Origin of the sequence: Allobosea sp. 47.2.35, from assembly GCF_024655635.1 — a bacterium.
GTDB lineage: Bacteria > Pseudomonadota > Alphaproteobacteria > Rhizobiales > Beijerinckiaceae > Allobosea.
In genome coordinates this window covers 1-55,004 of record NZ_JANLGI010000016.1, presented here as the reverse complement: position 1 = coordinate 55,004, position 55,004 = coordinate 1, and the positions used below count along the sequence as shown (strand labels likewise).

The 55,004-nt window shown below is 66.4% G+C and carries 56 protein-coding genes and 4 pseudogenes (1 of these 60 running past the window's edge); 29 read left to right on the top strand and 31 right to left on the bottom strand.

What is annotated here, in order from left to right:
- The 4 genes in view from napA to napE are tightly spaced (at most 9 nt apart) and all read right to left on the bottom strand, a layout consistent with a single transcriptional unit that may run on beyond the window.
- Positions 1–1,140 carry the beginning of a periplasmic nitrate reductase subunit alpha gene (gene napA, locus NUV79_RS18740; RefSeq protein ID WP_173048780.1) on the bottom strand. It extends 1,362 nt beyond the left edge of the window, so only the first 1,140 of its 2,502 coding nucleotides appear in the window; its start codon is at positions 1,138–1,140; the stop codon falls past the left edge of the window.
- A complete protein-coding gene (locus tag NUV79_RS18735; RefSeq protein ID WP_173048782.1) occupies positions 1,137–1,424 on the bottom strand; it encodes a chaperone NapD in 288 nt (95 codons plus the stop codon). Before NUV79_RS18735 ends, napA begins: the two co-directional genes overlap by 4 nt.
- Positions 1,417–1,926, bottom strand: coding sequence for a ferredoxin-type protein NapF (gene napF, locus NUV79_RS18730; protein WP_173048784.1), 510 nt, complete (start codon positions 1,924–1,926; stop codon positions 1,417–1,419). The genes NUV79_RS18735 and napF overlap by 8 nt, the downstream gene beginning before the upstream one ends.
- A gap of 9 nt (positions 1,927–1,935) precedes the next feature.
- Positions 1,936–2,130 carry a periplasmic nitrate reductase, NapE protein gene (gene napE, locus NUV79_RS18725; protein WP_173049803.1) on the bottom strand — a complete coding sequence of 65 codons (195 nt, stop codon included), beginning with the start codon at positions 2,128–2,130 and terminating at the stop codon, positions 1,936–1,938.
- A 409-nt stretch (positions 2,131–2,539) separates the two neighbouring features.
- Between napE and NUV79_RS18720 the strand changes: the two genes are divergently transcribed.
- The 15 genes from NUV79_RS18720 to NUV79_RS18650 all read left to right on the top strand — a co-directional run bounded on the left by NUV79_RS18720 (position 2,540) and on the right by NUV79_RS18650 (position 14,815).
- A complete protein-coding gene (locus tag NUV79_RS18720) occupies positions 2,540–3,250 on the top strand; it encodes a Crp/Fnr family transcriptional regulator (protein WP_257734589.1) in 711 nt (236 codons plus the stop codon).
- Between the two features lie 189 nt (positions 3,251–3,439).
- Positions 3,440–3,892 carry a c-type cytochrome gene (locus NUV79_RS18715; protein ID WP_173048789.1) on the top strand — a complete coding sequence of 151 codons (453 nt, stop codon included), beginning with the start codon at positions 3,440–3,442 and terminating at the stop codon, positions 3,890–3,892.
- A gap of 22 nt (positions 3,893–3,914) precedes the next feature.
- Positions 3,915–5,279 (top strand): cbb3-type cytochrome c oxidase subunit I, encoded by a 1,365-nt coding sequence (locus NUV79_RS18710; protein ID WP_173048791.1) that lies wholly within the window; start codon positions 3,915–3,917, stop codon positions 5,277–5,279.
- Between the two features lie 75 nt (positions 5,280–5,354).
- Positions 5,355–6,173 (top strand): CbbQ/NirQ/NorQ/GpvN family protein, encoded by an 819-nt coding sequence (locus NUV79_RS18705; RefSeq protein ID WP_374679298.1) that lies wholly within the window; start codon positions 5,355–5,357, stop codon positions 6,171–6,173.
- Positions 6,174–6,183: 10 nt separating this feature from the next.
- Positions 6,184–8,076, top strand: coding sequence for a nitric oxide reductase activation protein NorD (locus tag NUV79_RS18700; protein WP_257734588.1), 1,893 nt, complete (start codon positions 6,184–6,186; stop codon positions 8,074–8,076).
- 174 nt (positions 8,077–8,250) lie between these two features.
- The gene (locus NUV79_RS18695) at positions 8,251–8,406 is read left to right on the top strand and encodes a hypothetical protein (RefSeq protein WP_257734587.1); all 156 of its coding nucleotides are present in this window, start codon (positions 8,251–8,253) and stop codon (positions 8,404–8,406) included.
- A 102-nt stretch (positions 8,407–8,508) separates the two neighbouring features.
- A complete protein-coding gene (locus tag NUV79_RS18690) occupies positions 8,509–8,817 on the top strand; it encodes a DUF2249 domain-containing protein (RefSeq protein WP_257734586.1) in 309 nt (102 codons plus the stop codon).
- A 27-nt stretch (positions 8,818–8,844) separates the two neighbouring features.
- A complete protein-coding gene (locus NUV79_RS18685; protein WP_257734585.1) occupies positions 8,845–10,242 on the top strand; it encodes a hypothetical protein in 1,398 nt (465 codons plus the stop codon).
- Entirely contained in the window at positions 10,205–10,747 is a 543-nt protein-coding gene (locus NUV79_RS18680) for a DUF2249 domain-containing protein (RefSeq protein ID WP_173048803.1), read from the top strand. The genes NUV79_RS18685 and NUV79_RS18680 overlap by 38 nt, the downstream gene beginning before the upstream one ends.
- Positions 10,744–11,028 carry a metal-sulfur cluster assembly factor gene (locus tag NUV79_RS18675; RefSeq protein WP_173048805.1) on the top strand — a complete coding sequence of 95 codons (285 nt, stop codon included), beginning with the start codon at positions 10,744–10,746 and terminating at the stop codon, positions 11,026–11,028. The genes NUV79_RS18680 and NUV79_RS18675 overlap by 4 nt, the downstream gene beginning before the upstream one ends.
- 114 nt (positions 11,029–11,142) lie before the next feature.
- Complete coding sequence (gene nirK / locus NUV79_RS18670) at positions 11,143–12,270, top strand: copper-containing nitrite reductase (RefSeq protein ID WP_173048807.1); 1,128 nt, start codon at positions 11,143–11,145, stop codon at positions 12,268–12,270.
- Positions 12,271–12,328: 58 nt separating this feature from the next.
- Entirely contained in the window at positions 12,329–13,204 is an 876-nt protein-coding gene (locus NUV79_RS18665; protein ID WP_257734584.1) for a formylglycine-generating enzyme family protein, read from the top strand.
- Positions 13,201–13,749 (top strand): cytochrome c oxidase subunit 3 family protein, encoded by a 549-nt coding sequence (locus tag NUV79_RS18660; RefSeq protein WP_173048811.1) that lies wholly within the window; start codon positions 13,201–13,203, stop codon positions 13,747–13,749. The genes NUV79_RS18665 and NUV79_RS18660 overlap by 4 nt, the downstream gene beginning before the upstream one ends.
- A gap of 1 nt (position 13,750) precedes the next feature.
- On the top strand, positions 13,751–14,020 hold the full coding sequence (locus NUV79_RS18655; RefSeq protein WP_173048814.1) for a hypothetical protein: 270 nt from the start codon (positions 13,751–13,753) through the stop codon (positions 14,018–14,020).
- Between the two features lie 102 nt (positions 14,021–14,122).
- Positions 14,123–14,815, top strand: coding sequence for a Crp/Fnr family transcriptional regulator (locus NUV79_RS18650; RefSeq protein ID WP_244639020.1), 693 nt, complete (start codon positions 14,123–14,125; stop codon positions 14,813–14,815).
- Between the two features lie 18 nt (positions 14,816–14,833).
- Here the strand turns inward: NUV79_RS18650 and NUV79_RS18645 are convergent, their stop codons facing one another.
- The 3 genes from NUV79_RS18645 to NUV79_RS18635 all read right to left on the bottom strand — a co-directional run bounded on the left by NUV79_RS18645 (position 14,834) and on the right by NUV79_RS18635 (position 16,301).
- On the bottom strand, positions 14,834–15,112 hold the full coding sequence (locus NUV79_RS18645; protein WP_173048818.1) for a TehB family protein: 279 nt from the start codon (positions 15,110–15,112) through the stop codon (positions 14,834–14,836).
- Positions 15,096–15,734 (bottom strand): hypothetical protein, encoded by a 639-nt coding sequence (locus NUV79_RS18640; RefSeq protein WP_173048820.1) that lies wholly within the window; start codon positions 15,732–15,734, stop codon positions 15,096–15,098. The genes NUV79_RS18645 and NUV79_RS18640 overlap by 17 nt, the downstream gene beginning before the upstream one ends.
- Before the next feature lie 135 nt (positions 15,735–15,869).
- Complete coding sequence (locus tag NUV79_RS18635) at positions 15,870–16,301, bottom strand: RrF2 family transcriptional regulator (protein WP_173048822.1); 432 nt, start codon at positions 16,299–16,301, stop codon at positions 15,870–15,872.
- A 390-nt stretch (positions 16,302–16,691) separates the two neighbouring features.
- On the opposite strand from NUV79_RS18635, the gene NUV79_RS18630 reads away from it, so the two are divergent.
- Genes NUV79_RS18630 through NUV79_RS18610 form a run of 5 tightly spaced genes read left to right on the top strand, consistent with a single transcriptional unit; the run spans position 16,692 to position 22,720 of the window.
- Positions 16,692–18,962 (top strand): TonB-dependent receptor family protein, encoded by a 2,271-nt coding sequence (locus tag NUV79_RS18630; protein ID WP_257734583.1) that lies wholly within the window; start codon positions 16,692–16,694, stop codon positions 18,960–18,962.
- Positions 18,963–19,017: 55 nt separating this feature from the next.
- Positions 19,018–19,983 (top strand): ABC transporter substrate-binding protein, encoded by a 966-nt coding sequence (locus NUV79_RS18625; RefSeq protein WP_173048826.1) that lies wholly within the window; start codon positions 19,018–19,020, stop codon positions 19,981–19,983.
- 4 nt (positions 19,984–19,987) lie between these two features.
- Entirely contained in the window at positions 19,988–20,797 is an 810-nt protein-coding gene (locus NUV79_RS18620) for an ABC transporter permease (RefSeq protein ID WP_173048828.1), read from the top strand.
- Positions 20,794–21,525 (top strand): ABC transporter ATP-binding protein, encoded by a 732-nt coding sequence (locus tag NUV79_RS18615; protein ID WP_257734582.1) that lies wholly within the window; start codon positions 20,794–20,796, stop codon positions 21,523–21,525. The genes NUV79_RS18620 and NUV79_RS18615 overlap by 4 nt, the downstream gene beginning before the upstream one ends.
- 1 nt (position 21,526) lies before the next feature.
- Positions 21,527–22,720, top strand: a complete 1,194-nt coding sequence (locus NUV79_RS18610; protein ID WP_173048833.1) for an NnrS family protein — start codon at positions 21,527–21,529, stop codon at positions 22,718–22,720.
- 96 nt (positions 22,721–22,816) lie between these two features.
- On the opposite strand, the gene NUV79_RS18605 is transcribed toward NUV79_RS18610, so the two are convergent.
- The 6 genes from NUV79_RS18605 to ubiT all read right to left on the bottom strand — a co-directional run bounded on the left by NUV79_RS18605 (position 22,817) and on the right by ubiT (position 27,479).
- Positions 22,817–24,022, bottom strand: coding sequence for an NnrS family protein (locus NUV79_RS18605; protein WP_173048835.1), 1,206 nt, complete (start codon positions 24,020–24,022; stop codon positions 22,817–22,819).
- Positions 24,023–24,082: 60 nt separating this feature from the next.
- Entirely contained in the window at positions 24,083–24,529 is a 447-nt protein-coding gene (locus NUV79_RS18600) for a pseudoazurin (RefSeq protein WP_173048837.1), read from the bottom strand.
- 115 nt (positions 24,530–24,644) lie between these two features.
- A complete protein-coding gene (locus NUV79_RS18595) occupies positions 24,645–25,016 on the bottom strand; it encodes a hypothetical protein (RefSeq protein ID WP_244639021.1) in 372 nt (123 codons plus the stop codon).
- A gap of 30 nt (positions 25,017–25,046) precedes the next feature.
- The gene (gene ubiV, locus NUV79_RS18590; protein ID WP_257734581.1) at positions 25,047–25,964 is read right to left on the bottom strand and encodes a ubiquinone anaerobic biosynthesis protein UbiV; all 918 of its coding nucleotides are present in this window, start codon (positions 25,962–25,964) and stop codon (positions 25,047–25,049) included.
- 19 nt (positions 25,965–25,983) lie between these two features.
- Entirely contained in the window at positions 25,984–26,961 is a 978-nt protein-coding gene (gene ubiU, locus NUV79_RS18585) for a ubiquinone anaerobic biosynthesis protein UbiU (protein WP_173048840.1), read from the bottom strand.
- Positions 26,952–27,479, bottom strand: coding sequence for a ubiquinone anaerobic biosynthesis accessory factor UbiT (gene ubiT, locus NUV79_RS18580; protein ID WP_257734580.1), 528 nt, complete (start codon positions 27,477–27,479; stop codon positions 26,952–26,954). The genes ubiU and ubiT overlap by 10 nt, the downstream gene beginning before the upstream one ends.
- Positions 27,480–27,603: 124 nt before the next feature.
- On the opposite strand from ubiT, the gene NUV79_RS18575 reads away from it, so the two are divergent.
- From NUV79_RS18575 to NUV79_RS18565, 3 genes are read left to right on the top strand one after another with little or no spacing between them, the layout of a single operon-like run.
- On the top strand, positions 27,604–29,121 hold the full coding sequence (locus tag NUV79_RS18575) for a UbiD family decarboxylase (RefSeq protein ID WP_244639022.1): 1,518 nt from the start codon (positions 27,604–27,606) through the stop codon (positions 29,119–29,121).
- Positions 29,118–29,699 carry a UbiX family flavin prenyltransferase gene (locus NUV79_RS18570; protein ID WP_173048846.1) on the top strand — a complete coding sequence of 194 codons (582 nt, stop codon included), beginning with the start codon at positions 29,118–29,120 and terminating at the stop codon, positions 29,697–29,699. The genes NUV79_RS18575 and NUV79_RS18570 overlap by 4 nt, the downstream gene beginning before the upstream one ends.
- On the top strand, positions 29,696–30,805 hold the full coding sequence (locus NUV79_RS18565) for an NnrS family protein (protein ID WP_257734579.1): 1,110 nt from the start codon (positions 29,696–29,698) through the stop codon (positions 30,803–30,805). The genes NUV79_RS18570 and NUV79_RS18565 overlap by 4 nt, the downstream gene beginning before the upstream one ends.
- An 8-nt stretch (positions 30,806–30,813) precedes the next feature.
- Here NUV79_RS18565 and hemN read toward each other — a convergent pair whose 3' ends face one another.
- Complete coding sequence (hemN, locus tag NUV79_RS18560) at positions 30,814–32,157, bottom strand: oxygen-independent coproporphyrinogen III oxidase (protein ID WP_173048850.1); 1,344 nt, start codon at positions 32,155–32,157, stop codon at positions 30,814–30,816.
- Between the two features lie 1,128 nt (positions 32,158–33,285).
- Here hemN and NUV79_RS18555 point away from each other — a divergent pair.
- The 3 genes from NUV79_RS18555 (at position 33,286) to NUV79_RS18545 (ending at position 35,546) form a co-directional block, all read left to right on the top strand.
- On the top strand, positions 33,286–33,612 hold the full coding sequence (locus NUV79_RS18555) for a hypothetical protein (RefSeq protein ID WP_257734578.1): 327 nt from the start codon (positions 33,286–33,288) through the stop codon (positions 33,610–33,612).
- A gap of 369 nt (positions 33,613–33,981) precedes the next feature.
- Entirely contained in the window at positions 33,982–34,734 is a 753-nt protein-coding gene (locus tag NUV79_RS18550; RefSeq protein ID WP_173048854.1) for a hypothetical protein, read from the top strand.
- On the top strand, positions 34,731–35,546 hold the full coding sequence (locus NUV79_RS18545) for an ATP-binding protein (RefSeq protein WP_257734577.1): 816 nt from the start codon (positions 34,731–34,733) through the stop codon (positions 35,544–35,546). The genes NUV79_RS18550 and NUV79_RS18545 overlap by 4 nt, the downstream gene beginning before the upstream one ends.
- 370 nt (positions 35,547–35,916) lie before the next feature.
- Here NUV79_RS18545 and NUV79_RS18540 read toward each other — a convergent pair.
- A pseudogene (locus NUV79_RS18540) lies at positions 35,917–36,837 on the bottom strand (excinuclease ABC subunit A); the annotation flags it as partial.
- On the opposite strand from NUV79_RS18540, the pseudogene NUV79_RS25320 reads away from it, so the two are divergent.
- Positions 36,837–37,490 (top strand): annotated as a pseudogene (locus tag NUV79_RS25320) (ParB/Srx family N-terminal domain-containing protein); the annotation flags it as partial. The pseudogenes NUV79_RS18540 and NUV79_RS25320 sit on opposite strands and share 1 nt — an antisense overlap.
- Before the next feature lie 52 nt (positions 37,491–37,542).
- On the opposite strand, the gene NUV79_RS18525 reads toward NUV79_RS25320, so the two are convergent.
- Positions 37,543–38,511, bottom strand: a complete 969-nt coding sequence (locus tag NUV79_RS18525; protein ID WP_173048858.1) for a GlxA family transcriptional regulator — start codon at positions 38,509–38,511, stop codon at positions 37,543–37,545.
- Between the two features lie 222 nt (positions 38,512–38,733).
- On the opposite strand from NUV79_RS18525, the gene NUV79_RS18520 reads away from it, so the two are divergent.
- The gene (locus tag NUV79_RS18520) at positions 38,734–39,027 is read left to right on the top strand and encodes an antibiotic biosynthesis monooxygenase (protein ID WP_173048860.1); all 294 of its coding nucleotides are present in this window, start codon (positions 38,734–38,736) and stop codon (positions 39,025–39,027) included.
- A 213-nt stretch (positions 39,028–39,240) separates the two neighbouring features.
- Here NUV79_RS18520 and NUV79_RS18515 read toward each other — a convergent pair.
- Positions 39,241–39,998, bottom strand: a protein-coding gene (locus NUV79_RS18515) for an IS5 family transposase (protein WP_257734576.1) whose coding sequence is annotated in 2 segments (ribosomal slippage) — positions 39,241–39,665 and positions 39,665–39,998 — 759 coding nt in all. Because the reading frame shifts where the segments join, the coding sequence is not laid out codon by codon here.
- 69 nt (positions 39,999–40,067) lie between these two features.
- Here NUV79_RS18515 and NUV79_RS18510 point away from each other — a divergent pair.
- A pseudogene (locus NUV79_RS18510) lies at positions 40,068–40,709 on the top strand (Bug family tripartite tricarboxylate transporter substrate binding protein); the annotation flags it as partial.
- Here NUV79_RS18510 and NUV79_RS18505 read toward each other — a convergent pair.
- From NUV79_RS18505 to NUV79_RS18440, 14 genes and pseudogenes are all read right to left on the bottom strand, one after another.
- Positions 40,696–41,526 carry an alpha/beta fold hydrolase gene (locus NUV79_RS18505; protein WP_173048866.1) on the bottom strand — a complete coding sequence of 277 codons (831 nt, stop codon included), beginning with the start codon at positions 41,524–41,526 and terminating at the stop codon, positions 40,696–40,698. The pseudogene NUV79_RS18510 and the gene NUV79_RS18505 sit on opposite strands and share 14 nt — an antisense overlap.
- Positions 41,527–42,234 (bottom strand): ABC transporter ATP-binding protein, encoded by a 708-nt coding sequence (locus tag NUV79_RS18500; protein ID WP_257734575.1) that lies wholly within the window; start codon positions 42,232–42,234, stop codon positions 41,527–41,529.
- 1 nt (position 42,235) lies between these two features.
- Complete coding sequence (locus NUV79_RS18495; RefSeq protein ID WP_257734574.1) at positions 42,236–42,979, bottom strand: ABC transporter ATP-binding protein; 744 nt, start codon at positions 42,977–42,979, stop codon at positions 42,236–42,238.
- On the bottom strand, positions 42,976–44,028 hold the full coding sequence (locus NUV79_RS18490; protein WP_173048870.1) for a branched-chain amino acid ABC transporter permease: 1,053 nt from the start codon (positions 44,026–44,028) through the stop codon (positions 42,976–42,978). Before NUV79_RS18490 ends, NUV79_RS18495 begins: the two co-directional genes overlap by 4 nt.
- Positions 44,021–44,911 (bottom strand): branched-chain amino acid ABC transporter permease, encoded by an 891-nt coding sequence (locus NUV79_RS18485; RefSeq protein WP_173048872.1) that lies wholly within the window; start codon positions 44,909–44,911, stop codon positions 44,021–44,023. Before NUV79_RS18485 ends, NUV79_RS18490 begins: the two co-directional genes overlap by 8 nt.
- A 69-nt stretch (positions 44,912–44,980) precedes the next feature.
- On the bottom strand, positions 44,981–46,162 hold the full coding sequence (locus tag NUV79_RS18480; protein ID WP_173048874.1) for an ABC transporter substrate-binding protein: 1,182 nt from the start codon (positions 46,160–46,162) through the stop codon (positions 44,981–44,983).
- A 45-nt stretch (positions 46,163–46,207) separates the two neighbouring features.
- Positions 46,208–46,675: a hotdog fold thioesterase gene (locus NUV79_RS18475; protein ID WP_173048876.1), complete on the bottom strand. Its 468-nt coding sequence runs from the start codon at positions 46,673–46,675 to the stop codon at positions 46,208–46,210.
- 4 nt (positions 46,676–46,679) lie between these two features.
- Positions 46,680–47,483: an enoyl-CoA hydratase/isomerase family protein gene (locus tag NUV79_RS18470; RefSeq protein ID WP_173048894.1), complete on the bottom strand. Its 804-nt coding sequence runs from the start codon at positions 47,481–47,483 to the stop codon at positions 46,680–46,682.
- Positions 47,484–47,541: 58 nt separating this feature from the next.
- A complete protein-coding gene (locus tag NUV79_RS18465) occupies positions 47,542–49,086 on the bottom strand; it encodes an AMP-binding protein (protein ID WP_173048896.1) in 1,545 nt (514 codons plus the stop codon).
- Entirely contained in the window at positions 49,079–49,615 is a 537-nt protein-coding gene (locus NUV79_RS18460; protein ID WP_257734573.1) for a (2Fe-2S)-binding protein, read from the bottom strand. The genes NUV79_RS18465 and NUV79_RS18460 overlap by 8 nt, the downstream gene beginning before the upstream one ends.
- Positions 49,603–50,430, bottom strand: a complete 828-nt coding sequence (locus NUV79_RS18455; protein ID WP_257734572.1) for an FAD binding domain-containing protein — start codon at positions 50,428–50,430, stop codon at positions 49,603–49,605. Before NUV79_RS18455 ends, NUV79_RS18460 begins: the two co-directional genes overlap by 13 nt.
- Positions 50,427–53,381 (bottom strand): xanthine dehydrogenase family protein molybdopterin-binding subunit, encoded by a 2,955-nt coding sequence (locus NUV79_RS18450; RefSeq protein ID WP_257734571.1) that lies wholly within the window; start codon positions 53,379–53,381, stop codon positions 50,427–50,429. The genes NUV79_RS18455 and NUV79_RS18450 overlap by 4 nt, the downstream gene beginning before the upstream one ends.
- A 175-nt stretch (positions 53,382–53,556) precedes the next feature.
- A complete protein-coding gene (locus NUV79_RS18445; RefSeq protein WP_257734570.1) occupies positions 53,557–54,402 on the bottom strand; it encodes a helix-turn-helix domain-containing protein in 846 nt (281 codons plus the stop codon).
- Between the two features lie 229 nt (positions 54,403–54,631).
- Positions 54,632–54,952, bottom strand: a pseudogene (locus NUV79_RS18440) (transposase); the annotation flags it as partial.
- Between the last annotated feature and the right edge of the window lie 52 nt (positions 54,953–55,004).

Genomic DNA, 55,004 nt, shown 5'->3' with positions numbered 1-55,004 from the left:
ATGCTGGTTGAAGCCCATCGTCCAGAACGAGGTGACCTTGCGCTTGGGATCGGCATAGAGCTCGGCGAGCTGCTGCAGGAAGCCGGGCTCGACCCCGGTCAGGGCCGAGACCTTCTCCAGCGTGTAATCCTTCACGAAGGCGGCATAGGCCTCGAAATCGATCGGCGTCGTCGCGGTGACATCCTCCGCCTTGCGCGCCTTGACCTCGCGCGGATCGTCTGGCCGCAGGCCGTAGCCGATCTCGGTCGCGCCCTTCACGAAGGTGGTGTGCTTGCCGACGAAATCCTTGTTCACCCGCCCGGTCGTGATGATGTGGTTGGCGATGTAGTTGAGGATCGCGAGGTCCGTGCCCGGCTTGAACACGATCGGGATGTCGGCGAGGTCGGAGCTGCGGTGAGTATAGGTCGAGAGCACCGCGACCTTCACATGCGGCTGGCCGAGCCGGCGGTCGGTCACTCGCGTCCACAGGATCGGGTGCATCTCCGCCATGTTCGAGCCCCAAAGCACGAAGGCGTCGGCATGCTCGAAATCGTCGTAGCAGCCCATCGGCTCGTCCATGCCGAAGGTGCGCATGAAGGCGTAGGCGGCCGAGGCCATGCAGTGGCGGGCGTTGGGGTCCAGATTGTTGGAGCGGAAGCCGGCCCGCATCAATTTGGTCGCGGCGTAGCCTTCGAAGATCGTCCACTGGCCGGAGCCGAACATGCCGAGCGCGGTCGGCCCCTTGGCCTTGAGCGTCGCCTTGGCCTTGGCGGCCATGGTGTCGAAGGCCTCCTCCCAGGAGACCGGCGTGAACTCGCCGTCCTTGGCGTAGACGCCGTTCTTCTTGCGCAGCAGCGGCTGGGTCAGCCGGTCGTTGCCGTACATGATCTTGGAGAGGAAATAGCCCTTGATGCAGTTCAGGCCGCGATTGACGTCGGCCTTCATGTCGCCATGGGTGGCGATGACCTTGCCTTCCTTGACGCCGACCATGACGCCGCAGCCGGTGCCGCAGAAGCGACACGGCGCCTTCGACCATTTGATCTGCAGACTGTCGACGCCGCCGGTCACCGGCTGGGCTTCGGCCGGCACGCTCATATTGGCGGCAAGCGCGGCGACGCCGGCCGCCTGCGCCTTCAGCATCTCGCGACGGGACAGGGTCATGGGATCACTCCGGGGTCGTCGAGGGTTTCGAGGTCTTCGATCTGCTCGAACACCATGTTGGCCGAGAGCACGCCGTCGATCAGGCTGATGGCGGCCAGCCGGTCGCCGATCACGCCGGTGCTGGAGCCTTCCAGCACGATCACGATCTTGCCGTTCTCGACCCGATGGATCTCGGTCTCGGGAAGCTCTGCGATACGGGCGAGCACAGCCTCGACCTGCGCCGGCAGGGCCGAGACAACGGCGCTCGAAATATGATGGAAGCGCGGGCGCGCAGTCTCAGCCATGGGCGGCCTCCTGCGGCAGCATGCTGACGGCGACGGCCTGCGCCGGACAGGCTGCGACGCAGGCGCCGCACCCGTTGCAGCGATCGCTCGCGATCTCGGGCAAAGCCGGGCCGCCGAGCCGTGGCCGGAAACGGATCGCACTCTCCGGGCAGGCATCGCCGCAGCTCTGGCAGACGATACCGCGTCCGGCGAAGCAATCCGCGCCGATGACGGCCCGATGCTCGAAGGCCGGAATGGCCCGGTCGAAGACCGGTTCCGGACAAGCCTCGGCACAGGCGCCGCAGAAGCTGCAGTCGTTTCGCGAGAAATCGAGGGCGGGCCGGCCGGTTTCGTCGAGCGCGACGATCCCCTGCGGACAGGCAGGCACGCAGGCCCCGCAGCCGGTGCAGGCGGCAGCGACGGAAGCCGCGCGCGCCCAGGGCGGGCGCGGCCTGTCGGGCGGCGAAAGGCGCCGGCCCGTCAGGAAATTACGGCGCCCACGATCGATGACGGAGCGTTCCATCGCCCGGCCTCAATGCGGCGGCCCGGGCGGGCCCAGGATGATCTGGGACATCCACACCAGGAAGCCGTATCCGCCGACGACGCCCACGGCAACGATCGGCCAAATCAGCACGGCCAGCGTCAGGAAAGCCAGTAATTCGGCCCGTTTCGTCGGCCGCTCCGGAGCGGCTTCCGGGCCACTCGCCCCCGCAGTCTCCGTCGCCATCTCTTTTCCTTCTCCAAGACGGCCGATCACGTATCGCGCCGTCGCCAGATTAGAGATCGAGGAAGGAGAATAAGCAGCTCTGCGCCGCTGTACAGCCTCACAAGTGCTGACACGCCCGATTTGTGAGCTGAGTTTGATGTAGCGCAAACTGAACCGTTCGAATCCTTCGAAACCGCGGCGCCCCTCTCCCGCCACGATCTGTGCTGCGGTAGCCTGCCCGACAGACGAGCGACGCAAAGCTTTTCCTAGCGCAGCTTTCGACCGCCGAGTTTGCTGCAGCGCAAACATGCCTGATTCTGGATCGACTAGCTGAGATCACGGGCAGCGTTCCGAAACACGGAAAGCCCGCCTTGGTTGCCCTCGGCATCCGGCCGCCCCTGGCGATTCCGGACATCCCCTTCACGCGGTCATGACACTCACTCCCCAGAATCTGAGAAGGTTGCCGATCTTTGCGGCGCTGTCCGATGCCGAGCGACGTGCCATCGCGTCAGCGGCGTCATTGCAGCATCTTGCGAAAGGTGAGCGCGCGTTTTCCGAAGGAGCGCCGGTCGGCGAGTTCTTCCTGATCCTGTCCGGGCATGTGAAGCTCTCGCGAGCCAGTAGGCACCGCGGCGGCGTCATCCTGCGGATCGCTCACCCGGGCGAGCCTTTCGGGCCCGCTGGCGGAACGCAAGGTAGCCGGCAGACCACCACCGCTATCGCCCAGCGCGACTGCCTGCTCGCCGTCTGGCCCATCGAGACCTGGAACCGGTTCCTGCACGACATGCCGGGCCTGGCGATCGGGCTGTTGGGGGTTCTAGAGCGCCGCCTGGCCGTCACTCAGGACAGGCTCATCGAGATAGCCTCTCTCGATGTTCCCCGCCGCATCGCCCATCTTGTCCTGCGCCTGATTGATCAGGCAGGGCGGCAGGACGAGAAGGGCATTCGGGTCGATTTCCCCATCACGCGGCAGGACATTGCCGCGCTCACGGGAACGACCCTGCACAGCGCATCCCGCATTCTCACGAATTGGGAGCGGCAGGGCATCATCGGCGGTGGCAGGCGGGAACTGCTGGTCCAGAGCGTACCGGCCCTAGTCGACCTCGCCACGGCCCGTTTAGCCGGCCCGGCACCACGCTGATCGGCGAAGCTGCGCCACGCGACGCGGCCATACCCGGATGGATGGCCCCAGGGGTCGGCGGATTGTTTGCCGAAGCGCAAAGAGGCCGGGCGCCGCGGCCGATAAGACCGGTCTTCCCTGCCCGCGCGGCGGGTCAAGAGCCGGCGGTGCCGGCGTCGCCTCAACAAGGCGCAACGGAAGGGTGCACGCATGGCCGAACGTCTGACAAAGGCGGGAGCCCGAAATGTCTTCTACGGCGGATCGATCTTCTTCTTCGCCATCTTCGTCGGGCTCACAGCCCATAGCCACTGGTACATGCGGACGAAATCCACCGACGAGTCGACGCTGACGCCCGCGGTCGCCCGCGGCAAGCATGTCTGGGAGCGCAATTCCTGCATCAACTGCCACACGCTGCTGGGCGAAGGTGCCTATTTCGCGCCGGAACTGGGCAATGTCTGGAAGCGCTACGGCGGCGACAAGGACGCGGCCGGCGCCCGCGAGAGCCTGAAGGCCTGGATGGCGGCCCAGCCGACAGGGATCGAGGGCCGGCGCCAGATGCCGCAGTTCAACCTGACCGAGCAGGAACTCAACGATCTCGCCGACTTCCTGGAATGGACGAGCCGGATCAAGACCCAGAACTGGCCGCCCAACGATGCCGGCTGAGATGTCGCGACAGGAGAGAGCCATGCCAGGCTACAATACGACCAGATATCAGACCCAGAACGTCGCGATGCTGTATTTCTACGGCGCGCTGACGCTGTTCCTCGCCCAGGTCACCTTCGGGCTGGTCGCCGGCCTGATCTACGTGCTGCCGAACACGCTGTCTGAGCTGCTGCCCTTCAACATCGTGCGCATGATCCACACCAATGCGCTGGTGGTCTGGCTGCTGCTCGGCTTCATGGGCGCAACCTACTATCTGCTGCCCGAGGAGGCGCAGACCGAACTTTACAGCCGCAAGCTCGCCGTTTTGCAGTTCTGGCTGTTCTTCATCGCGGCCGCGATCGCCGTCGTCGGCTATCTCTTCCGCATCCATGAGGGGCGGGAATTCCTCGAGCAGCCTTTCATCATCAAGGTCGGCATCGTGGTGGTCGTGCTGATCTTCCTGTTCAACATCACCATGACCTCGCTGAAGGGCCGCAAGACCACCGTCACCAACATCCTGCTCTTCGGCCTCTGGGGCCTGGCGATCTTCTTCCTCTTCGCCTTCTACAACCCGGCCAACCTTGCGCTCGACAAGATGTATTGGTGGTATGTCATCCATCTCTGGGTGGAAGGCGTCTGGGAGCTGATCATGGCCTCCGTCCTGGCCTTCCTGATGATCAAGCTCAACGGCGTCGACCGCGAGGTCGTGGAGAAGTGGCTCTACGTCATCGTCGGACTCGCCCTGTTCTCCGGCATCCTCGGCACCGGCCATCACTATTACTGGATCGGCGCGCCCGGATACTGGCAGTGGATCGGCTCGCTGTTCTCGACGCTCGAGGTCGCGCCGTTCTTCACCATGATCCTCTTCACGGTGCACATGACCTGGAAGGCGGGCCGCAACCACCCCAACCGCGCCGCCCTGCTCTGGTCGGTCGGATGCTCGGTCATGGCCTTCATCGGCGCCGGCATCTGGGGCTTCCTGAACACGCTATCCTTCGTCAACTACTACTCGCACGGCACGCAGCTCACCGCCGCCCACGGCCACCTCGCCTTCTTCGGCGCCTATGTGATGCTGAACCTTGCCGTGATGGCCTATGCGATCCCCGAGCTGAAGGGCCGCGCGCCCTACAACCAGTGGCTCTCGATCGTCAGCTTCTGGCTCATGTGCTCGGCGATGATCGTGATGACCTTTGCCCTGACCTTCGCGGGCGTTGTCCAGATCCACCTCCAGCGCGTGATGGGCCAGTTCTTCATGGAGGTCCAGGAGCACCTTGTCCTGTTCTACTGGATCCGGCTCGGCTCGGGGGTCGCGGTGGTGCTCGCGGCGCTGATGTTCGCCTGGGCCGTCCTGGTGCCCGGCCGCGAGCGGAGTGCCGAGCCGATCGGCCTCGCCCAGCCTGCCGAATGACGGACCTTCGCCCGGCGGCGCCCCCGCCGCCGGGCCTCCATTTCCGCACCACCGCGTGAGGACACCAGCATGAACATGATCCAGAAGCCGTCCGCCGGCCTGCCCATCCCTGCGCCCGCGGACATCCCCGCCTACACCGCCTCCGGCAACGAGCTCTTCCTGTTCGAGAAGGCCTGGGAGCGGCGCCTGCCGCTGCTGCTGAAGGGGCCGACCGGATCGGGCAAGACCCGTTTCGTCGCGCACATGGCCGGCAGGCTCGGCCTGCCGCTCTTCACGGTCTCCTGCCATGACGACCTGTCCGCTGCGGATCTCACCGGCCGCCACCTGCTCAAGGGCGGCGAGACCGTCTGGGTCGACGGCCCCCTGACGCGGGCCGTGCGCGAGGGCGGGCTCTGCTATCTCGACGAGATCGTCGAGGCCCGCAAGGACGTGGCGGTGGTGCTGCATCCGCTCACCGACGACCGGCGCATCCTGCCGCTGGAGCGCACCGGCGAGCTGCTCGCGGCCCCGCCCTCCTTCATGATCGCGGTCTCCTACAACCCCGGCTACCAGAACCTTCTGAAGAACCTGAAGCCCTCGACCCGGCAGCGCTTCGTCTCGATCAGCTTCGACTTCCTGCCGCGCGATCAGGAGATCGCGGTCGTCGCGCAGGAAAGCGGGCTCGACGAGGCCGCGGTCGCGCCGCTGGTCGATCTCGCCCGTCGTCTGCGCACGCTCAAGGGCCAGGACATCGAGGAAGGCGTCTCGACCCGCCTCCTCGTCTATGCCGCAAGCCTGATCGCCGCCGGCCTGCCTCGGCAGGAAGCCGTGATGGCCGCGATCATCGAGCCGCTGACAGACGAACCCGAAGTCCGCGCGGGGCTGGTCGAAATCGCCCGCGCCGTCCTCGCCTAGGAGCGCCGCGATGCTGGACTTCCTGGAAATGGAAGAGACGGTCGGGCGCTTCTGGCACAAGCTGGTCGGCGATACCGCCAGCTTGCCGCATCATCCCGAAGCTGCGGTGGCATTGTCCTCGATCACGTCGACGCTGGCCGTCTGCTTCCGCGGCTTCGGCGGTGAGCCGGGCGTCAGGATCGTTCCGGCACGCGGGCGCGCGGCCACCCACCGGCTGCGGCTGCGTCAGCGCGTCGGCCTCGGCGAGGAGCGGCTGGTCCAGGCGCTCCGCACGCCGGACAGCCTGCAGCTTCCGGCCGAGATCGCCCTCTTCCCGGAGCGCAGCCTCAATCGCGATCTGTATGTCTGGCTCGCTGCCGCCATGTCGGCTGCGCCGCCCGCCCCGGTGGCGCAGGGCGATCCGCTCCGGCGCGACCTTGCCCTGATCGCGGCGGCACGCGCTTTGGTCTCGACCGTTCTCGAAAGCTTCGCCGGCTTGGTCCCTGTCTACCGCCGGCTTGCCGAGGCGACGCTGGCCGGCCGGCACCGCCAGGGCCTGCCCGCGACCGAGGCGAAAGTGGAGGCGCTCATCTGCGCGCTGCTGCGGGGCGACGACGTCGACCTTTCGTCCGCGGCTTGGTCGATGGCTGCGCCGGCCCGCTATCTGCCGGCCCTCGGCGTGCCGCTCTGGCCGTTGGCGAGCGCGGTCGCTCCCGCCCGCACGCGCCGGCGCGACGAGGACCAGCCGCCGCCGGCTTCGACGAGGGCCGAGGAGCAGATGAAGGCCTATACCGCCAGCCGCGACGAGACGGCGGAAGAGTGGCGCGAGCGCAGCCCCTTCATCCTCAACCGCTTCGAGAAGATCCTGGCGATGTCGGAGATGGTCGCGGTCGACCGTCCCTCCGACGACAGCGAGGAACATGACCCGGAAGCCGCCGACGAGCTCGACGAGATGGTCCTGAGCGAGCGCAAGGGCCGCCCGGCTTCGCGCTTCCGCTTCGATCTCGACCTGCCCCCGGAGGCGATGGACGAGACGGCGATCGCCGGCGCCCTGTCCTATCCGGAATGGGATTTCCGCAGCGCCTCCTATCGTGAGGATCATTGCCGCGTGCTTGCCGGTTTGGCCCAGCAGGAGCTGGTGCCGCCGGTGCAGGATGCCGCGACCCGCGCGCTGGTGCGCCAAGTGCGGCGGCAGTTCGAGGCCTTGCGGCCGCTCCGCGAGCCGCAGCGAGGCCAGATCGACGGCCCCGATCTCGACCTCGACGCCGTGGTGCGCCGCCAGGCCGATCTCGCCGCCGGCGGCTCCGGCAGCGACCGCATCCATCTGGCGAGCCGGCCGCAGGCGCACGACCTCGCCGTGACCACGCTGATGGACGTCTCGCTCTCGACCGATTCCTGGTTCGACGATCTGCGCGTGCTCGATGTCGAGAAGCAGGCGCTCACCGTCTTTGCCCATGGCCTGGCCGCCTGCGGCGACCGCCACGAGATCCTCACCTTCACCTCGCGCCGGCGCGACTGGGTGCGGATCGAGACGGTGAAGCGCTTCGACGAAGCGATGGGACCGGCGGTGGAGGCGCGCATCGCCGCCCTGAAGCCCGGCTACTACACGCGCATCGGCACGGCGATCCGCCATGCCGCAGCCGGCCTGAAGGCGAGGCCCGATCGGCGCAAGCTCCTGCTCGTCCTGACCGACGGCAAGCCCAACGACATCGACCATTACGAAGGCCGCTTCGCGATGGAGGATACGCGCATGGCGGTGATCGAGGCGCGGCGCGCCGGCATCTGCGTCTTCGCCGTCACCGTCGACCGGGAATCGCGCGCTTACATCCCGCATCTCTTCGGCCGCAATGGCCACGCCGTGGTCGCCCGGCTCGATCGCCTGCCGGCCGCCCTGCCGGCGATTTACCGCGCGCTGGCCACCTGAGTGCCCGAAGCCAAAAGCAAGCCCTCGTCCTGAGGAGCCGTTTCGCCAGAAATGGCGTCTCGAAGGATGCTCCAGGAGGCTCCGGAACCATCTGGAGCATCCTTCGAGACGCAGCCTTCCGCTGCTCCTCAGGATGAGGGCTCGAACGTCAAGACAAGCGTTGAGGAGAACGCCATGACCGACGCTCAGATGGGTCTCGTCGTCGCCACGCCCGCGATCATCGTGATGGCCCTGCTGCTCTACCGGATGGGCGTGCTCCAGAAAGGCGGCGTCGCCGCCGCCGTCATGATGTCGCTCGCCACCGCCGTCCTGCTCTTCCTCGAACAGTGAGGCCGCCAAAAGCGCGCAGTTTGCGCTTCGGCAAATTGCCGCAGGGAGGGCTCCGTTAGGCTGGAGAGCCGCCCGCATCGGGGCCGCAACCGGAGCCGAACCATGACCATCCAGCCTCTCGAACCGCTCGACGTGCGCACGATTCCGCCGGTCGTGCGCCATGCCACGATCTTCGGCATCCTGGAGCGGCTCTCCCCCGGCGATGCCTTCAGCATCGTCAACGATCACGATCCCGCGCCGCTGCGCCGGCAGATCGACGCGCGTTATCCCGGCGTCTATTCCTGGGGCTACATCGTCCAGGGTCCGGAGATCTGGCAGGTCGAGATCGGCCGCAACGAAGCCGGCAGCGATGAACATGCCGCCGATTGCGGCGGCCATGACGAAGGCCATTCCTGCACCTGCGGTCACTGACCGCTTCGCATCCGGGAGACCGCAGCCATGCCGATGGCATCGCTGTCCCGCTGGACGATGAGCTACTTCGCGGCCGCGCTCGCCTTCCTGCTTGCGGCCGAGGCTCTCGCCGTCGCCGGCATCGGCTATCCCGCCGCCGGCCTCGGGGAGCCCGCGACACTCGTCCTCGTCCACCTCGTGGCTGTCGGCTGGCTCAGCCTCGCCATGGCCGGCGCGCTGCTGCAGTTCGTGCCGGTTCTGGTCTCCCGCCCGCTTGCCTTCCCCCAACTCGCTCTGCCGGTGCTGGCCGCGCTGGCCGCCGGCCTCATCCTGCTCAGCACCGGCTTCGCCACGCTGGCCGGCTGGATCGACGCCCCGCTCGACCTCCTGCCGCTGGGCGGCGCCGCGCTGCTCTCGGGCCTGACCCTGCTCGGCCTGATGCTGGCCGCGACGCTGCTGAACGCGAGGCCCATCGCCTTGTTCGCCCGTTTCGTCCTCGTCGGCCTCGCCTGCCTCGCAGCCACGGCGATGAGCGGCGCGGCCTTCACCACGCTCCTGTCGGGACGCGGTGGCTGGCTCGGCCACGTCGCGTTGCTTCCCGACGGCCTGCCCTTCCACGCCCTGCTCGGCCTGGGCGGCTGGCTCGGCCTGATCGCCTTCGGCGTCAGCTACCGCCTCTTCGTCATGTTCATGATGGCGCCGGAGCCGCCCGCACGCGGGGTGCGCCCGGTGCTGCTGTTGGCCAGCCTGGGGCTCGGCCTCGCCTTCGCGGGCCTCGCCGCCCCCTTCGCCGGCATCGAGCCCGGCGCCACCTGGATCGTAGCGGCGCTCATCATGCTCGTCCTGGCCAGCCTCCTCTACGGCCGGGGCATCCTCGCGCTTTACAGCGCCCGCAGGCGCAAGGCGCTGGAGATCAACATGCTCGCCAGCATTCCCGCCTTTGCGGCGCTCGCGCTTGGATTGGCGCTGCTGCCGGTCGCCGTCGTGGCCCATGCCGGGGACGGCTCGATCGCGGCACTCGTCTTCCTCGTCGTCTTCGGCTGGCTTGGCGGCTTGACGCTGGCGCAGCTCGTGAAGATCGTCTCCTTCATGACCTGGCTCGAAACCTATGCGCCCCGGCTCGGGCGCGGCCCGGCGCCGCGCGTCGGCGATCTCGTCGCCATGCCGCGCACCGGCTGGTGGTTCCTGCTCTACTATGCAGGGGTCGCGTTCGGAACGGCGGCGCTCGCGATGGAGGCGACCGGCGGCTTCCGATCGAGCATGGCGATCGGCCTGGCGGGAACGATCGGCATCGCCGCCGAGCTGGTCCACATCCGCCGCTTGTCGCAGATCAAGGCTGCCGACCGGCCGCCGGCGCATGAACGCCCCAGGCTCTTCGCCGCTCGGGCAGAGGAAAGGAGACCGGACCATGTCCACACCGGAACCATCGCCCATCCGCGAGCTTGACGTCCGCCCGATGCTGCTGGCCGGCGAGGAGCCGTTCCAGGCGATCATGGAGGCCGTCGGCGCGCTGGCGCCGGGCGAGTCCCTGCGCCTCGTCGCGCCCTTCCGGCCGGTGCCGCTGTTCTCGGTGATGGCCAATCGCGGCTTCTCCGCCAGTGACCGCCCGCTCGACGGCGGCGACTGGGAAGTCGTGTTTTCGCCTGTCGCCGAGATGCAGGCCGAGGCCGGGCTCGCCACGGGCAGCAGCCCCTCCGCCATCTTCTGGGGCGACCCCGTCGAGGAGCTCGACCTGATCGATCTCGAACCGCCGGAGCCGATGGTGCGCATCCTTGAAGCACTCGAGGCGCTGCAGCCCGGCGATGTGCTGTTCGCACTGCTCGCCCGCGAGCCGGTCTTCCTCTTTCCGGAACTGGCCAAGCGCCAGCATGAATGGGCCGGCAATTTCGACGCGTCCGGCACGGCCTATCGCCTGCTCGTGCGCCATGGCGGCGGGAGGGCGCACGGATGAGCACCAATCTGGAGCGCCTCGTCGAGATCGCGCTGCGTGACGTGCTCGACCCCGAGATGGGCCGCAGCATCATCGACCTCGGCCTGATCTACGCGATCGCGGCGGCGCCGGACGGTTCGGTCGCGATCACCATGACGACGACCACGCGTGGCTGCCCGCTCACCGGCTTCCTGAAGGAGGCCGTGGCCTTTGCCGCCGGCGCCGTCGAGGGCGTCACGGGCGTCACCGTAACGCTGACCTATGAGCCGGCCTGGGAGCCAGCAATGGTCGCCGCCGAGTGACCTAGTGTCCAGCGGCAATCGTCAGAGATGTTGTGCTGCAACAAAGATCGAATTCGCCAGGCTCCTAAAGTGCTCATGACCGATCCATTGACGGTCATTGGAAGGAGACAAGCCATGGGCGAAGAACTCAAACTGACCCGCCGTAGCATACTGGCGGGGGCGGCAGCCACCGGGGCGATCGTCCAGGCCGCCTCTGCACCGGCGCAGGCCCAGGCCGTGATGACCAAGGCCACCGCCGCCGATATTGCGAAGCTGCCGCGCATCAAGCCGAAGCTGGTCGATCCCCCCTTCGTGCATGCGCATGAGCAGGTCGCGACCGGAGGCCCCAAGGTCGTCGAGTTCACGATGACCATCCGCGAGAAGAAGATCATTCTTGACGACGCCGGAACCGAGACCTTCGCCTTTACCTTCAACGGCACGGTCCCGGGCCCGATGATGGTTGTCCACGAGGGCGACTATGTCGAGCTGACGCTGATCAACGCCGAAACCAACGAGCTGATGCACAACATCGACTTCCATTCGTCGACAGGTGCGCTCGGCGGCGGCGCCCTGACCGAGGTCAACCCCGGCGAGAAGGTCGTGCTGCGCTGGAAAGCCACCCGCCCGGGCGTATTCGTCTACCACTGCGCCCCTCCGGGCATGGTGCCCTGGCACGTTACGGCCGGCATGAACGGCGCCATCACGGTGCTGCCGCGCGACGGACTGAAGGACCATCAGGGCAAGCCGCTGAAGTACGACAAGGCCTATTATGTCGGCGAGCAGGACTTCTACGTGCCGCGCGACGAGAACGGCAAGTTCAAGCGCTATGCCAGCCCTGGCGAAGCGCATGAGGATGTCGCCAAGGCGATGCGCACGCTGACCCCGAGCCATGTCGTCTTCAACGGCAAGGTCGGCGCCCTGACCGGCAAGAACGCGCTCACCGCCAAGGTCGGCGAGACGGTGCTGATCCTGCATTCGCAGGCGAACCGTGACACCCGCCCGCACCTGATCGGTGGCCATGGCGACTATGTCTGGGCGACGGGCAAGTTCCGGAACCCGCCAGAGCGGGACCTCGAGACCTGGTTCATCCCCGGCGGCTGTGCGGGGGCGGCGCTCTACACCTTCCTGCAGCCGGGGATCTACGCCTACGTCAACCACAACCTGATCGAGGCGTTCGAACTCGGTGCCGCCGGCCACTTCAAGGTCGAAGGCGAGTGGAACGACGACCTGATGAAGCAGATCGTGGCCCCGGCCGGCATCTGACTTCTCTCAGCCTCCCCGCGACCAGCGGGGAGGCTCCTTCCCAATAGGGCTTCCGGCCATGGGTACGACGCTCAACACTTCACTGCCGAGACTGACGACTTCCCTCGGCTTCCTGTTCATGGCGGGTGCCGCAGCACTTCTGCTCGCCGGCCCCGCGAACCACGCCGTACCGGCCTTCCCCATGCCCCAAACGGCCATCGTGCCTCCGGCGACGCTGTTGCACCGCGTCGACGGCGAGTACAGCCGCGCGGGCCGCCCGATCGACGCCCCGCGCGTGACCGTCCGGCTCGCGCAGCCGCTCGAGATCATGCGGTATCAGGTAACCGCCGCTGATTTTGCGCGCTGCATCAGCGCCGGGGCCTGTAGGAACCTCGATCATGCGGCGGCTCGCGGAGACCTGCCGGTGACTGGCGTCAGCCATGCCGACGCCATCGACTACGCCAACTGGCTGTCTCGCGAGACAGCCGCCGCCTGGCGTCTGCCGAGCGATGGCGAATGGGCTCAGGCCGCCGGCTCGCGCTTCGTCGACGACGCGCGGGGCCTGGACGGCAGCGAGACCAACCCGGCGCTGCGCTGGCTTGCAGACTACGAACGAGAAGCCAATCGCAAGGCAGCTTCCGACCCGGCCCCCCTGCCGATCGGCAGCTTCGGCGCGAACGAGCACGGCGTCCACGACATCGCCGGCAATGTCTGGGAATGGACGCAGACCTGCTTACGGCGCGTCACGCAGGATGCTGCCGGCCGGACGACCAGCGAGACCACCAATTGCGGGATCTATGTCGTCGAGGGCCAGCATCGCGCCCCGATGAGCTTCTTCATTCGCAACCCGAAGGCGGGCGGCTGCTCGGTGGCGACTCCGCCCGACAATCTCGGCTTCCGGCTGGTCCGCGAGCAGAGCTGGCGCGACCGGCTGCGCAGGCTGCTGCCGGCATGAACGTCGCGTTACGCGAGGGCCTGGATACCACGCAGCCGGAAGCCGGGAGTGGCATCGAGCTCCTGCTCTGGATCCTGATCTGGAGCGAGCTCGCCGTCTTCGGCGCTCTGCTCGGCGCCTTCCTGCTGTTGGGAATGCTCGATCCCGCTGCGCTGGCTGCCGTGCGCGGCGAACTCGACCTTCCGCTCGCGGGCATCGCCACGGCCATACTCGTCTCCAGTGGCTTCTTCGCCGCTCGGGCGGCGTCCGGATGGCAGCCACTAGGCAATCTCATTGCCGCAGCTCTGGGCGGCCTCATATTCTGCGGCCTCAAGATCGTCGCGTTCACCCACGAACTTCCGGCGCTGGCCGCCATGGAAGCACGCCTCGCCGAGCTCTACATGCTCATCGTCGGCTTCCACTTCGCTCATGTCCTGTTCGTCGCCGGCTTGCTGCTGCTCGTCGCCTGGCGACCGACGCCGAGGCATATCGCCGGCGTCGCCACGATCTGGCACCTGATCGACCTCGTCTGGCTCCTGATCCTCCCCGTCGTCTATCTCGGCTGACATGCGTTTTTCTCCTGCCCTGCCCCTCCCGGCCATTCTCATCTGCCTGTTCGTTGCAACGGGGCTGAGCCTGCTCGCAGCCTCCGTCCTGCCCGCCGGGTTTCGGGGCGCGGCCATCGCGGCGCTCAGCCTGACGAAGGCGATACTCGTCGTGCTGGGCTTCATGCAGCTGCAGCGGGAGAACGTGGTGCTGGCCGGCGCCCTGATCGGCTATGCGGCTCTGATATGCCTGTTGGCAGGCGCCAGGATCGCGCTCTCCGGGATATCGTGACGCACTTGAACCCCTGTCGCGATTGCGGTCTTATTCCGCATCCCGTCTGCGTGAAATCAGAATGCGGGCACGTTTGGAACCGCGCACAGGGAAGGCAGCACCGTGGCTTTGGATCGCAGCGTGCTGCGTAGCATCCCGCTTTTCGCGGCCATGAGCGACGCGCAGCTCGACCGCATGACCGCGCAAGCGAGCGCGCGGCGAATTCCCCAGGGCGAGGCGGTCTTCGAGCAGGGCGATCCGGCAAAGGCCTTCTATCTCCTGCTGCATGGCCGGCTCAAGGTGACGCAGGTGACGCGTGATGGTCAGCAGATCATCGTCCGTGTCGTCCACCCCGGGGACCTGTTCGGCTTTACGCGCGCACTCAGCCGCCCCGACTATCCGGGAACCGCGACGGCCGCCGTCGACAGCCTCGTTTCGGCATGGCCGAGCGAATCCTGGGACAGCTTCGTCGAAGACAATCCGCACCTGGCGATGAACGCCATACGGACCATCGGCCAGCGTCTCGACGAGGCCCATACACGCATCCGCGAGATGTCCACCGAGGAAGTCGAGCGCCGCGTGGCCCATGCCGTGCTGCGACTGATCGAGCAGGCCGGGAAACGCGATGTGGCCGGCATGCGCGTTGATTTTCCGATCTCGCGCCGCGACATCGCAGAAATGACCGGAACCACCCTGCATACGGTCTCGCGCATCCTCAGCGCCTGGGAGACGCAGGGACTGGTCGAAGGCGGCCGGCAGAAGCTCGTGGTTTGCGATGCGCCTGCGCTGAAACGGCTCGCCGAGAACGTGAAGTAGCGGGATGATCCGCGTGCCTCACTGCGGCTTGTAGAACTCCACGAAGAAGCGAATGGGGCCGCAAGGCTCGACCTCGTGCAACGAGGCCGGGAATATCTGCGGATGGACGCCCTCTGACAGCAGCAATTCTTCGCCGTTCTGCAGATCGCGGAAGCGCAACGAGCCGGCGAGCACATGCAGCTTGGCCCAGACGCCCGGCTTCGTGGCATGAGCCTTGAGCAGGCCGCCCGGAATGGTGTCTTCGGTAAACTCTGGCGAACGCCGATAAGCGACGAGCCCCTCAGGCCACCGGGGCATCGGCTGCCTCCCAGTCGTAGAGATGGATCAGCTTGGGATCGTCCGCATGATCGATGAGCATGCGGCGGACGCGATCCTGCCAGAGCGCGGCGAAGCTGGAGAGGCCCGCCTCATCGGCCTGCCCGGATACGGCCCGAGGCATGACGGCGGCCATCTCCTCGGCATGCGGCACCGCTCCGGTGTCGATGTCGACAACCACCCCCTGCCCGGTGTCGCGGCGGCGCAGCGCCATGACCCCTTCGATGTCGGCCCCGAACCGAAGCAGGTCACGCCGGGCAAAACGATGCGCCGGGCCGATGCCGTGAAAGCCGCTTTCCGCCGTAGCTCCGGTGAGCAGCGTCACGACTGAGGCCAGAACGCCAGTCGTCCCCTGGTCGCGCTCGTCCCGCATCAGCACCTCGACGCCGCCGCGCTCCGGCAGTTCGTCTTCATAGAGGTAGGAAAGGCCGTTGATGACCATCAGATAGGCGCCTGCGACGGCTGGGCAGGAATGGCCGGCAAGGCGCACCGCATCCTCGTAGCTGTAATCCAGGATGCCATCTTCGCTGGCGCCGAGAAAGGCAGCGAGCGGATCCCTCACCTTGAGGCGCGGAGCCTGCGCAAAAAAGGACGGAAACGTCATCAAGCCACCTCGATCTCAACCGGGCGCACCGCGCCCGAGCATCCGAAAAACTGCTCCAATCTAGCGCAATCTGGCGGCGCGCCTTTTGCGCCGACGCAAGCAGCTGTCGATCGCCGCAGGGCATATGAGGACATCTCAGGCAGCCGGCCGGCCGATGCCGAAACGCTCGGGATCAGCGGCGAGGTCGCGCAGCGAATATCTGTCGAGCTCGGCCAGAAAAACCTCCATCGCCCCGGAGAGGATGCCGCGCCAACGATCCAGGCTCAAAAGCGAACGCCCCTCCGCCTCGCCAAAGCATTCCACGATGGAAAAGGCCGGCTCCGTCACGCGGATGATCGCACCCAGCGAAATCGCCTCCGGCTGCAGCGCCAGCGTCAGCCCGCCCGAACGCCCGCGCACGCCCTTGAGGAAATCGTGCCGCACGAGGAGGTTGGCCACCTTCATCAGATGCGTTCGCGAAATGTCGTATGAGGCCGCTGCTTCTTCGACGGTGACCAAGCGGTCGGGATGAGCCGCCGCGAAGATGAGGAGCCGCAGCGCGTATTCACTGAATTGGGTCAACCGCATTCCAGAATCCGTCTCTCCCTGCCGCGACCCAGTAATCCCCTAGCATTTTGCCGAGGTCGCGGCGTAATATATCCACATCAACATCTTCTTTAATCTAGATTAATTCAAATATAATATCAGAATCAGCAGCGCTTGAGCAGATAATGCACAATCATAGACATGTAACAACATGTCGCACCCCGCAGATCGGAGTTTACAGCTTCCGCCTCCGCACGTAGGAAAAGTGCCATCTGAAATTCCTATTTAAAATACTCCCATGCGGAACGTCAGTTTGAATCGCACCGGCCCCGGCTCTCGCCGGCAGACTCGGTCCCGCCATCAGCGAAGCGAGTCCACAGGACGGACGCCGCCTTCCCTCTTTCGTTCCACTCTTCAGAAGGCGTCGAGATCATGACGACCCGCAATGAACACCTCTGCGTCGCTGCGCGCGCGCCGCGCCGGATCGCCGGTTTCGGTCGGCTGACGCTCGCGACTCTGCTGACGACCGTGTCGACACAGGCGTGCCTCGCTCAGTCAGCCTCCCCCGGCTCGGCGATCGTTCTCGACACGATCGTGGTCGAGGGCGCCGCGGCCGGCGTGCCGGCCTTCGTGCGGGATCGCTTCTTCGCAACCGCCGGGGGCGCGACGCTGCTGACGGCCGAGGACATTCCGCAAAGCGGCAACCTGACGTTGGCCCGGGCCCTGCAGGACGCGCCCGGCGTCGTGGTGCAGGAGTTCTTCGGCGGCAACGACCAGCCACGCATTCAGATCCGTGGCTCCGGCCTGCAGCAGAACCCGGTCGAGCGCGGCATCCTCGTGCTGCGCGACGGGCTGCCGCTCAACCGCGCCGACGGCTCCTACATCGTCGGCCTCGCAAACCCGCTCCAGGCGCAGTCGATCGAGGTCTATCGCGGCCAGACCTCGCATCGGCTCGGCGCCACGGTGCTTGGCGGCGCCCTCAACTTCGTCTCGCCGACCGGCAACAGCGCGCCCGGCACGCAGGTGCAGGTCTCGGGCGGCAGCTTCGGACAGGTCAATCTCTCCGATCAGACCGGCTATCGCGGCGAGGGCGTCGACGCGCTGATCCAGGGCGATTTCAGCCGCCGCGACGGCTACCGCGTCTACAATGAATCGCAACGCGCCAGCGTCAGCGGCAATGTCGGCGTGGCCCTGACCGAAAACATCAAGACCCGCTTCTTCATCGGCTACACCGATCTGAGCTTCGATGTCGCCGGCCCGCTGACCAAGCAGGGGCTGCGCACTGACCCGAAGCAGGTTCATGGCGGCCCCCGCGTGGTCAATGGCATAGCGGTCGACCCCGGCCCCAACGTCCTGCGAGACCGCCCGCGGCGCGAGACGAAGCAGTTCTTCATCGGCAATCGCACGACGGCGGAATTCGGGCCGCATCTCGTCGATCTGGGCCTCGGCTACACCTACACGGACGACATGTTCCGCTTCCCGATTTCCTCGGGCGTCCGGGTCACCAAGGGCGGCGATTTCACCGCCGTCGCGCGCTACGCCTACAAGCCGGACCAGGCTACACCGCTGCCGCTCTTCGAGACGACCGCGCAATACGTCGTCGGCTCGGCGAAGCGCGAGAACTATCTCAACCAGGGCGGGACTACGGGCGCACTGTTCGGCGAGAGCGATCTCGATGCGAGCGCGCTCTCGCTCTATGCCGGCGCCAACATCCCGGTCTGGCAGAGCGTGACGCTCTCGCCGGCCATCTCCTATGCCCATGCGACCCGCGACAACAGCGATACCTATGCCGCCGCGCGCCGCCCGACCAATGCCTATTACCCCGCCTCGCCCTATGCCCTGCTGCCGAACGGCTCGGTTCCCCGGCAGGACTCGAGCTACGGGCGCAGCTATGACGGCTGGAGCCCGAGCCTCGGCCTGAGCTGGCGGCCGAGTACGGACCAGATCGTCTTCGCGGCCTTGTCGAAGAGCTTCGAGCCGCCGACCCATGAGGACCTGCTCGCCACGATCAATGGCACGCCCAACAGCAGCCCAGGCCGCCCCAATCCCGGCGCGCCCATGGCGGCTGCGGCGGTGTTCTCCACGCCCGCGTTGAAGGCGCAGACCGGCACGACGCTGGAAGGCGGCTGGCGCGGCCGACAGGGCGACTATTCCTGGGACGGCGTCGTCTACTATTCGTGGGTCGACAACGAGCTGCTCAGCCTGCGCGACGCGACCGGCGCCTCGCTTGGCGCGATCAATGCTGACAAGACCACGCATTTCGGCGTGGAGCTCGGGCTCGGCGCCAAGATCTTCGAGCAGCTGACCGGACGCCTCGCCTACACCTACCAGGACTTCCGCTTCGACAACGATCCGACGCGCGGCAACAACCGCATCGCCGGCGCGCCGCGCCACCTCATCAACGCCACGCTGCAATACCAGGCGACGCAGGCCTGGATGCTGCAGGCCTCGCTACGTTGGAACCCAGAAAAGACGCCGGTCGACAACATGAACACGCTCTATGCGGACCCCTATGCCTTGGTCGACCTGCGCACCGAATACCGGATCAACGACTGCGTCACTGCCTTCGGCGAAGTCAGCAACGTCTTCGACAAGACCTACGCTTCCTCGACGCTGATCGTCGATCAGGCGCGCTCCGACCAGGCGGCGTTCCTGCCTGGCACCGGCCGCGCCTTCTATGCCGGGCTGAAGGCGCGCTTCTGAAAAAGACATCACGGTCCGCATCGCCGGCTTACGGCGACGCGGCAAGGAGATCAGCATGCTCAACCGCCGCCGCTTCCTGGCTGCCACCGCCACCACCATCGCCGTGCCACATCTCGCGCGCGCCGCCGAGCCGCTCGTGCTCTGGGGCCCGCCGGCGACGCCCGGGCTGCTGCTCGTCGCCGCCGCCAAGGACCCGGCGCTCAAGCCCTTCGCCGACAATGTCGAGGTCAGGATCTGGCGCACGCCGGACGAGATGCGCGCCGGCGTTTCCTCAGGCGGCATGAAGGCGGTGGTGGTGCCGAGCTATGTCGCGGCCAACCTGCACAATCGCGGCCTCGGCATCCGGCTGGCCAATGTCCTCACCCACGGCCTGCTTCAGGTCGTGGCGCCGGCCGGCACGGTCAGCACATTGGCCGATCTCAAGGGCAAGCGGGTCGTCGTGCCGTTCAAGAACGACATGCCCGATTTCCTGTTCCGCCGCGTGCTCGCTGCGCAGGGCCTGAGGCCGGAGGAGCTGAACATCGATTATTCCGGCACGCCGCCAGAAGCGGTCCAGCTCCTGCTCGGCGGCCGCGCCGACGCCGCCCTGCTGTCCGAGCCCGCGACCTCGGGCGCGATCATGCTGTCGGGGATGCGCGCCAAGCCGCTCGAGCGCGCAGTCGACCTGCGCAAGCTCTGGGCCGAGGCGACCGGGCGCCCCAACCTGCCGCAGGCTGGGTTGGCCGTCACCGACGCGCTGACGAAGCAGATTGGCACCGAGGGCATCGCCGCACTCCAGCGCGCGATCGAAAACGCGCTCGGCACGGTCGCCACCGATCCGACAGCCGTCGCCAACGAGGCTGCGACCTTGTTCCAGCTGCCCTCGCCCGTGCTGACCCGCGCCGCGCCGGTGAGCAACCTCGCCGCGCAGCCCGCCTCCGCGGCCCGTCCGGACCTGGAAGCGCTGTTCACCGCGCTCGCCGCGGACGATCCGCGGATCATCGGCGGCAAGCTGCCGGGCGACGCCTTCTACGCCTTGTGACGCGATGCATCACGGGCTCGCCTTCCTGGGCTGGGCCGGCCGCTATCTCTGGTCCGGCTGGGCCGGGGCGGCCGGGCTGTTCTGCATCGCCGCCGCCTGGCAGGCGGGGCATGAGCTCTATGGCTCCTTCATCCTGCCAGCGCCGCTGGAGACCGCGCGTGAGGTCGTCAGGCTGGCGCAGGACGAAGCCTTTCGCCATGCGGCGCGCCAAACGGCCGAGCGCGCCGGACTGGGCTTCGCGCTCTCCGTGCTGATCGGCACGGCCGCCGGAATCGCGGCGGGCTACTCCTTCGCGGCGATGCGGCTGATGCGCCCGGTCGTGACCGTCATCCTTGGCGTGCCGCCGATTGCCTGGATCGTGCTGGCACTGATCTGGTTCGGTGCCGGCGGCGGCACCGCCGTCATGACCGTGGTCGTGGCCTCGCTGCCGATCTCCTTCGCCGGCGGGCTCGAAGGCGTCGCCACGCGCGACCGGGGGCTCGACGCCATGGCGCGTTCTTTCCGCGCCGGCCCCCTCATGCGGTTGCGGACCGTCACCGCCCCCCACATGGTCTCCTATCTCTTCCCGGCCTGGACGACGACAGCGGGCTCGGCCTGGAAGGTCACTGTGATGGCGGAGCTCCTATCGAACGCGGGCGGCCTCGGCGGCGACCTCGCCAGTGCACGTGCGCTGTTCGACATAGCGCGCGTCACCGCGATCGTGCTCGTCGTCGTCGGCTTTGCGCTGTTCTCCGAATACGCGCTGCTCCAGCCCGTCCGCGACCGGCTGGAACAATGGCGCGAGGCCGGCCGGCCCTGGGGCGTGAAGCGATGAGGCTGGAACTCGACCGCATCGGCCACGCCTTTCTTGGCAGGCCGGTTTTCGAGGATCTGACGCTCGACCTCCACGAAGGCGAGGTCGTCGCGCTGGTCGGCCCCTCCGGCTGCGGCAAGACCACCGTTCTGCAGATCGCAGCCGGGCTGATCGAACCGTTGCGCGGACGCGTGCGCCGGCACTACCGGCGACACGCCGTCGTGTTCCAGGAGCCGCGTCTGCTGCCCTGGCTGACGGCGCGCGACAACATCGCCTATGGGCTTGCCGCGCGCGGGATGGGCAGGGCCGAACGCCGGGCGCTTGCCGAGCAGCGCGCAGCCGAGGTGGGCCTGCTGGAGCGGGATCTCGACAAGTACCCGGCGGAGCTTTCCGGCGGCATGCGCCAGCGGACGGCCGTCGCTCGTGCTCTCGCGACCGACCCCGAGATCGTCTATTTCGACGAGCCCTTCACGGCGGTCGATGTCGGCTTACAGCGTGTCCTGCAGGACCTGATTATTGCGGCCTCCGCCCGGGAGAAGTTCTCCGCGCTCTTCGTCACGCACGATCTCGCCGAGGCGGTCAGGCTCGCCCATCGCATCGTCGTGTCCGGCCGGCAGGACGGCATCGTCGCGGAGCGCACGCTCTACGGCGTGCCCGGCCAACGCGACGACCGCGCGGTGTTCGAGACCGTGCAGACCTGGATGCAGGACCCCTCCTTCGCGGACCTGTTCGATGGCGACAGGCAGTGACATGACCCGACATTCACCGGACCACCCGCTGCTCGCGGAAGCGCTGAAGCTGTTCTTTCCCGTGGCAGCGGCCCATGCGGTGCTGCTGCCGCTGATCTGGGTGACGGTCTTCGCCTTCGATCTGCCCTTCACCCGGCAGGTGCCGGCCGGGCAGTGGCACGCCCACGAGATGATCTTCGGGACCTATGGCGCTGCGCTCGCCGGCTTTCTCGGCTCGGCCATGCCGGAATGGACCGATACGAAGCCGCGCCGCGGACGCGCGCTCCTGCTCCTGCTGGCCCTCTGGCTGCCCGGCCGATTGATCGGCTTCCTCGGCGCCGATGCCCTGATCATCCCGGCGGCGCTGACCGACCTCGCCTTCCTTGCCGTGCTGCTCGTCTATGTCACCCGGCCGTTGATCGACCGGCGCACCACCCGCCACGGCTCCTTCGCCGTCTGGATCATGCTGTTCGCGCTGCTGGAACTCTCGATCCGCGTGGCCTGGATTCTGGGGGAGACGGCCTTGTCCGGGCGGCTGCTGCAGGCCGCGCTCGCCGTCTTCCTGGTCTTTCTCTCGCTGGCCATCGCCCGCATCAACGTCGTGGTCGTCAACCATGCGCTGGATCCCAGCGGCGAGACGACGCCCTACCGGCCCCATCCCGGTCGCCAGAACCTGACCGCCGGGCTCGTGGGGCTCCAGCTCATCGCCGGACTCGTCGCGCCGGACTCCGCCGTGCCCGCCTGGCTTGCGCTCGCCGCGGCAGCCGCCTTCTTCGACAGGCTGGCGGAGTGGTTCATCGGCCGTGCCGTTCTGCGCATGGAAGTGCTTGCGCTCGCAGCGGCGAACGCCTGCGGCGGCCTCGGCTTTCTGGTGCTGGGGCTGGCCGGCCTCGGCGCCCCGGTCGCCCCGGCAACCGGACTGCATCTGCTGTCCGTCGGGGCGCTCGGGCTGGCGGTGATGGCAGTCTTCGTGATCGCGGGCCTGCGCCATAGCGGACGCGACCTCGTGCTGCCGCCGGCGGCCAAGCTGGCGCTGACGCTGATGGCTGCCGCGACCGTGATGCGCGTTCTGCCCGAGCTCGGCGTGGGCTCCAGCCTGCTCGGTCTGCACTATGCGCTCGCAGCCGGGCTCTGGTCGGCGTCCTTCGCCACATGGCTCATCGGCTTTTGGCCGATCCTGAACAACCCGCAGCGCGATGAAGGCGGCTGCGGCTAGATCATCGGACCGAATGTCGTATCCGGTCCGATGATCTGGCTCTTTGCATCGGCATTTGCCGAAAGCCGCGGTCGACTTTTCGGGCCGATGCTCCAATCAGGCCCGCTGGGCGGCGGCGGGAGCCTTCGGCGCGACACGCACGCCGGTCAGGACCGGCCAGTAGGCCACAGCGAAGACGAGGAAGGCCAGAGACCAGCCCAGCCCTGCGACATGCAGCAGCGCGACCGGGCCATGGCCGAATGCCGAGCAGATCCGCGCCACCGTGCCGATGACGACGAGCGCATAGCAGAGCTGGGTCGCCGCCGTGGCGGTCAGAGCGCGGCCGGTATGCCCGAGGCTGGCGCGCGACATCACAGCGAGCGTCATCGTCCCGAAGGCGCCGGCGGTCCAGGCATGGGTGCCGGCAGCGGGAGCGATGAAGCCGAGGCTCGACAGGGCCGTCAGAGCGAAGCCGATCGGCACGAAAAGGTAGGCGACATGCAGGACGACGAGCAGAGGATTGCGCCAAGTCCGGTCGCCGGCCCAGCGCGCGAGCCTGAAGAGGTGGAGGCCTGCGGCAATCATCAGCACGACGCCGGTCGTGACCGTGTCCGGCGCCGCGATCCAGCAGATGAGCGCCACGGCGCTGCCGGCGAGCACGGCCTTGTCATAGGTGCCGAAGGGGGCCGGCAGCCGCCCCTCTCCGCGCTGCGCCAGCCAATTGCGCGTGAAGCTCGGCACGATCCGTCCGGCGATGAGCATGACCAGCATCAGGACGGCGGCGATCGCGAAACGGCGGGAGACGCCGGCGCCTCCGGTCAACCCCGCTTCGAGATGGAAGGCGAGATTCGCCGCCAGCAGAAGCACGATCAGCACCACGACCTTGAGGTTGCGCCAGTTGCGCCCCGCTACGATCTCGCGGGCAGCGGCGGCGGCGAGCAGCAGCAGGAACAGCGCATCGATCGCCATCGCCAGGCGCCAGCCGATCAGGGCCGAGGCCGAGACGGCGAGACGCCCGGCGAGCCATGCCAGCACGAGGACCAGAAGCGGCCGGCCCAGCACCGGCAAGCGCCCGGTCCAGTTCGGGATGGCCGTCAGCAGGAAGCCGCCGATCGCGGCCGCCTGATAGCCGAAGAGCATTTCGTGGACATGCCAGTCCACCGGCGCGAAGGCGGTGGGCACGGCGAGATGGCCGGTGACGAAAGGCAGCCAGACCAGCATCGTCAGGCCGGCCTGCAAGGCGGCCAGGAGGAAGAACGGCCGAAAGCCGTAAGACAGAAAAGCGGGCCCGTCATAGGCCCGCAGTCGCGGTATGGGTGCCATGGGCTCCCTCCTTCCCGCGGCCGCGAGAGATCCGGCCGCGCCCGAGTATCGGGTTTCGAGCTACTGCGCCTTGGCGACCTGATTCGCCTTGGCGACCAGATCGGCGAAGACCTGCTTGGCCTTGCCGGGGTGCTTGGCGGCAGCGGCGGCATCCAGGTTGGTCGGCTCGCCGACCACGACCAGCGCGACCATGCCCATGCCGTAATGCGGCTTGCACTTGATGCCGTAGACGCCAGCCTCCTTGAAAGTGACGTCGACCTGCTCGTTCATCTTGCCCAGGAAGGGCTCAGCGCCGGCCGGCATCATCTCGGGAATGCTCTCGGCATTATGGCTCTTGTCGGTGGGAACGAACTTCACGGTGTCGCCCGGCGCGATCTTCACCAGTGCGGGCTCGAACACCATGGCGCCGGCGGCACCCTTGTTGAGCATCTTGACTTCGACCTCGGCGGCATTCGCGCCAGCGATCGCCAGAGCCATCATCGCGCCGGTTAGAACAGTCCTGAACATCTGACTTCTCCATCACCGCAGCGAACTCATCGGTTTCTCGCTGCACCGCAACACTAACGGGAGCGGGCCGATCGCAATTTGCGATAGCGCAAAGAGAAGGCCGGATTTGACGGGCCTATAGGACGCGCAACGCCGAGACCGCGGCGTCCGCGCTGCGCGTGATCTCGACGAACAGCAGCGCGAACTCCTCGAACACGGTTCGGTCGCTTTCCGCTTCGGTGAGGGCGTCCAACTCCGACAGGAAATGCAGGATCGAAGCGATGCGCTCCTTGTGCTCGCGCGCGGCGGCGAGCCGCCGGCGCGTTTCACGCCGACGTTCCTGCTCGTCGAAGCGGGCGAGCGCCCCGTTCAGCGTCTCGCGGCAAGGGCAATCCAGATCTTCCGGACGTAGCACTCGTCGCAAGCGGCCGATCAGTTGGCTCGCCGAGGTGGTCGCTGCGCTTGGCTCGAACGTATAGTCGGCGTCTCCCTCGTGCCCGGCTTTCATGACAGGCTCCTTCCCGCTTCCCGGTGAGCTTCAGCGCAACGCGCCCAAACTGCCGCCGCCCGCTCCCGCATGAACGTGACCGGCCATCCCGTGCAGGAAGCCGTTGGAGAACGGCACATCCGGATAGATTTCACCCTGCAGCCTCTCGGCTTCCTCGGGCTCGATCCGCCCACCGACGACGTCGCGGAACAATCGCGCGACCGCGACCATGTCGCAGCCCTGCGGCGAGAGGCGCAGCGAAGCCACGCTGGCACGACGCAAGGCAGGAATATCGCTCAGCAGGCTGACGCAGCTATCCGAAAGGATCTGCACCCCGTTCACGGAGAGGAATCCGGCGCCGTCAAGCGTCTTGACGGGCATGCCGTCAGGATCCTTCTCGCAGACGAAACGACAATTGTCCTTGGTCAGCTTGTGAGCACGCGCATGATAGCAACGCGCCGACATCGCCAGAGGCACCTTGCCGAAGGCAAAGACCTCGGTCGCGAGTTGCGGCACCGCCGCCGAGATGGCCGCGACCGCAGGCAGCGGCAACTCCGGTGGCAGGCAGATGCGCGTCGCGCCTCGCTCGGCCAGAAATCCGGCCGCTGCCTCGTTGTAGACGTTGACGAAGGGGCCGACCGCGAACGGCCTCGACGCCAGCCCAGCCAGACAGGTCAGGTCGTTGATTTCGACCTCGGCCTCGTCGCTCTGCATCAGCTCACGGGTCTGGCGGCGCTCGCGCGGCAGCGAGATCAGGATCAGGCTGGAATGCAGCACGCGCTTGCCCGCTGCCTCCAGCCGTTCGACCACGGCGGGGATGGAATCCTGCTTGAAGGGCGCGCGCTTCGAGCAGACGGCCTCGCCGACGACCACGGCGTCGACCTGCGCCTCGTCCGCCACGCGATAGTAGAAATCGCGCCAGCGTTCCGGCGACCAATGATAGAGCACGGGTCCAAGGGTAAGCTGCATCGCCTGTTCCTTTGCGGGCCTAACGCCAGCCCTTGCGATAGGCACCGACCGTGCTGGCCTGCCCTTCGGCCATGGCCGCCAGGCTGACTGCGGGAGGGCTGCGGCCCTCGTCGATCGCCGCGAGTATCTTGCGGAAGGAGCTCACCACGCCCGCGATATAGGCGCGCCCGCGCTGTCGGCCTTCGATCTTGAAGGCGGTCACGCCGGCATCGCGCAATGCCGGCAGCATCAGGGCCGCGTCGAGGCTGACAGGCTCCTCGAAGATGTAGCCGGAGCCTCTGGGCGTGGCGAAACGCCCCTTGCACAGGGTCGGATACCCCGCCGGCTCGTCCTTGCCGAAGCTGTTGATGGTGAAGCCGCCCAGCGTGGAAACGATATGTCCGTTCCGCTCGGCATAGGCCACATGGCTCGCGGGCGAACAGACGCCGTTCATGTTCGGCGATTGGCCTGTGGCGTAGGAGGAGAGCGAGCACCGTCCCTCCTCCATCACGCAAAGGCCACCGAAGACGAAGACCTCCGTCTCGCAGGAGGTCTCGCGCACCATCGAGGCGATCTCCATCACGTTCAGCACACGGGGCAGCACGACGCGTTGCGCACCGAAGGTCTCGGCATAGAAGCGGATGGCGTCGGGATTGGCCGCGCCGGCCTGGACCGAGACGTGGAGCCTTTGGCCGGGGTGCCGGCGATGGGCATAGTCAAGCGTCGCGAGGTCGGCGAGGATCAGCGCATCCGCGCCAGCCATGACGGCATCGTCGATCGCTTCCTGCCACAGGCCGAACGCCCCAGCACGGGCGAATGTATTGATCGCGACCAGAACCTTGACGCCGCGCCGATGGGCGAAGGCGACCCCCTTGCGCAGCTCCTCGCGCGAGAAATTGAGGCCCGGGAAGTTGCGGGCGTTGGTCTCGTCGCGAAAGCCGCAATAGACAGCGTCGGCGCCCGCTTCAACCGCGGCTTCGAGACTGGCCGGCGTCCCGGCAGGGCAAATCAGCTCCATGTCTCGGCTCCGACGGCGGCGGACCGCCCTTGCAGTTTTCTGCGCAGCACCTGGCCGAGTCTTTGGCCGAGGGGGCCGAGCATGACGGCGCCGAAGTCGATGCGGGCGTCGTCGATCGCGTTGCGCAGGGCGAGAGCCGCCGCGACATCGCCCTCCACCCAGAGAATCCGCGAGAAGAACAGCGCATCGCCGTCAAGCGTGCCTTCCGCCATGCCGACGAGCCCCACCAGCGGCCCGCGGATGCTGGCGTCGAGGCGAGCAGGCAGAGCCCGCACGGCGCATAGCCGGGGCTGGCGCAGGCTCGGCTCCAGCAGCAAGGCGAATGGCAGGTCGGTCGGATCGATGCCGAAGCGCTTGTCCGCGTGCTCGCCGAGACGGCCGTAGAGATCGGGATAGAGCCGGCCGATGCGATGCAGCATCAGCGCCAGCAACGGCTGCAGCGGCGCAAGCGGCAATGGCGCGACGGCGCGCGCCAGTCCTGGCGGCAGCGTCGCCGGAATCGCCGCCGACCTGGTCATCTGTGGATCCGACATCGGTCACCTCCGGCCCCTAATCTGGACCGAAAGCCGGAATCTTCGTTGCTCTGGCTCAAAGACGATCGCGAATGAAACGGCGCATCGTCCGGCAACCGGAGCCCATGCCTTGCCGATCCGCACCCTGCCCCGCTTCCGCGATCTCAGTGCCTTCGTTGCCCATCTCGAGGCCGCTGGGCAGCTGCGGCGCATCGCCGAGCCTGTCAGCGTGGTCCATGAGATCACCGAGATCCACCGCCGCGTCATCGCAGAGGAAGGGCCGGCCCTTCTCTTCGAACGCCCCCTGCTTGCGGACGGCGCGGTTTCGTCCATGCCGCTGCTGACCAATCTCTTCGGTACGGTCGAACGCGTCGCCTGGGGTCTCGGCGTCGAGCGGGAGAACCTGCTTCCCCTTGGCCGGGCGCTTGCCGAGCTACGCGAACCGCGCCCGCCACGCGGGCTCGTCGAGGCATGGCGATCATTGCCGCTGGCGCGCGCCGCCCTGTCGATGCGGCCGCGCGAGATGAAACGTGCACCGGTCCAAGAACGGGTATTCCGAGGCGATGCAATCGACCTGACGGCGCTGCCGGTGCAGCTTTGCTGGCCGGGCGAAGCTGCACCGCTGATCACCTGGCCGCTGGTGCTCACGATGCCGCCGGCCCCCTTGCCCGAGGATGAAGGCAATCTCGGCGTTTATCGCATGCAGGTGCTCGGGCGGGACCGCGTGATCCTGCGCTGGCTCGCCCATCGCGGCGGCGCCCGCCACCATGCGCAGTGGCGCCGGATCGGCCGCGACATGCCGGTCGCGGTCTTGATCGGCGCCGACCCCGCCACGATCCTGTCGGCAGTGCTCCCGCTGCCGGAGACCGTTCCAGAGCTACGCTTCTCCGGTCTGCTGCGTGGCGAGCGGCCGGCGCTCGTCCCCTGTGTCAGCATTCCGCTTTCCGTGCCGGCGGAGGCGGAGATCGTCATCGAGGGCATGGTATCGCCTGACGAGACGGCGCCGGAAGGTCCGTTCGGAGACCACACCGGCTACTACAATGCGGTCGAGCCCTTTCCGGTCATGCGCGTGACTGCAGTGACGATGCGGCGGGCGCCGCTTTATCTCTCGACCTTCACCGGGCGCGCGCCAGACGAGCCATCGCGGATCGGCGAAGCGCTGAATGTCCTGTTCCTGCCGCTGCTCCAGCGGCAATTTCCCGAAGTGGTCGATATCTGGCTGCCGCCGGAGGCCTGTTCCTACCGGATCGCGGTCGTCGCGATCGACAAGCGTTATCCGGGGCAGGCGCGGCGGCTGATGCTCGGGCTTTGGTCGCTGCTGCCGCAGTTCAGCTACACCAAGCTCGTGATCATCGTCGACGGCGACATCGACCCGCGCGACTGGGCGCAGGTGATGTGGGCGGTCGCGACCCGTAGCGACGCCAGCCGTGACCTCGTCACGCTCTCCGATACTCCAATCGATTATCTCGATTTCGCCTCCCCGAAACCGGGGCTGGGCGGCAAGCTCGGCATCGACGCCACCAACAAACTCCCGCCGGAGACCGAGCGGGAATGGGGCCGACCCATGGCCATGACGCCGGAAGTCATTGCCCGCATCGATACGCTGTGGCCGTCGCTCGGCCTGCATCCGGCCGGAACGGCGCGATGAGCCTCCGCGTCATCGTCGGGATCAGCGGCGCCTCCGGCGCGGCGATCGGCCTGCGCGTACTCGAATTGCTGGCCGAAACGGGCAGGGTCGAGACTCATCTGGTGATCTCTCCGGCCGCCGAACGGACACTGGCGACCGAGGTCGACAGCGCCGCGCCCGCGCGAGCCCGGCAACTGGCCACCCGCTACCATGAGGTTTCGGACATCGGAGCCGCCATCGCCAGCGGCTCCTTCCGCACGGCGGGGATGATCGTCGCCCCCTGCTCGATCCGCAGCCTGTCCGCGATCGCCTACGGCCAGCTCGACAATCTCCTGGCGCGAGCCGCCGACGTCCATCTCAAGGAACGGCGCAGGCTGGTCCTACTCGTGCGCGAAAGCCCCCTGCATCTCGGCCATCTCCGCGCCATGACCCAAGTTACAGAATACGGCGCCATCGTCGCACCACCAGTGCCGCCCTTCTATCTGATGCCCGATACGATCGCGGAGCTGATCGACCAGATCGCGCGGCGCGCCATCGGGCTGCTCGACCTCGGGACCGCAGCCTTGCCGATCAACGAATGGCAAGGCGGTGGCGCGTGACGGCCGGGGGCGACTGCTCCGCATGCACGCACCGGCCCTTTCGCATCTTCTTCGTCCTCGCCGCGCTCGCTGCCGTCGCAGGCGTTGCACCCTGGCTCGCCGGCCTCTCGCCGGCCGGCATGACAGCGGCAGCTTGGCACAGCCAAATGCTGGTGTTCGGGATGATGCCGGCGGTCATGGCCGGCTTCCTGCTCACCGCATTGCCGCGCTGGACTCGCTCGGCGGCGATGTCGCGCGCTTTTTTGCTGAGCCTCGCAGCGCTTTGGCTGGCAGGCCGTGCGATGCCGTTCTGTTATCCGGCGTTCACGGCCCCGATTGCGGCCGGCTTCATCCTCTGCGTCGCGGGAGTCGTGGCCGTCCGCGTGATCGGGGCCGGCGCCCTACGGGAAATCAAGATCGTTCTTCTTATGGTCGCTCTGGCTGGAGCCTCGGCATCGGAAACCGCGCTCGACGCTTTGGCCGTCGGCTTGCGCCTGCGGCTCGCCCTGGCGGCCGAAATCGGGCTGGTAGCGGTGATCGCGGGACGTGTCGCGCCGGCACTGACCGCCGCCTATCTTGCTCTGCACGGGCAGGAATGCGGCCCGCGGCTGCCTCGCGCTTTCGAGGCCGCCGCCGCCTTGTCGCTCGTGGCCGCTCTCGGCCTCTGGACTTGCGACGCTGCAGGACAAGCTCCTGTCAGCCTGGTAGCGGCGGTCCTGCAAGCCACCCGATGGCTCGCCTGGCGGCCCTGGCGTGTTGCCCATTACGCAGGCCTTGTCGCCGTTCACCTGGCCTACGCCTGGATTCCGCTGGGCCTGGGTTTGAACACTTTGCGCGCCGCCGGCCTGGGAGTCAGCGGAAATGCGGTTCTGCACGCCTGGGCGGCGGGCACCGTCGGCGCGATGTGCCTCGGCGTCATGGCCAGCATGGTCCGGCGGCAATCCCGTCAGGCCTTTTCCAGCCCCGTCGGTTCACAGGCGATGCTGGTTACGAGCGCTGCCGCAGCGCCGTTGCGGCTGCTTTCGGAAGTCAGCGCGCCGCTGCATCCGAGCTACGCGGCCCTGTGCTGGTGCGCCGCCTTCCTGCTCTTTCTCGCAGCCTATCGGCGCCCGCTCGGCCTGTCCTGACGCACGGCTCAGACGGCGCGGCTGTATTGCCGTGGCGCATGGTTCAGATGCGCGTCGAAGGTCGAGGCGACCTTGCGCACGAGCAGGCGCGCATCGCCGGGCAACAGCACGCGGCTGCCGTCGAAGTTGACCACGCCCTCCTGCGCGAGCTGCGCCAGCGCATGGCGCGACGTCGCGAGCACGCCGGCATCGACGGGATGCCGGGCGCAAACGGCGTCGATATCGACCGTCAGGTCGCACATGACGCGCTCGATCAGCTCTGCGCGCAGCCTGTCTTCCGGTGCCATGCGATAGCCCTTCGCAGTCGGCAGCGCGCCGTCCGAGATCCGCTCGGCATAGCGCCCGATCACGACTTCGTTCTGCACATAGCCCTGTGGCAGGCGCCCGATCGCCGACGCTCCGAAACCGATCAGCGCCTCGCACGGATCGGTGGTGTAGCCTTGGAAATTGCGGTGCAGCCGGCCCTGCGACAGCACCCTAGCCATCGGGTCTTCCGGCCGGGCAAAGTGATCGAGCCCGATGCAGACATAGCCGGCAGCGACGAGACGGCGCGCCATCGCCTCCGCCTGCGCCTGCCGCTCCTGTCCATCCGGCAGCTCGGCTGTCAAGATCCGGCGCTGGTGCTTCTTGAATTCCGGCACATGAGCATAGCCGAAGATCGAGAAGCGGTCGGGCCGCATCGCGAGGCATTGCTCGACGGTGTCGATGCAGGATTGAACGGTCTGCTTCGGCAGGCCGTAGATCAGGTCGAAGCTCACCGAACCGATGCCCGCTCCGCGCAGCCCCGCGACGACGGCAGCGGTCTGCCCGGCGCTCTGGATCCGGTTGATCGCCTTCTGCACCTCTGGATCGAAGCTCTGCACCCCGAGGCTTGCCCGATTGACCCCAGCTACTGCCAGGGTCGCGGTCATGGCGGGCGCGAGGCGGCGCGGATCGATCTCAACCGCAATCTCCGCTTCGGGATGAACCGCGAAACGCTGGCGCAGCAGCCCGACAAGCGCGACGAAATCCGCCGGTTCGAGGATCGTCGGCGTGCCGCCGCCGAAATGGATGTGCCGGACGTCGACAGGCGCCGCCAGATGTTCCTCCACCAGCGCGATTTCACCGCGCAGCGCCGCGAGATAGTCCATGATCGGGCTGTTGCGCAGCGCCACCGTGGTGTGGCAGCCGCAGTACCAGCACATCGAGCGGCAGAACGGTACATGCAGGTAAAGCGACGTCGTCGTCCCCGCCGTCAGCGTCTTCAGCCAGCTTGCATAGGACGAGCCGTCGACATGCGCCTGAAAATGCGGAGCGGTCGGATAGCTCGTATAGCGTGGAAGCCGCTCGTCCCGATATGGCGTGGCCGGCATAACAGAGCTCCGATCGACCGTTGAAGAGCCCATTGCCTAACCCGTCGGCCGATCGTGTTCTTTGATATGCTGCAAAGAGCATCAACGAGCCTTCTCTATCCGCCGTCTTTTGTCGAAGCCGTCGGCCTGCTCGCCCCGCCGACGGCACAACATTGTTAGCGGTTAATCGATGCATTTCGAGAGGCGCGGCGTGGCCCGGCGAATCTGTCCGCGATGCAGGCGATGGCAGTCGGCGCGGCATCCAGAGCGATGAAAGCAAATCCCGCCCCGGCGACGCCAAGGCTGAGTATCGGCCAAATCAGCGACCTTTGGCCTGCTGCCTGTGCTGTGGACGGTCGGTTGGGGTAATTTGACCTTCTTTTCGAACTTGACCGGGCTCATGCAGCCAATGGTTAAGTGCCAGGCAGCGACCAGGCCGAGCCAAGCAGCGAAGCTGACCTCCTAGGATCGCACCGGAACCGATCAACAATTGGACCTGCCTCCGCCGTTGCCGTCTGTGCCGTCCGCCGCAGAGATCGCATCGGACGGTGCGTACGGCTCGGACGGAGCAACCGAGACGACCACTGCCTAGGCGACGCGGGTCATCGCGATGGTCCGCGTGCGCCCCTTCCGCCAGAGCCGGCCCGACCTGAAGGAGGCCGCGCGGATGTCGCGGCAGTTCGACCATGAGGCCCACCGGGTCGCTTACGCTGATAATCGGCACCCGAAGGCTGCCACCATCGCCGCCGGCATGGAGCTCGCAGCTCTTCTCCTAGATAGTCTGGTCTGCGCCTGGCCGGCCGACAGCCTCGTCGAAGTCGATGCAAAGCTCGCCCTCGCTGACGGGCGGGGGCCGTATGGTACCGACCAGGATGCGGACTATGTCGCGTCGCTCGCTGCGAAGACCGCTAGGCGGATCCGCATCATGCGGGCCGCGTTCCACGTCGGCGAGCTGACCGTTCCGCCGGCTCCTGCAGCACCGGGACTCGCCGACAGCAACCTCTCTTCCTGGAAGCGCCTGCGTTACGATCTGCGCGATCTCCTGCCGGTCCGAGGCGGCGAGCCGGTTCTTCCCACCTCGCCCGATATGTGGATCGCATTCGCTGCCAAAGTCCGAAGTTCGGCCGGCTGCGCGAGCGGATCGTCAGCATGTTCGCGACCGCGGAGCGGCTGTTCGACCTCGCGCGTGCCAACGAGGAGGGCAAGAGCCGCGAGTTGCGGCTTGCGGCCGAGGGTGCGCGGATCTTAGCCTATGTCAGCGCCTGCCAGGCGCTGATCTGGCCGGCTCGGTCGAAGGCCGATCTGGAGGAGAAGCGCGCGGTCGCGCGGATCATCAACGATCGCGCCAGCCGCCCGGATCCGCTGCATCAGCAGGCCATCGTCCGGCACATGGTCGACGAGGCGATCTGGGTCCATCGCCGCCTCGGACTCCATGACGGGGCACTGTTCATGACGAACTGGATCGAGATCGTCTGAGCCGGTCGCCAGGCTGCGACGGCAAGAGGGCGACGCCTTTCCCAAGGTCGACGAGCTCGGCTGACGGCGACGCCGCGACATTTGCTCCCAAAAGAATGAAAGGCGCGTCCGCGTGGCGCGCCTTTCGTCGTGGCGAGGAGGAGACGGTGACAGGGCGGGTGGGCCGCCCCCTTAAGGACAATCCAGATCATGACCGACATCACCGCTTCATCCCTGCGCAATCTCGCCGTCTCGACCAGCCCGGTTCCCGTGATCGACGAACTCGCCGGGCTCGACGCTCTCCTCCCCGACCTGCCGGACTAGCCCGAACGCCATGCCGCGCTGCTCGAGCGACTGCCGCCGATCCTCGATCTGCGCGGCCGGGCGCTGGTGCATGCGCAGCAATATGAGAGCTTCCTCACCCTCGCCGAGGCCGACCCATCAGCGCTGGAGGATCGCATCGACACCGCCAACGCGCTCGCCATTCTCGCACATGCCGGCGAGATCGCGGTGCTGCTCGTTCCACCGGGCTCGCCCGAGGACCGCTTCGGCCGGGCCATGCTCTCGAAGGAGAGGGCTCGTCAGTATCCCGGCGCCGGCGTCCATGATTCCGAGCTGATGGCCCGGGCGCTGCGGCGGTCTTTCTCTGACGGCAGCCCGCGCCTCGTGATCGGCGCGCGGATTCCGCCTGGCATGCAGGGCGCGGCGCGGCGCTTCCGCGGCACCGACTTGCCGCAGCCCGGCGAGCAGGGCGGCGCGAGCCCTGGCGTGCATCATCTCGAACATGCGCCTTCGCTGGAAGCCTGGTTCAACGACCCGCCCGACCTCGCCGCGTTGCTGAACGAGGCACATGAGCTGTTCGCGCGGGTCGCGGTCTGGGAGCCGGACCAGGGGCCGTTCGGGTATGGCGCGAAGCGCGGCGCTCTCATCCTCGCCTATGCAAAACTCTGCCGGATCGGACTCTGGCCGGCGCGCATCCGGGCCGACCTTGTCGCCAAGATGGAAGCGGAGCGCCTCGTCTCAGAACGCGCCGGCGATCCCGATGCGATGCGCGCCCTCGCCGAGATCGCGCTCGGTGTCGGAAACCGCATCGCCCGGCAGAGCGGGCGCTTCCTGACCTGCCTCGGCGGCGTTGAACTGTGAAGCCGGTCATGAGCATACCCCCTCAGGATCCCATTGAGGCCTACGAGAACCGGCGCTTTCTCAACCTCCAGTTCCTGCTCGGTCATTTACGTGATCAGCGGCCCGATGGCGGAGAGGCCGAGACACACGCCCAACGTGATCGCGACGAGCCACACCCGACCGGTCCCTCGATCGAAATCTACGATGCCGATCGGCTGGCCCGTCGTCTTGGACATGGCGATGGCATCGTCGATGCTCCCTCAGAGAACGACGAGGACACGGCGCAGGCGCGCCAGGTCAGGCTCTGGAGCCGGATGCAGTCCGACGAGCGCGGGCCGTGGCGCAAGCTCGTCATCCCCGACGAGGCGATGATCGCGCGCCTCGCCGGCCTCGATGCGATCTGTCCGCAGTTCAAGGAAGTCACGGCCTGGATCGTCAGGGCGGCCGGACTGACCCTAGCCACGGGCACGCCGCTCCGGCTCGATCCCGCCGTGGTGGTCGGACCGCCGGGCACGGGCAAGACCTTCTACGCCCGCAAGCTCGCCGGGGCGCTCGGCGTCCCGAGCGAGGTGATTGCGATGAACCTGATGACGGACAGAGGCGCGGCCTTCTCCGGCCTCGCCCCGATCTGGCGGGCTTCATCGCCCGGCAAGGTCGCCAAGCTCCTGATCGAGGGCAGCCATGCCTGCCCACTCATCGTCATCGACGAGATCGAAAAAGGCATCCCCGATCAATCCCAGCGAGACCCCGGAGAACGTGTTGCACTCACTGCTCGAGCGCGAGAATGCCGCGCGCTTCGTCGACGAGTTCGTCGATCTCCCGATCCGCGCTGACCACATCTTCTGGTTCGCCACCGCCAACAGCCTCGATCCCTTGCCGCCAAGCGTCGTCGACAGGCTGATCGTGTTCCGGGTCGAGTCGAAGGAGGCCGAGATGCTGGTGATCCAGAAGAGCATCTTCCACGAGGCGAACCTGCGGGTTGGGGAGTGCTTCGCCGAGCCCGACGAGGCGTTGTTCCAGGCCACGGCCAGCCACAATCCCAGGACGCTCTCGCGCCTTTGGGACATCGCCATGGGATTCGCCTGCGAGCAGGGCCGGCGGCACCTCGTCGCCGACGATGTCCGAAAGGCCGAACAGGTGCTGCTCGCCGGCAAGGAGGGCGCGAGGCGGCCGATAGGGTTCCTCCGGCCGGTGCCGGCAGGAAGGTGAGCCGCCGAGGTGTTCCGTGACGAGCTCGGGCAGCGCCTGACTGACAAGACTGGATTTGCCCGATCCCGAAACGCCGGTGACAGCGGTGAAGCAGCCTATGGGAAACTCGACGTCGAGACCATGGAGATTGTTCCGCCTGATCCCTTCCAGGCCTAGCCATGCCTTGGGATCGCGCGGTGTGCGCTCACTGCGGAGCGGCTCTGCGAACAGGTAGCGGCGGGTGATCGAAGTCTCGACGTTGGCAAGCCCCTCTATCGGCCCGCTGTAGAGGACTTCACCGCCCTTTTCCCCGGCTCCTGGCCCGACATCGACGAGCCATTCCGCGCGGCGGATCACGTCGAGATCATGTTCGACGAACAGGGAGTTGCCCGCCGCCTTGAGACGCTCGAGGATGGTGAGCAAGGCTTCGCCATCTGCCGGGTGCAACCCTGCCGAAGGCTCGTCAAGCACATAGACCACGCCGAAAAGCTGTGACGACAATTGCGTGGCAAGCCGCAAGCGCTGCAGCTCTCCGGAGGAGAGCGTCGGCGTGCTGCGGTCGAGCGAAATGTAGCCAAGGCCAAGATCGATCAGCGGCTCTAGCCGCTCGATCAATTCGCAGGCAAGGCGTTGGGCGGCGATCCGCTTCTCGTCGGAGAGATTGGGCGTGCGGCGTACGTCGGGCGCGCTCTTGTGCGCAGAGCCGCCCGCCGCAACCCGTTGTTCGACCGCTGCATCGCGGGCCGCTTTTTCCAGAACATGGCCCTTTGAGGGGGCGGAGACCGCCCCATACGCGCCATGCGCGACGGGCATCAGCAAGTCCTTTAGCTTGAGCACCGTCAGGTCGCCGAACTCGGCAATGTCGACGCCGGCGAATTTGACCGACAGGACTTCGCGCTTCAGGCGCTTGCCGTCGCAGGTCGGGCAATCGCGGCCCGCTCAACAAGCTCAAGAAGTCGCCCTGGAATGCCCGCAAGACGCCGCACAGCGAGGCCTCTATCGAGGCGAAGGCGGCGAGCATACATGCCAAGGGCTTCCTGCAAAATCTGGTTGTGGAGCCGGAGCTTGAAGCCGAGGGTGCAGAAACCGGCTTCTACTTCGTCACCATCGGCGAAGGCCGGAGGCTGGCGCAGTTGTTGCGCGCCAAGCGCAAGCAGATCAAGAAGACCGAGCCCATCCGCTGCGTGATCGACACGCAGAACGATCCGGCCGAGATCAGCCTGGACGAGAACGTCACCCGCGAAGACCTTCACCCCGCCCACCAGTACGAACGCTTCCGCGAGTTTGCGGAAAATCGCGGATGGGGCACGCTCCGCCGCCGCGAGTTGGACGCCGTCGGCTCCAAGCTCGCCGCCGAAACCGGCCTGCCTCACCTGAAGGCGGCGGCGGGCGAACACGTCGCCGGCACTTATCGCGAAGGCCTCACCCTGTCGTCCGGACGGTTCGCGATGATCGACAACGGGCTCGGCTTCCAGCTCGTGCCGTGGTCGCGGGAGATCGATCGCAAGCTCGGCCACATCGCCGGCGTCGCGCGAGCCGGCGGCGGCATCGAGTGGAGCCTCGGCCGCAAACGCGACCTGGGACTATAAGGGCCATCGTCCACATGCGGTCATGTCGCGGGAGGGTTCAGGCGCGATCTGATTAGTCGGCGAACTCGCTAAGCCGGCGCAGCTCAGATGCGGTACGCCCGGTTTTGCGTCGAAGCAGCACACGAAGGGTCGTTCCATTAGCGTACCCGGTCCGAGAAGCGATTTCATCGACGCTCAATCGAGTCGTCCTCAGAAGATAGGTCGCGTGTTCGACCCGCAGATCCTGGTGGTACGCCAGTGGTGATCGTCCGAGCACGGCGTGAACTCTTCTCGACAGCGTTCGCGTACTTGCTCCAGTGAACTGCGCCGCGTCTCGGAGCGAGAAAACTCGATCAAGGTTCGTCCGCACCCATACCTCAAAAGCTTGGACAAGCTCGTCCGTGTGTCGAAGGTGATCCGGGATCGCGTATGTCGCCTGGGGTGAACGCGAGTCGAGCATCAAGTAGCGGGCTGTCGTCGCCGCAAGTTCAGGGCTGCGCTGTCGAATAAACCACAATGCCAGATCGAAATGGGCCAACACAGCCCCCGCCGTAACGATGGTGTCGGCCCGCACGATGGTGCGATGATGATCCAAATCCACGCGCGGATAACGGGAGCGAAAGAACGGACTCAGCCACCAACTCGTCGTCGCGGCCCGACCATCCAACAGGCCGGCCTCCGCTAGCAGGAACGTTCCTGTACATGCCGCTGCGATAGTCGAGCCCCGTTTATGCCACGCGCGCAACAGAACGCCAGCGCTCGCGCAATCCGGATGGCGGAGTGTGGTGCTCAGCGCCTCCTCGGTCTTTGCGCCGACCGCAGGCACGAGCACAAGATCAGGCGCAAAAGAGGCGACTGCCGGCACAGCAGGTATGGCCAAGCCATGCGCAGTCATCGCGCCGTGCCGGACGCTCAGAACGGTCGCCTTGAACGACTTGCTTTCTGAGGTCGGCGCCAGTTCGGCGGCTGTGGTCAGCGTGTCCTGGAACGCGGCCAGTCCGGTGTCGAAAGCCCCATCAAGGGCAAGGATCGCGATGTTCATGGCGAGAATGGTACTACATTTGTCATTTATGCCAAGCGACTGATGCGCTGACCTCCATTAGTGTTGTGACTGCCTATGGGAACGAAGGCCGCTCTCGGTTGAGGCGCGTATCGACAAAGGCGCGAGTCGAGCCACTCGGGTGTCTGCAACAACAACTCTTGGCAATCATCGTTGCTGTCGATCCGTGCCAGGGCAGATTCCAAGTCTGATAAGGAGATAGGTATGATTAAGTTTGGGCTGTATGTTCGGCTGGAAGCGAAGGCCGGCAAAGAGGCGGATCTTGAAGCGTTTCTTCAAGGTGCATTGCCGTTGGCGCAGGAGGAGACCGGCACGCCGGTGTGGTACGCCGTGAAATTCGGGCCTCAAAGCTTCGCGATTTTTGACGCTTTTGCGACCGATGAAGATCGCGGCGCTCACCTGAATGGCCCAATTGCTGCCGCTCTGATGCAGCATGCGGACGAACTCTTGTCGACACCGCCCGTGATTGAACGTTGGGATGCTTTGGCGGTGAAGTAGGATCACTGGGGAAGGGCCGTCCAGGCACGGAAATTAGCTCGTATAGAATATTCGGCGCCAATATTGCTAAAACAGAGCATACCATTCCTACGATAGAAGCGCCGATTACTATACGCCGGCATGATCTGACTTGTTATCTATAGCCATGATCCGACCTTTGCGGGATTTGCCGCAAGGGTCGCCATGTCCGCCACTAGAGTCAGGAGTCGTTGATCACAGCCAGAAGATGACGGTGGCAGCGAGGGCGATGGCGGAGAAGAAGGCCGTAGGGTAGCGATCGTAGCCGGTGGCGACGCGGCGCCAGTCTTTGAGGCGGCCGAACATGATCTCGATGCGGCTGCGGCGCCGATAGCGGCGCTTATCGTACCGGACGGGCTCGTTGTGCGACCTGCGGCCTGGGATGCAAGGCTGGATGCCCTTGGCCTGAAGAGCGTCCCTGAACCAGTCGGCGTCGTAGCCGCGGTCGCCGAGCAGCCACTGCGCTTTTGGCAGGTCGTCCAGCAGCGCGGCCGCACCGGTGTAGTCGCTGACCTGACCGGCGGTCATGAAGAAGCTCAAGGGGCGACCGTTCGCGTCGGCGACGGCATGGAGCTTGGTGTTCATGCCGCCTTTCGTGCGTCCGATCAGGCGGCCGAGATCCCCCTTTTTACCCGCAGGCTCGATGCCGTGCGGTGCGCCTTCAGGTAGGTCGCGTCGATCATCACCGTTTTGGGTTCGGCGCCCACCGCAGCCAGACCTTCCATGATGCGCGTGAACACGCCTGCCTCACCCCAGCGCTTCCAGCGGTAGTACAGCGTCTTGTGCCGGCCGTACGCGCCAGGAGCATCGCGCCAGCGCAGCCCGTTGCGGTTGACGAACACGATGCCGCTCAGCACCCGCCGGTCATCCACTCGAGGCTTGCCGTGGCTCTTCGGAAAGAACGGCCGCAGCCGCTCCATCTGCTCATCCGTTAGCCAAAACAGGTCGCTCATCCCGGTCTCCTCGCGGAGCCTGAATCAGATCGCAACGCTCATATCAATGGGTCCTGACCCTACGATCCGGAGAAAGACTTCGAGTTGATCTCGCCCGTTGCCACCGTGGTGAACGTACTCGTAGTTAATGATACGAAGATTCCGGTTGCCAACGTCAAGGATTTTATTGCGCATGTGAAGGGAAAGCCGGGCGCGATTAGCTATTCGTCGGCGGGCCTCGGCTCCTCCCAGCATCTGGCGGCGGCCTATTTCGACATCGTCGCCGGCACCCGCATGGTCCATGTGAACTACCGATCAGGCAGCCAGATCGCGCTTGATCTCGTTTCGGGCGATGTGCCCGTCAGCTTCCAACTCATTCCCAATGTTATCGCGCAGCTACAAGCGGGCCAGATAAAGGCACTGGCAGTCACCACTAAGACGCGCAGCAAGTCGCTGCCGGATGTTCAGACCATGACTGAGGCCGGCGTCGAGAACTACGAGTCCTATGCCTGGTTCGGTATCACTGCCCCGAAAGGCACGCCGCCGGCCATCCTTGAACGGATGAGCAAGGAAATCCGCCTCGCGGTCGCTGACCCTGCCGTGCAGAAGCGGCTCATCGACATCGGGGTCGAGCCCCACAGCAGTTCGCCCGCTGAGTTCAAGAGCTTCCTCGCAGAGGAAATCGTGAAATGGTCCGGCATCATCAAGGATGCCGGCATCAAGCCCAACTGACGGCCCGCGACGAGGCGGAAGCCTCCTCTACGCGCCAGCATTTGGTGACGCTCCCTGCTAGATCGGCCAACAGTTCCGCAACCCAGTTGGGGACGCGCTCCTCGGTCCGGTGCGGTGCATGGCCGACACGACGCAGGACGCGCGTGAAGGCCGCCCCGGACACGGCCTCATGCGTCGCCTCGACGTGGGCCAGGCTGCCGAAGGGGTCTTCATCCCCCTGGAGCAACAGCAGCGGCGCTCGGATCGAGGGCAGCAGCGGCAGGACCGTCCAGTCAGCAAAAGCGGGCGACAGCCAGATCTCGCTCCAGGCGCGGAAAGCGCCCTGTGGATCGCAATGATTGCGGGCAAGCGCCTTGAGGAAGGCCGGATCGTTAGCGAAGCGCTCCGCCATCGCGCGAACGCCGGCAAGAGTCTGCGGTTCGGCAAAGACATGCGGTGCCTCGGCAACCGCAGCCTCGACCAGATCAGGACGCTGCGCCGCCGCGATCAGGGCGATCGTGGCGCCGTCGCTATGACCGTACAGACAAGCCCTCTCCAACCCGAACGACGCCATTATGGCGGGCAGCGTCTCGCAGGCCTCGCGCTGAAGATAGTCGCAGCCGCGTGGCTGGCTCGCGGCGTCGGAGCGCCCGCAACCGGATCGCGAATAGGCCAGTACGGTGCGGCCTGTGGCCTGTCTCAGCGCATCGGGAAATCGTCGCCAGCCATCGGCGTGGCCGAAACCATGATGAAGCAGGATAATCGGCGGCTTCTCGGCACTCATCTCGCCACAGAGCCGATAGTGCAGCCAACGCCCGAGGATGAAACGCTTGGGCATTTACACAGCAATCAGATTCAGCAGCCGCTCGCGATCGGGTTCGCTCTCCGCATCGCCGCTGAAGACGATCCGGCCACGTTCGACGACATGGAAGCGATCGGCGACCGAAAGCGCCTCATGCACGTTCTGTTCGACGAGCAGGATGATCGCCCCTTGCTCGCGCAACTCGCGCACAATCGCGAAGATCTCGGCAACGATCATGGGGGCAAGCCCTTCGCTAGGCTCGTCGATCAGGACGAGGCGCGGCTTGCCGACCATGACGCGGGCCATGGCGAGCATCTGCTGCTCGCCGCCCGAGAGGGTCGTGCCGAGCTGGTGCCGACGCTCGCCGAGCCGGTGGAAGCGGTCATAGATGCCCTCGATCGTCCGCTTTTCGTCACGTGACGAACGGCCCTTCACCTGCAGCAGTCCGAGCCAGAGATTTTCCTCCACCGTCAGCCCCGGGAAGATACGCCGATCCTCCGGCACGAAGCCGACGCCGGCATGGCAGATGCGGTCGGGCGCCAGACCCTCAAGAGTCTCGCCGTCGAGCCGGATCGCTCCGTGACTGGGCTTGACCCAGCCGGCGATCGTCTTCAGCAGCGTTGTCTTGCCGACTCCGTTGCGGCCAAAGATGCCAATGACCTCGCCCGGCCCTGCGCTCAGGTCGATCCCCTGAATGACGTGGCTCAAGCCGTAGTGGCTGTGCAATCCGCTGATGTCGAGCATGTCAATGATGTCCGAAATAGGCGGCCTGCACGGCCGGGTCGGCGCGCACGACGTCAGGGTGGCCTTCTGCCAGCTTGCGGCCTTGATGCATCACGACGACATAGTCGGAGAGATCCATGACCAGGCCGATATCGTGCTCGATGAGCAGCACGGTGACGTCCTCCGTCAGGCTGCGGACGAGCTTGGCCGTATCGGCGGTGTCGCCATGGCTCATCCCCTGCGTCGGTTCGTCCAGCAGCAGGATCTTTGGCTCCGAGGCGAGACAGACCGCGATCTCGAGGCGACGCTGGTCGCCATGCGACAGGTTGCCGGCCAGTTCGTCACGCCTGTGGGTGAGCTGGAAGCGCTCGAGCATCTGGCTCGTCTTGCTCATAGCCCGCGCAGAGCGACTGATCGGCAGGAACGCGCGCCTAGCTGTCTCGAGAACCTGGGCCGCGAGCCTGATGTTCTCCGCAACCGTGAGCTCAGGAAACAGGCTGGTGATCTGGAACGAGCGCGACAGACCAGCGGCTTTGGTATGCTCGGGGGCCGCTCCGGTCATGTCCACGCCGTCGATCATGACCTGCCCGCGATGGGGCTTCAGCGCACCGCTGATCAAATTGAACAGCGTCGACTTGCCCGCGCCGTTGGGACCGATAACAGTCGTGATCTTGTGGCGCTGCGCCTGGAAACTGACCTGATCGACTGCCTTCAGGCCACCGAAGGAAATGCCGAGGTCGCGAATGTCGAGGACGGGCGTGATCACGAGACGCTCCCAGATTTGACGGCGATGGGGGACAGGCCTGCCGGCTCCGCGCTGGCCGGAGGAGTCTGCGTCCGGCGATTCAGCAGCACCTCGATGCGCGGCCTCACGAGCCCGGCGAGTCCCTTGGGCAGGAACATCACGCACAACATGAAGAGCAGGCCGATCACGATGAGATGGTGCTCCGTCCAGCTACCGATGATTGATTTCAGGATCACCAGCAGGACCGAGCCATAGATGGCGCCGATCAGCGTGCCGACGCCGCCGAGCACGACGGAGATGACGGCGTTGCCGGAGGTAGCGAAGAACATCAGCTCCGGCGAGACGAAGCCGCGCAGCATCGGGTAGAGCGCACCCGACAGACCCGCGATCAGCCCGGCCAGAACATAGGCCGCCATGCGCGCCTGCCAGACCGAATAGCCAAGGAAGGGCACGCGCCGCTCATTGGCTTTCAGTGCCGTCAAGACGCGGCCGAAAGGCGTGTCGAGCAGGTAGGCCGTCAGAGCGTAGAGGCCCATGATGAACGCAAGCACGAGCAGGAAGAAGCCAGCCGGATTGGCGGCGGAAACCGAAAACGGCCCGAGCCCGATCTCGATGACAGGAATGCCGATCATGCCATCGGAGGCACCGAGTTCGCGGGTGTTGTAGACGACCTTCGCCATGACCTGCGCCAGGCCGAAGGTGATCAGCGCGAAATAGACGCCGCGCACCCGGTTGGCGATCAGCCCTCCGATGATGGCGGCGACCAGCGTCGCCGCCAGAGCCGCGCCCATGGCGAGCCAGAAGGACGGGACCTTCATCAGCGTCAGAGCCGAGACATAGGCGCCGATGCCGAAATACAGCGCCTGGCCCAGCGAGAGCGCGCCAGAGTATCCCAACAGCAGATCGACCGAGAGCGCGAGGCCCGCGAAAATCAGCGCCTCGGTGCCGAGCCGCAGATAGAAGGTGTCGCCGGTCGCAGCGCCCATGGCGGCCAGCCCGATCGAAACCAGGACGAAGAGCAGCGCGAGCAGATGGCTCGCCCGCATGGATTGCGTCAGCCGGTCATGCATGGCCGAGCCTCCCGAAAAGGCCCTGCGGCCGGAACATGAGAAAAGCGACCATGGTCCCGAACACGATCGGATCGGTCCAGACCGGCGAGATCACGAGGCTCGCCAGTGCCTGGACCTGAGTCAGCAGCAGTCCTGCGACGACGGCGCCCCAGATCGAGCCCATGCCGCCGACGATGACGACGGTGAAGGCGAGCAGGATGAAGTCCCGCCCCATCGTCGGGAAGACCGAGTAGATCGGTGCGAGCAGGACGCCGGCGAGCCCGGCGAGGCCGACACCGAAGGCGAAGGTGCCGGCGTAGACAAGCGAAACGGGGACGCCGAGGGAGGCCGCCATGTTGCGGTCGAAAGCGGCGGCGCGGACCATGGCGCCCAGCCTCGTCCTGTAGACGACATAGGCGACCGCCAGCACGATAGCGGCGCCGATCAGGATCAGGAAGAGCCGGTAGTTCGGCAGTATGATGCCGAGGATCTCGGTCGCACCCGGGATCGGGGTGGGCGGACGCTGCGTGTTGGCGCCGAAGATGATCTTCAGCACATCCTCGACGATGAGCCCGAGGCCGAAGGTCACGAGCAGCGTCGTGACATGGCGGTCCTTCGAGTCGAACACCGGCCGGATCAGCAGGCGCTCTGCGGCCATGCCGAGCGGAACCATCAGGACCGGCACAAGCACGAGCAGGAACCAGAAGCCGATTCCGGCTGCGGCGAGCGCCAGCGCAGCATAGGCGCCTATGGCGTAGAATTCGCCATGGCTCATATTGATGACGTCGAGCATGCCGAAGATGATCGTCAGCCCCAGCGCCACGAGAACGACCGCGACCCCGAGCGCGAGCCCGTTCACGACCTGCGGAGCGAGGACGAATTGAAGATAGTCGATTGGGGTCATGGCGGTGCCTCTATGCGGTAGGCCGCGCGAAGCCCCTCTCCACGCGGAGAGGGGAACAGGTCGCGGAGCTCAGAAGCGGGCGCAGGCGTCCGGCCCGATCGCATTCTCGGCGGGGACGTTGTCGATGATGTCGAACTTGCCCTTGTTGACGCGCACGACATACATCGGCTGCATCGCCTGGTGATCGCCGGCGCGGATGCTCTTGGCCCCCTGCGGGGTCTGCCAGGTCAGGCCACGCAGCGCTTCGCGGACCTTGTCGGTCTCGGTCGAGCCCGCTTTCTCGACGGCCGCCTTGTAGGCGAAGAGCAGGCCGTAGCTGTCGGCGCCGTAAAGATCCGGATCCGTCTTGTTGGCCTCGCGGAAGGCGGCGACGAACTTCTTGTTCTCGGGGCTTTCGATCTGCGGCGAATAGCCGACGCCGGTAGCGAAGCCCTCGGCTGCAGCGCCGATCGCCGTGATGTTCTGGGAGGTCACGGTTCCGGACGCCCCGACCACTGTCAGGCCTGAGAGCAGTCCGAAGTCCTGAAGCTGCGTCAGCAGGCGCACCGTGTCGTTGCCGGCGACGGAGGTGTAGACGACCTGCGGCCGCGTAGCACGGATTTGGCCGAAATATTGGGTGTAGTCCTTGGAATCGAGCGGTGCGAACACCTCGCCACCGGTCTGCGCGCCGGATTTCTCGGCACTTGATTTGAAGGCCGCCACCGTGGAGCGGCCCATCTCGTAGTCGGGACCGAGATAGAAGACCCTTGCCTTGGGCTTCTCCTTCGCGAGCCAGGCAGCAAGTGCGACCGATTGCTGTTCGGCGCGTGCATTAACGCGGAACATGTTGGGCGAACACTTGTCGGTGGTGATCGAGTCCGCAAAGGACACCGTCGTCGCCGCGAGCTTGCCATTGCGCTCGGCGAGCTGGGCGACGGCGAGTGTCGAGCCCGAATTGACCGTGCCCGTCAGGAAGTCGACCTTCTCCACCTGGAAGAGCTTCTCGGCCTTCTGCACGGCCACGGAGGGGTTGGCCTCCTCGTCTTCGAAGACCAACGAAACCTGGCGGCCGGCAATTCCGCCCGCGGCGTTGACCTCCTTCGCAGCGAGCTCGAGGCCCCAGCGCACCTGTTGGCCGATCGGCGTGTAGGTTCCCGAAAGCGGCGTAACCACGCCGATCTTGATCGGACCGCTCTGGGCGAGCGCACTACCCGACAAGGCGGTAACGGCGAGCAGACTGCCGATGAGGGTCTTGATGGTCCCGGATGTCATGGTCGTTTCCCTTTATGTCTTGCTTGTTGTTGTCATCGTGAAGGCTTAGGCAGCCGCGCGGACTGGTTCTCCCGCGCGGGTCTTTATGGCGGTGGTCAGCCTTGCGACGCAGACGAGCCGATCGCCGCCGCGCGCGTCGATATGGACCTCCCATTCGTGGGTCTGACGGCCGAGATACAGCGGCCGGGCGGTCGCACGGATCGTCTCGCCCGGGCTTAGGAGCCGGCAATGATTGGCCTTGATGTCGAGCCCGCAGACGCTGTGCGTTTCGGCCTCGACCGCCATCTGGCTCGCCAGCGTGGCAACCGCTTCGGCAAGGGTAAGAGCGACGCCAGCCTGCATCAGGCCTACGCCCTGCACCTGCGCCGGAAGAACGGAAAGGTCCGCCGACAACCAGTCGGCCCCGATCTCAATGAAGCGAATGCCGAGCTGCTCTGCGAACGTCCCGCGCATCAGCAACGCAAGATCATCGAGCGACCAGGCAGTCTTCCACAGTGTTTCGGGGCGCTGCATGGAATCAGCTTCCGATGAACTTCGGCGCGCGCTTGGCGTGGAAGGCCTCGACGCCCTCGCGGAAGTCGTCCGACTGGCGCAGGCGGCTGTAGCAGTGACCCTCGAGCTCGATCGCAATCGAGAGGGTCGAATCCTCGGTATCGTTGAGGAGCTTCTTGGCGGTGCGCTGCGCCATCGGCGAGAAGCCGCGCAGTTCCTCGACCAGCCGGTCCGTCGCCGCTTCCAGTTCGCTGTCGGGCACGCATTCTGTCGCCACGCCCCAGTCATAGGCCTGTCGACCGGGAATGCGCTTCGAACGCATCACGATGTCCTTGGTGCGGGTGATCCCGACCATCTTCTGCAGCCGGGCCGAGCCTCCGGAACCGGGGATCTGGCCGAGTTTCTGCTCGGGCAGCGCGTATTGGCAGGTTTCCGAGACGATGCGGAAATCGCAGGCGAGCGAGATCTCGAAGCCGACGCCGAAGGCATAGCCGCGATTGGCGACGACCACCGGCTTGGCGCAGCGCGCCGGCGCGGCGATGTTCCAGGCAAGCTTCGAGACATGCTCTGGCGAGGCATCGAGGAAGCCCTTGATGTAGCCGCCCGAGGAGAAGTTCTCACCAACGGCGCGCAGCACGATCACGCGGACGCGGTCGTCCTCATCGAGCGCTTCGAAGACCTTTCGCAACTGGTCGCGCTGCGGCATCGAGATCACGTTCATCGGCGGGCGGTTGAGGATGATGTCGGCACGCTCACGAGCCGCATCGATCTCGACGGTGAAGCCATCCAGATCGATCAGGGCCGGGTGGATCGGGGTGACGGCGTTCATGAGAAACCTTTCTTTGGCGAATGTGCTGATCAGGGTTTTGAGATCTTGAATTGCGATCTCAGGCAGCGGCGCTGCCGGAGGACTCGGGCTCGAACTCGCCTGCGACGAGTTGGCGACGCAGCAGCTTGCCGACGGGCGACTTCGGGATCGCCTTGACGAATTCGAAGCGGCGCGGCCGCTTGAAGTTGGCGAGCCCCGTCGCCTTGCAATGGGCATCGAGCTCTTCGGCTGTGACCGCGCCCTTACGCTGGACGAAGGCGACGACGACCTTGCCCCAGCGCTCGTCGGGCAGGCCGACGACCGCAACCTCCAACACGCCGGGATGCAGCGACAGGCAGCTCTCGATCTCGACCGGCGAGACGTTCTCGCCCCCGGTGATGATCATGTCGTCGACGCGGCCGGAGACGTAGAGATCACCGTCGGCGTCGAAATATCCGGTGTCGCCCGTGAAATACCAGCCGTCGCGCAGCGACTTGGCGTCGGCTTCGGGGCGCTTCCAGTAGCCCTCGAAAGCCTCGTCGCTCGCGGCGAGCGCGACGATCTCGCCCTCCTCGCCGGGCGCTGCGATTTCATGGGCCGATTTCGCCCCGAGCTTGACCACCCGGATCAACTGGTTGAGGCCGGCCTTGCCGGCCGAGCCCGGCTTTTCAGCGGCTTTCTGGTTGATGGTGAAGGTGTAGATTTCCGACGAACCGTAATGGTTGACGAAGAGCTCGGGGGAGAAGGCGTCCGTCAGCTGGCCGAGCAGACCGTCCGTCATCGGCGCGCCGGCGAAGCCGAGCTTGCGGACGCTGGAGACGTTGGTCTGCGCGAAGCGCGGGTGGTGGACGACGTCATGATACAGCGTCGGCACAAGGTAGAGGTTGCTGATGCCCTCCGCCTCGATCAGCTCCAGTGCCCTGGTCACGTCGAAGCGCGGCAGGCAGACGAAGACGCCGCCGATCAGCGACATGGCGATGAGCGAGCGCACGCCCATGGTGTGATAGAGCGGCATCACGCCAAGCGTGCGTTCGCCGCGGCCATAGAGGTTCTGGGCGACGTGGGCGAGGCCCGCCATGCGCTCGGCCCGGTGCCGGCGCGGTACGCCCTTGGGCTTGGCGGTGGTGCCCGACGTGTAAAGCATCAGCGACAGGGCGTCGGCCGCCACGCGCGGCTTGGCAACGGGCGCCGCTACCGCGATCATTTCGGCGAAGGTCAGTTCGGCCCGCCCGGCATCGGCGCCGACAGCAATCCGCGGGATTGCGACCGCCCTTTGGCTTTCGGTCATCGACTGGCTTGCGACGGCCTCGAAGGCGATGGCCTTGGCGTCGCAGTTCTCCAGAACGAAGTCGATCTCATCTGGCTTCGCGCGCCAGTTGATCGGCGTGATCGTCAGCCCGGCAAACTGGCAGGCCCAGTGCAGGCTCGCCGCTTCCCAGCGGTTCTGGAGCACGGTGACGAGGTGATCGCCGGCTTTCAGGCCCATGCCATCGAATGCAGAGACCAGCGACGAAATTTTGTCGAGCCAATGCGCATAGGTCAGGCGGACGTCGCCGTCGACGATGGCAAGCGCATCGGGGTCCCGTGCCGCGCTCGCCATGAAGCTGGTGCCGAGGTCAAACATTGGCAGGCTCCCGACCCTGAGAGTGCGGCGCAGGCTCGCCCCGCAGGATGGCAGCGGCCTCGAGCGCCGCCCTGATGATGGGGGTGTAGCCGGTGCAGCGGCAGAGATGGCCACCGACGACCTCGCGCAGCGCCTGCTCGCTGGGGGCCGGCTCCTCGCGCAGATAGGCGTCGAGCGAAACCAGGATGCCTGCGGTGCAGAAGCCGCATTGCAGCGCATGATGGCGCCGGAACGCAGCCTGCATCACCGAAAGTCTATCCTGACCAGGCGCAAGCCCCTCGACCGTGGCAACGTCGTGGCCTTCGAGCTGGACTGCGAGCGTGAGACACGCGCGGGCAGGTTGGCCGTCGATCTGGATCGTGCAGGCACCGCAGACACCGTGCTCGCAGCCGACATGAGTGCCGGTCGCGCCCAAGCCATGGCGCAGGGCGTCGGTCGCAAGCAGGCGCGGCTCGGCCTCCAGCGAGACCGGTTTGCCGTTCAGCGTGAAGCCGACACGGTGGAGGCTTGCGGCGTTCAGGCGCGGCATCGCTTGGCCTCCTCGATCGTGGACAGGCCGAGCGAGCGCACGAGGTCGCGCCGCAGCCGCGCGGTGGCGTGGAGATCCTCGCGGGCATCGAGTTCCCAGGCGAAGACGTTCAGCGCGTCGGTGAGCGCAGAACCGTCGAGCAGGGGAAAGCTGCGACGCTCGGGCTTGTCGGCGACGCCGGCGACAGCGAGATGGATCGCGTCGCCCGTCACGACTGCTGCGCAGCCGACGATGGCGAAGTCGCCATGGCGGCGCGCGACCTCGCGGAAGGCGTAGCCGCTTCCTGGTTTGGCGGCGGGAAAAGCGACGGCCTCGATCAGCTCGTCATCGCCCCTGTCGGTTACCATCATGCCGCCGAAGAATTCGCTCGCCTTCACGCTGCGCCGCTTGCGGCGCGAACGCAGCCGGATCTCGCCATCGAGCGCGACGAGGCAGAGTGGGATCTCGGCGCTGGGATCGGCATGGGCGACCGAGCCGCAGACCGTACCTCGTGCACGAGTCTGGTAATGGCCGAGCCAGGGCAGCGCTGCCGCCAGCAGAGGCTGTTCGCCGGCAAGGCCCGGACGCCTCATCAGTACGGCCTGACGGACGCCGGCCGACACCACGGTCGCATCACCCTCGCGCCCGATCCGGTCGAGCCCAGCGATGTTCATGATGTCGATCAGCACCGCCGGCTTGGCGAGGCGCATGTTCAACATCGGCAGCAGCGATTGGCCGCCAGCGATGATACGAGCATCGGAACCGTGCTTGTCGAGCGCCTCGAGCACCTCCGTGAGGTCGCCGGCCCGAATGTAGTCGAAGGCTGCGGGCTTCATGCGTGCCTCCGCAACAGGCGGGCGAAAAAGCCGGGCCGGGAGGGCGAGGCCTTACGCGCCAATGCCGCGAAGAACTGGCCGATGATGGCCTTGGCGGCGCCGTCAAGAAGCCGGCCTCCGATCGCGGCGACCTTGCCACCGACGGCCGCCTCATAGGTGTAGGCGATGAGCGTGCCACCGCCCTCGCCCGGCGACAGCATCACGCGGCCCGAGCCGCCGCCGGTGCCGAGCGCACCCGAGACCGAGCCGGTCAGGGTCGCGGCCTGCGGCGCGACGAGATTGGAGAGCTTGATCTCGGCCTTGTAGCGGCCCTTCACGGGACCGACGCCCAGCGTGACATCGGCCTTGAAATGCGTGTCCGACAGCTTCTTGACGCCGTGACAGCCGGGGATGATCGAGGCGAGCGTGTCGACATCGAGCAGCATCGCCCAGACCGCGTCCGGCCCCGCTGCAACCTTGGCCTGCCCTTCGCCACGCAAAGCGCGGTCACCGGGCTTTGCCGTCACGGCAGTCTTCGCGGCCGTCCGATGGGATGCGGGAAGCGAAGGCTCAGGCGCGGCGACAAGGGCGGCGACCCTGGCAGGCGTCAGCGGAAGGTCGAGTTGCGCGACGCCGAGCGCGTCGGCGACCGCATTGGCAAGGCAGACCGGCGTCGACATGCAATTGCCTTCGCCGACGCCCTTGGCGCCGAGCGGCGTGAAGGGCGACGGCGTCTCGATATGCAGAATGTCGATATCGGGCGTCTCGGTCGCCGTTGGGAGCAGGTAGTCGGCGAAGGTGCCGGTCAGGAAGGCACCGTCAGCGGCATAGGCGAGTTCCTCGTAGAACGTCGCACCCAGCGCCTGGGCGAAGCCGCCCCGGATCTGTCCGTCGACCATGCCGGGATGCAGGATCCGTCCACAGTCATGCATGGTGACGTAGCGGTCGATGCGGACCTTGCCGCTTCCGGGCTCGACCTCGACACCGGCCATATCGAAGATGAAGCCGTGGCAAAGCGATGAATTGACCTGATCGTCCTCGCTCGGCGCAGACAGCTCGGGCGGCGTCCAGAAGGCAGTCTCGCGGATCGCCTGGTCGATATCGGCGGGCAGCAGCGCCGGCGACCAGTGGCTCAACGCCGCGACGCGGCCGAATGGGATCGTCTTGTCGGGTTGGCCCTTGGCGAAGACCGCGCCACCGGCGAATCCGATCTGACCTGGATCGGCACCCAGCTGGCTTGCCGCGATCAAGCCGAGCTTGTCGCGCAGGCGGGTGGCGGCGAGATGGGCAGTGCCGGCGACAGCGGCGGCGAAGCGGCTGGAGTAGTTGCCCGAGGCGATCGACCAGGCGTCCTTGCCCGTATCGAGATCGGCGACGATACGGACGTCATGGTGCGACAGGCCGAAAACATCGGCGACGACCTGCGCCAGCACGGTGCGGTGGCCCTGGCCCTGCGGTACCGAAGCGACATGGACGCTGACCGAGCCGACCGGATCGAGCGACACCGTCGCGGTGGCCTGGGCACCGTTCTTCGGCCCGGCCTTTTTCCGCTCGGCGGCGGTCAGAACAGTGGTGATGTAGCCCATATTGGAGACGCTGGGTTCGACAGCAGCGGCAAAGCCGATGCCGTAGCGCCTGCCGGCGGCACGGGCGGCATCGCGACGAGCCTCAAGCTCGGCGAGCCGGCCCTCGGCCAAGGCGAGGTCGAAGGCCTGGACGTAGTCGCCGGAATCGTAGAGCGCGCCCGAGGCCGTGCGATAGGGAAACGCGCCGAACGGAATCAGGTTGGCGCGGATCACCTTGAGCGGATCGAGCCCGAGCTCGACCGCGATCCGTTGCATCAGCCGCTCCAGCGCGTAATAGACCTGCGGGCCGCCAAAGCCGCGCACGAGACCCGTCGGAGCCTTGTTCGTCAGCACGACGCGGTTGCGGATGGCGAGATTCCGGATGTCGTAGGCCCCGGTCATGTTGCCATGCATGCGGTAGAGCGTGGCAGGCTCGGGGGCGCGCGGATACGCGCCGCAATCCTCGACCTGATCCCAGTCCAGCGCGGTGATGCGGCCCTCCGCCGTGACGGCGGCCTTCAAAGTCGTGACGCGGTTGGTGGCGGCGACGGCCGCGCCCAGATGTTCGAGCCGGTCCTCGATCCATTTCACCGGCCGGCCGGCAATGCGCGCGGCAATGCCGATCAGTACGGCGTAGGGCGCGACGCCCTGCTTGACGCCGAAGCTGCCGCCCGAATCCGGCGGCATGCGCAACCGCAGGCGGTTGCCGGGAACCTTCAGGCAGCGCGCAAGCACCGCATGGATGCTGAAGGGGCCCTGGAAATTGGCGAGGATGTCGTAGGCGTCTTCATGAGGATCGTATTCGGCGACGACGCCAAAGGTCTCCATCGGCGCGCCGGTGTTGCGCGGATAGGCGATGGAGACGGAAACCTGATGCTCGGCTTTGGCGAAGGCCGCCTCAGGGTCGCCGTAGCGAAAATGCCGGTCGCTGACGAGGTTGGCGCCAGCTCTCTCATGCAGCAACGGCGCGTCAGGCTCGAGAGTCGCGAGCGTATCGACGACGCAGGGCAGCGCGCTGTATTCGACCTCGACCGCGTCGACTGCGTCCTCGGCGAGATAACGATCCTGCGCCACCACGATGGCGACGGGCTCGCCGACATAGCGCGCGCGCTCGACTGCCATCGGCCAGTTCTCGACCGCGACCTTGAGGCCCGCGACCATGGGCGCAGTGAGCTTTGCAAGGTCGCGACCGGTGATGACGGCCACGACGCCGGGCATGGCGGCAGCAGCGGTAATGTCGATCCCGAGAATGTCGGCATGCGCGTGAGGCGAGCGCAGAATCGCCGCCTGGAGGGTACCGGGCCTCGTGCCGAGATCGTCAACGAAACGCCCGCGGCCGGTCAGCAGAGCCGCGTCCTCGACGCGCTCCACAGATTGACCGGTCCACGAAATGGTTTCGATTTTCACTGACGTCTGCTCCCGAGGACGCTCTTGAGAACGGCGTCTGGGAGCTAGGTTCTGCGATCAGGCGTGGCGGCGCGATCCCGCGGAGTCTCGCGGCTTACCGAAAAGTCTCAAAATCGAGGAAATCCAGGACAGTGCAGAACTACGCCGGGATTACGCCCCCGGCGGGCGAGCGCGATCAGCGGCCGAGTCGAGCGACCTGGCGAAACTCGCTCGGGGCGACGCTGCAATGGTCGCGGAAGAAGCGTGTGAAGTGCGCTGGGGCACTGAAGCCGAGCCGGTCTCCGATTGTCGAGAAGGTCTCGTCGCCCTCGACGATTGCTCCGACAGCCAGCTCGACCTTGAGCACGTTCAGGAAGACATGCGGCGTCACGCCAACCGAATCCTCGAAGACGCGGAAGAAATGCGCTCGCGAAAGGCCGGCTTCCCTAGCAAGCTTGTCGATGCTGTGCGAGGCTGCAGGGTTGGATCGCATCAGCGAGATGGCCCGGCCGACACGCCAGTCGACCGCGTTGGAGCGGGCGATCTCGCGCAGCGAAGCGCCAATCGAGCGCCAGGGCGTGAAGCGCTCGATCACGGCGATCATCAGTTCCGAGAGCAGATGCTCCTGCCGCCGCGACGCGCCGGGTTCGTGCACCATCTCGGCGGCAAGATCGAGCGCGGTCTGGCGAATATGGGCCGTGACTTCCCCGGCAGAGTGCTCGAAGAAGCCGGGCGCACCGCTGGCGGCCCAGTTCGGCCGGAAGCTGCGAAGCCAGTCCGGCTCGATATAGAGCGCCAGGATCAGAGCGTTCTTGCGCCTGGGGTCATGGATATAGGCGTGCGGCTCCCAGGCGTTGACCAGCACCGCGAGATCCCCTGTCAGCGGGGCGACATGGTCGCCAACGAGAAACTGGGTGTCGTCGCCATCCACCTTGAGCAGGACATGGCAATGGGGATGCGCGTGCCGGACCAGGCTCCGGTCCATGTCCAGCAGCGCCACCCGTCCGAAAGCTCCATGCGCGATGCGCAAGGCATCCGACATGCCGTTTCCTCGCCCAGGCTGATTTTCAGCTCATTGTCTTTCAGGCGATAATGTAGTGGCCGGCTCCCGGCCACCGCAAGGGGGCCGCTCGTTGGGTGCAACAGATAGCAGCCCTCGTATCGGCTTGCTTTCGCAAGCCGCGCTCCACATTCGGGCCTGTGGCTCACTCAATCCGCCCGCTGCGCCAATCCGCACCGTCCTGGAGATGCCTAGAGTCAGGAGTCGTTGATCACAGCCAGAAGATGACGGTGGCAGCGAGGGCGATGGCGGAGAAGAAGGCCGTAGGGTAGCGATCGTAGCCGGTGGCGACGCGGCGCCAGTCTTTGAGGCGGCCGAACATGATCTCGATGCGGCTGCGGCGCCGATAGCGGCGCTTATCGTACCGGACGGGCTCGTTGTGCGACCTGCGGCCTGGGATGCAAGGCTGGATGCCCTTGGCCTGAAGAGCGTCCCTGAACCAGTCGGCGTCGTAGCCGCGGTCGCCGAGCAGCCACTGCGCTTTTGGCAGGTCGTCCAGCAGCGCGGCCGCACCGGTGTAGTCGCTGACCTGTCAAATCGCATTGAAGCGCAGCCCCCTTATCGCGTTGAAGGCTAGCCCCCCT

What these genes read in the sequence shown, in the direction of transcription:
- NUV79_RS18660 (WP_173048811.1), top strand. Translation starts at nt 13,201, where the DNA reads ATGAACGTCGCGTTACGCGAGGGCCTGGATACCACGCAGCCGGAAGCC.
- NUV79_RS18570 (WP_173048846.1), top strand. Translation starts at nt 29,118, where the DNA reads ATGAGCCTCCGCGTCATCGTCGGGATCAGCGGCGCCTCCGGCGCGGCG.
- NUV79_RS18705 (WP_374679298.1), top strand. Translation starts at nt 5,355, where the DNA reads ATGATCCAGAAGCCGTCCGCCGGCCTGCCCATCCCTGCGCCCGCGGAC.
- NUV79_RS18605 (WP_173048835.1), bottom strand. Translation starts at nt 24,022, where the DNA reads ATGGCACCCATACCGCGACTGCGGGCCTATGACGGGCCCGCTTTTCTG.
- NUV79_RS18445 (WP_257734570.1), bottom strand. Translation starts at nt 54,402, where the DNA reads ATGTCGGATGCCTTGCGCATCGCGCATGGAGCTTTCGGACGGGTGGCG.
- napF (WP_173048784.1), bottom strand. Translation starts at nt 1,926, where the DNA reads ATGGAACGCTCCGTCATCGATCGTGGGCGCCGTAATTTCCTGACGGGC.
- NUV79_RS18695 (WP_257734587.1), top strand. Translation starts at nt 8,251, where the DNA reads ATGACCGACGCTCAGATGGGTCTCGTCGTCGCCACGCCCGCGATCATC.
- NUV79_RS18505 (WP_173048866.1), bottom strand. Translation starts at nt 41,526, where the DNA reads ATGCCCAAGCGTTTCATCCTCGGGCGTTGGCTGCACTATCGGCTCTGT.
- NUV79_RS18525 (WP_173048858.1), bottom strand. Translation starts at nt 38,511, where the DNA reads ATGAACATCGCGATCCTTGCCCTTGATGGGGCTTTCGACACCGGACTG.
- ubiT (WP_257734580.1), bottom strand. Translation starts at nt 27,479, where the DNA reads ATGACCAGGTCGGCGGCGATTCCGGCGACGCTGCCGCCAGGACTGGCG.
- NUV79_RS18665 (WP_257734584.1), top strand. Translation starts at nt 12,329, where the DNA reads ATGGGTACGACGCTCAACACTTCACTGCCGAGACTGACGACTTCCCTC.
- NUV79_RS18485 (WP_173048872.1), bottom strand. Translation starts at nt 44,911, where the DNA reads ATGACCCCAATCGACTATCTTCAATTCGTCCTCGCTCCGCAGGTCGTG.
- NUV79_RS18675 (WP_173048805.1), top strand. Translation starts at nt 10,744, where the DNA reads ATGAGCACCAATCTGGAGCGCCTCGTCGAGATCGCGCTGCGTGACGTG.
- NUV79_RS18500 (WP_257734575.1), bottom strand. Translation starts at nt 42,234, where the DNA reads ATGCTCGACATCAGCGGATTGCACAGCCACTACGGCTTGAGCCACGTC.
- NUV79_RS18645 (WP_173048818.1), bottom strand. Translation starts at nt 15,112, where the DNA reads ATGCCCCGGTGGCCTGAGGGGCTCGTCGCTTATCGGCGTTCGCCAGAG.
- NUV79_RS18470 (WP_173048894.1), bottom strand. Translation starts at nt 47,483, where the DNA reads ATGAACGCCGTCACCCCGATCCACCCGGCCCTGATCGATCTGGATGGC.
- NUV79_RS18475 (WP_173048876.1), bottom strand. Translation starts at nt 46,675, where the DNA reads ATGCAGCGCCCCGAAACACTGTGGAAGACTGCCTGGTCGCTCGATGAT.
- NUV79_RS18720 (WP_257734589.1), top strand. Translation starts at nt 2,540, where the DNA reads ATGACACTCACTCCCCAGAATCTGAGAAGGTTGCCGATCTTTGCGGCG.
- NUV79_RS18455 (WP_257734572.1), bottom strand. Translation starts at nt 50,430, where the DNA reads ATGAAGCCCGCAGCCTTCGACTACATTCGGGCCGGCGACCTCACGGAG.
- NUV79_RS18710 (WP_173048791.1), top strand. Translation starts at nt 3,915, where the DNA reads ATGCCAGGCTACAATACGACCAGATATCAGACCCAGAACGTCGCGATG.
- NUV79_RS18490 (WP_173048870.1), bottom strand. Translation starts at nt 44,028, where the DNA reads ATGCATGACCGGCTGACGCAATCCATGCGGGCGAGCCATCTGCTCGCG.
- NUV79_RS18685 (WP_257734585.1), top strand. Translation starts at nt 8,845, where the DNA reads ATGCCGATGGCATCGCTGTCCCGCTGGACGATGAGCTACTTCGCGGCC.
- NUV79_RS18735 (WP_173048782.1), bottom strand. Translation starts at nt 1,424, where the DNA reads ATGGCTGAGACTGCGCGCCCGCGCTTCCATCATATTTCGAGCGCCGTT.
- NUV79_RS18465 (WP_173048896.1), bottom strand. Translation starts at nt 49,086, where the DNA reads ATGTTTGACCTCGGCACCAGCTTCATGGCGAGCGCGGCACGGGACCCC.
- NUV79_RS18595 (WP_244639021.1), bottom strand. Translation starts at nt 25,016, where the DNA reads ATGAAAGCCGGGCACGAGGGAGACGCCGACTATACGTTCGAGCCAAGC.
- NUV79_RS18700 (WP_257734588.1), top strand. Translation starts at nt 6,184, where the DNA reads ATGCTGGACTTCCTGGAAATGGAAGAGACGGTCGGGCGCTTCTGGCAC.
- NUV79_RS18610 (WP_173048833.1), top strand. Translation starts at nt 21,527, where the DNA reads ATGACCCGACATTCACCGGACCACCCGCTGCTCGCGGAAGCGCTGAAG.
- NUV79_RS18625 (WP_173048826.1), top strand. Translation starts at nt 19,018, where the DNA reads ATGCTCAACCGCCGCCGCTTCCTGGCTGCCACCGCCACCACCATCGCC.
- NUV79_RS18640 (WP_173048820.1), bottom strand. Translation starts at nt 15,734, where the DNA reads ATGACGTTTCCGTCCTTTTTTGCGCAGGCTCCGCGCCTCAAGGTGAGG.
- hemN (WP_173048850.1), bottom strand. Translation starts at nt 32,157, where the DNA reads ATGCCGGCCACGCCATATCGGGACGAGCGGCTTCCACGCTATACGAGC.
- NUV79_RS18630 (WP_257734583.1), top strand. Translation starts at nt 16,692, where the DNA reads ATGACGACCCGCAATGAACACCTCTGCGTCGCTGCGCGCGCGCCGCGC.
- NUV79_RS18555 (WP_257734578.1), top strand. Translation starts at nt 33,286, where the DNA reads ATGTTCGCGACCGCGGAGCGGCTGTTCGACCTCGCGCGTGCCAACGAG.
- NUV79_RS18460 (WP_257734573.1), bottom strand. Translation starts at nt 49,615, where the DNA reads ATGCCGCGCCTGAACGCCGCAAGCCTCCACCGTGTCGGCTTCACGCTG.
- NUV79_RS18620 (WP_173048828.1), top strand. Translation starts at nt 19,988, where the DNA reads ATGCATCACGGGCTCGCCTTCCTGGGCTGGGCCGGCCGCTATCTCTGG.
- ubiU (WP_173048840.1), bottom strand. Translation starts at nt 26,961, where the DNA reads ATGGAGCTGATTTGCCCTGCCGGGACGCCGGCCAGTCTCGAAGCCGCG.
- NUV79_RS18655 (WP_173048814.1), top strand. Translation starts at nt 13,751, where the DNA reads ATGCGTTTTTCTCCTGCCCTGCCCCTCCCGGCCATTCTCATCTGCCTG.
- NUV79_RS18680 (WP_173048803.1), top strand. Translation starts at nt 10,205, where the DNA reads ATGTCCACACCGGAACCATCGCCCATCCGCGAGCTTGACGTCCGCCCG.
- NUV79_RS18615 (WP_257734582.1), top strand. Translation starts at nt 20,794, where the DNA reads ATGAGGCTGGAACTCGACCGCATCGGCCACGCCTTTCTTGGCAGGCCG.
- NUV79_RS18520 (WP_173048860.1), top strand. Translation starts at nt 38,734, where the DNA reads ATGATTAAGTTTGGGCTGTATGTTCGGCTGGAAGCGAAGGCCGGCAAA.
- NUV79_RS18480 (WP_173048874.1), bottom strand. Translation starts at nt 46,162, where the DNA reads ATGACATCCGGGACCATCAAGACCCTCATCGGCAGTCTGCTCGCCGTT.
- NUV79_RS18690 (WP_257734586.1), top strand. Translation starts at nt 8,509, where the DNA reads ATGACCATCCAGCCTCTCGAACCGCTCGACGTGCGCACGATTCCGCCG.
- NUV79_RS18715 (WP_173048789.1), top strand. Translation starts at nt 3,440, where the DNA reads ATGGCCGAACGTCTGACAAAGGCGGGAGCCCGAAATGTCTTCTACGGC.
- NUV79_RS18600 (WP_173048837.1), bottom strand. Translation starts at nt 24,529, where the DNA reads ATGTTCAGGACTGTTCTAACCGGCGCGATGATGGCTCTGGCGATCGCT.
- NUV79_RS18635 (WP_173048822.1), bottom strand. Translation starts at nt 16,301, where the DNA reads ATGCGGTTGACCCAATTCAGTGAATACGCGCTGCGGCTCCTCATCTTC.
- napE (WP_173049803.1), bottom strand. Translation starts at nt 2,130, where the DNA reads ATGGCGACGGAGACTGCGGGGGCGAGTGGCCCGGAAGCCGCTCCGGAG.
- ubiV (WP_257734581.1), bottom strand. Translation starts at nt 25,964, where the DNA reads ATGCAGCTTACCCTTGGACCCGTGCTCTATCATTGGTCGCCGGAACGC.
- nirK (WP_173048807.1), top strand. Translation starts at nt 11,143, where the DNA reads ATGGGCGAAGAACTCAAACTGACCCGCCGTAGCATACTGGCGGGGGCG.